The 55,674-nt window shown below is 63.9% G+C and carries 52 protein-coding genes and 2 tRNA genes; 31 read left to right on the forward strand and 23 right to left on the reverse strand.

Annotation, left to right across the window (positions count from 1 at the left end; genetic code table 11):
- Positions 1-14 precede the first annotated feature (14 nt).
- The 3 genes from LJ656_RS16495 to nadC all read left to right on the forward strand — a co-directional run bounded on the left by LJ656_RS16495 (position 15) and on the right by nadC (position 3,412).
- Positions 15-1,211 (forward strand): DesA family fatty acid desaturase, encoded by a 1,197-nt coding sequence (locus tag LJ656_RS16495; protein ID WP_230510464.1) that lies wholly within the window; start codon positions 15-17, stop codon positions 1,209-1,211.
- A 132-nt stretch (positions 1,212-1,343) separates the two neighbouring features.
- Entirely contained in the window at positions 1,344-2,483 is a 1,140-nt protein-coding gene (gene nadA, locus LJ656_RS16500; RefSeq protein WP_230510523.1) for a quinolinate synthase NadA, read from the forward strand.
- A complete protein-coding gene (gene nadC / locus LJ656_RS16505) occupies positions 2,483-3,412 on the forward strand; it encodes a carboxylating nicotinate-nucleotide diphosphorylase (protein ID WP_230510465.1) in 930 nt (309 codons plus the stop codon). The genes nadA and nadC overlap by 1 nt, the downstream gene beginning before the upstream one ends.
- A 124-nt stretch (positions 3,413-3,536) precedes the next feature.
- Here the strand turns inward: nadC and nadB are convergent, their stop codons facing one another.
- The 4 genes from nadB to radC form a co-directional block, all read right to left on the reverse strand.
- Complete coding sequence (gene nadB / locus LJ656_RS16510; RefSeq protein ID WP_230510466.1) at positions 3,537-5,135, reverse strand: L-aspartate oxidase; 1,599 nt, start codon at positions 5,133-5,135, stop codon at positions 3,537-3,539.
- Positions 5,136-5,371: 236 nt separating this feature from the next.
- Positions 5,372-5,539, reverse strand: coding sequence for a 50S ribosomal protein L33 (gene rpmG, locus LJ656_RS16515; RefSeq protein ID WP_008919555.1), 168 nt, complete (start codon positions 5,537-5,539; stop codon positions 5,372-5,374).
- A 10-nt stretch (positions 5,540-5,549) separates the two neighbouring features.
- Complete coding sequence (gene rpmB, locus LJ656_RS16520; RefSeq protein ID WP_006050117.1) at positions 5,550-5,783, reverse strand: 50S ribosomal protein L28; 234 nt, start codon at positions 5,781-5,783, stop codon at positions 5,550-5,552.
- Between the two features lie 190 nt (positions 5,784-5,973).
- Positions 5,974-6,867: a RadC family protein gene (gene radC, locus LJ656_RS16525; RefSeq protein WP_230510467.1), complete on the reverse strand. Its 894-nt coding sequence runs from the start codon at positions 6,865-6,867 to the stop codon at positions 5,974-5,976.
- A gap of 211 nt (positions 6,868-7,078) precedes the next feature.
- Between radC and LJ656_RS16530 the strand changes: the two genes are divergently transcribed.
- From LJ656_RS16530 to LJ656_RS16560, 7 genes are all read left to right on the forward strand, one after another.
- Entirely contained in the window at positions 7,079-7,534 is a 456-nt protein-coding gene (locus tag LJ656_RS16530) for an FKBP-type peptidyl-prolyl cis-trans isomerase (RefSeq protein WP_230510468.1), read from the forward strand.
- A gap of 2 nt (positions 7,535-7,536) precedes the next feature.
- Positions 7,537-8,496 carry a 4-hydroxy-3-methylbut-2-enyl diphosphate reductase gene (ispH, locus tag LJ656_RS16535; RefSeq protein WP_230510469.1) on the forward strand — a complete coding sequence of 320 codons (960 nt, stop codon included), beginning with the start codon at positions 7,537-7,539 and terminating at the stop codon, positions 8,494-8,496.
- Between the two features lie 541 nt (positions 8,497-9,037).
- Positions 9,038-10,237 (forward strand): branched-chain amino acid ABC transporter substrate-binding protein, encoded by a 1,200-nt coding sequence (locus tag LJ656_RS16540; RefSeq protein ID WP_230510470.1) that lies wholly within the window; start codon positions 9,038-9,040, stop codon positions 10,235-10,237.
- A 230-nt stretch (positions 10,238-10,467) separates the two neighbouring features.
- Complete coding sequence (locus LJ656_RS16545) at positions 10,468-11,418, forward strand: branched-chain amino acid ABC transporter permease (RefSeq protein ID WP_230510471.1); 951 nt, start codon at positions 10,468-10,470, stop codon at positions 11,416-11,418.
- 26 nt (positions 11,419-11,444) lie between these two features.
- Positions 11,445-12,614: an ABC transporter permease subunit gene (locus LJ656_RS16550; RefSeq protein ID WP_230510472.1), complete on the forward strand. Its 1,170-nt coding sequence runs from the start codon at positions 11,445-11,447 to the stop codon at positions 12,612-12,614.
- A 20-nt stretch (positions 12,615-12,634) separates the two neighbouring features.
- Positions 12,635-13,447, forward strand: coding sequence for an ABC transporter ATP-binding protein (locus LJ656_RS16555; RefSeq protein WP_230510473.1), 813 nt, complete (start codon positions 12,635-12,637; stop codon positions 13,445-13,447).
- A gap of 17 nt (positions 13,448-13,464) precedes the next feature.
- Positions 13,465-14,169 (forward strand): ABC transporter ATP-binding protein, encoded by a 705-nt coding sequence (locus LJ656_RS16560; protein ID WP_425605947.1) that lies wholly within the window; start codon positions 13,465-13,467, stop codon positions 14,167-14,169.
- A 93-nt stretch (positions 14,170-14,262) separates the two neighbouring features.
- Here the strand turns inward: LJ656_RS16560 and LJ656_RS16565 are convergent, their stop codons facing one another.
- The 3 genes from LJ656_RS16565 to LJ656_RS16575 all read right to left on the reverse strand — a co-directional run bounded on the left by LJ656_RS16565 (position 14,263) and on the right by LJ656_RS16575 (position 17,383).
- Positions 14,263-14,724 (reverse strand): GNAT family acetyltransferase, encoded by a 462-nt coding sequence (locus LJ656_RS16565; RefSeq protein ID WP_230510475.1) that lies wholly within the window; start codon positions 14,722-14,724, stop codon positions 14,263-14,265.
- Positions 14,725-14,743: 19 nt separating this feature from the next.
- Positions 14,744-15,928: an acetylornithine transaminase gene (locus LJ656_RS16570; RefSeq protein WP_230510476.1), complete on the reverse strand. Its 1,185-nt coding sequence runs from the start codon at positions 15,926-15,928 to the stop codon at positions 14,744-14,746.
- Between the two features lie 423 nt (positions 15,929-16,351).
- Positions 16,352-17,383 (reverse strand): CDP-6-deoxy-delta-3,4-glucoseen reductase, encoded by a 1,032-nt coding sequence (locus LJ656_RS16575; RefSeq protein ID WP_230510477.1) that lies wholly within the window; start codon positions 17,381-17,383, stop codon positions 16,352-16,354.
- Positions 17,384-17,477: 94 nt separating this feature from the next.
- Between LJ656_RS16575 and LJ656_RS16580 the strand changes: the two genes are divergently transcribed.
- On the forward strand, positions 17,478-18,518 hold the full coding sequence (locus LJ656_RS16580) for a Rossmann-fold NAD(P)-binding domain-containing protein (protein WP_230510478.1): 1,041 nt from the start codon (positions 17,478-17,480) through the stop codon (positions 18,516-18,518).
- A 185-nt stretch (positions 18,519-18,703) separates the two neighbouring features.
- Here LJ656_RS16580 and LJ656_RS16585 read toward each other — a convergent pair whose 3' ends face one another.
- Positions 18,704-18,892, reverse strand: a complete 189-nt coding sequence (locus tag LJ656_RS16585; protein WP_230510479.1) for a hypothetical protein — start codon at positions 18,890-18,892, stop codon at positions 18,704-18,706.
- 157 nt (positions 18,893-19,049) lie between these two features.
- Positions 19,050-19,760: a 16S rRNA pseudouridine(516) synthase gene (locus LJ656_RS16590; protein WP_230510480.1), complete on the reverse strand. Its 711-nt coding sequence runs from the start codon at positions 19,758-19,760 to the stop codon at positions 19,050-19,052.
- 94 nt (positions 19,761-19,854) lie between these two features.
- Between LJ656_RS16590 and LJ656_RS16595 the strand changes: the two genes are divergently transcribed.
- The 9 genes from LJ656_RS16595 to LJ656_RS16635 all read left to right on the forward strand — a co-directional run bounded on the left by LJ656_RS16595 (position 19,855) and on the right by LJ656_RS16635 (position 31,134).
- Positions 19,855-21,147 carry an MFS transporter gene (locus tag LJ656_RS16595; protein WP_230510481.1) on the forward strand — a complete coding sequence of 431 codons (1,293 nt, stop codon included), beginning with the start codon at positions 19,855-19,857 and terminating at the stop codon, positions 21,145-21,147.
- A gap of 201 nt (positions 21,148-21,348) precedes the next feature.
- Positions 21,349-22,431 (forward strand): MurR/RpiR family transcriptional regulator, encoded by a 1,083-nt coding sequence (locus LJ656_RS16600; RefSeq protein WP_230510482.1) that lies wholly within the window; start codon positions 21,349-21,351, stop codon positions 22,429-22,431.
- Positions 22,431-23,420, forward strand: coding sequence for an isoaspartyl peptidase/L-asparaginase family protein (locus tag LJ656_RS16605; protein WP_230510483.1), 990 nt, complete (start codon positions 22,431-22,433; stop codon positions 23,418-23,420). The genes LJ656_RS16600 and LJ656_RS16605 overlap by 1 nt, the downstream gene beginning before the upstream one ends.
- Before the next feature lie 178 nt (positions 23,421-23,598).
- Positions 23,599-25,521, forward strand: a complete 1,923-nt coding sequence (locus LJ656_RS16610; RefSeq protein WP_230510484.1) for a dipeptide ABC transporter ATP-binding protein — start codon at positions 23,599-23,601, stop codon at positions 25,519-25,521.
- 145 nt (positions 25,522-25,666) lie between these two features.
- A complete protein-coding gene (gene gsiB / locus LJ656_RS16615) occupies positions 25,667-27,229 on the forward strand; it encodes a glutathione ABC transporter substrate-binding protein GsiB (RefSeq protein WP_230510485.1) in 1,563 nt (520 codons plus the stop codon).
- A gap of 69 nt (positions 27,230-27,298) precedes the next feature.
- Positions 27,299-28,219 (forward strand): glutathione ABC transporter permease GsiC, encoded by a 921-nt coding sequence (gene gsiC / locus LJ656_RS16620; protein ID WP_230510486.1) that lies wholly within the window; start codon positions 27,299-27,301, stop codon positions 28,217-28,219.
- Between the two features lie 7 nt (positions 28,220-28,226).
- Positions 28,227-29,132, forward strand: coding sequence for a glutathione ABC transporter permease GsiD (gene gsiD, locus LJ656_RS16625; protein WP_230510487.1), 906 nt, complete (start codon positions 28,227-28,229; stop codon positions 29,130-29,132).
- On the forward strand, positions 29,129-30,298 hold the full coding sequence (locus tag LJ656_RS16630; protein ID WP_230510488.1) for a DmpA family aminopeptidase: 1,170 nt from the start codon (positions 29,129-29,131) through the stop codon (positions 30,296-30,298). Before gsiD ends, LJ656_RS16630 begins: the two co-directional genes overlap by 4 nt.
- Entirely contained in the window at positions 30,295-31,134 is an 840-nt protein-coding gene (locus LJ656_RS16635; protein ID WP_230510489.1) for a M55 family metallopeptidase, read from the forward strand. Before LJ656_RS16630 ends, LJ656_RS16635 begins: the two co-directional genes overlap by 4 nt.
- 45 nt (positions 31,135-31,179) lie before the next feature.
- Here the strand turns inward: LJ656_RS16635 and LJ656_RS16640 are convergent, their stop codons facing one another.
- On the reverse strand, positions 31,180-32,112 hold the full coding sequence (locus LJ656_RS16640; RefSeq protein ID WP_230510490.1) for an alpha/beta fold hydrolase: 933 nt from the start codon (positions 32,110-32,112) through the stop codon (positions 31,180-31,182).
- Between the two features lie 284 nt (positions 32,113-32,396).
- Between LJ656_RS16640 and LJ656_RS16645 the strand changes: the two genes are divergently transcribed.
- A complete protein-coding gene (locus LJ656_RS16645; RefSeq protein WP_230510491.1) occupies positions 32,397-33,782 on the forward strand; it encodes an amino acid permease in 1,386 nt (461 codons plus the stop codon).
- A 244-nt stretch (positions 33,783-34,026) separates the two neighbouring features.
- Here LJ656_RS16645 and LJ656_RS16650 read toward each other — a convergent pair.
- Together LJ656_RS16650 and hemN are read right to left on the reverse strand one after the other, a co-directional pair.
- Positions 34,027-34,111 (reverse strand) — tRNA-Leu (locus LJ656_RS16650).
- 99 nt (positions 34,112-34,210) lie between these two features.
- Positions 34,211-35,596, reverse strand: a complete 1,386-nt coding sequence (hemN, locus tag LJ656_RS16655) for an oxygen-independent coproporphyrinogen III oxidase (protein WP_230510492.1) — start codon at positions 35,594-35,596, stop codon at positions 34,211-34,213.
- A gap of 265 nt (positions 35,597-35,861) precedes the next feature.
- Between hemN and LJ656_RS16660 the strand changes: the two genes are divergently transcribed.
- The 3 genes from LJ656_RS16660 to LJ656_RS16670 all read left to right on the forward strand — a co-directional run bounded on the left by LJ656_RS16660 (position 35,862) and on the right by LJ656_RS16670 (position 37,722).
- Positions 35,862-36,176, forward strand: coding sequence for a YkgJ family cysteine cluster protein (locus LJ656_RS16660; RefSeq protein WP_230510524.1), 315 nt, complete (start codon positions 35,862-35,864; stop codon positions 36,174-36,176).
- Positions 36,177-36,199: 23 nt separating this feature from the next.
- Positions 36,200-36,793: a DUF1439 domain-containing protein gene (locus LJ656_RS16665; protein WP_230510493.1), complete on the forward strand. Its 594-nt coding sequence runs from the start codon at positions 36,200-36,202 to the stop codon at positions 36,791-36,793.
- A gap of 92 nt (positions 36,794-36,885) precedes the next feature.
- Positions 36,886-37,722 (forward strand): undecaprenyl-diphosphate phosphatase, encoded by an 837-nt coding sequence (locus tag LJ656_RS16670; protein WP_230510494.1) that lies wholly within the window; start codon positions 36,886-36,888, stop codon positions 37,720-37,722.
- A 145-nt stretch (positions 37,723-37,867) separates the two neighbouring features.
- Here LJ656_RS16670 and trmB read toward each other — a convergent pair whose 3' ends face one another.
- On the reverse strand, positions 37,868-38,680 hold the full coding sequence (trmB, locus tag LJ656_RS16675) for a tRNA (guanosine(46)-N7)-methyltransferase TrmB (protein WP_230510495.1): 813 nt from the start codon (positions 38,678-38,680) through the stop codon (positions 37,868-37,870).
- A 492-nt stretch (positions 38,681-39,172) separates the two neighbouring features.
- Between trmB and LJ656_RS16680 the strand changes: the two genes are divergently transcribed.
- Positions 39,173-40,627: a hypothetical protein gene (locus tag LJ656_RS16680; RefSeq protein ID WP_230510496.1), complete on the forward strand. Its 1,455-nt coding sequence runs from the start codon at positions 39,173-39,175 to the stop codon at positions 40,625-40,627.
- Positions 40,628-40,710: 83 nt separating this feature from the next.
- Here LJ656_RS16680 and LJ656_RS16685 read toward each other — a convergent pair whose 3' ends face one another.
- Positions 40,711-41,382 carry a recombinase family protein gene (locus LJ656_RS16685; RefSeq protein ID WP_076897034.1) on the reverse strand — a complete coding sequence of 224 codons (672 nt, stop codon included), beginning with the start codon at positions 41,380-41,382 and terminating at the stop codon, positions 40,711-40,713.
- Between the two features lie 114 nt (positions 41,383-41,496).
- Between LJ656_RS16685 and LJ656_RS16690 the strand changes: the two genes are divergently transcribed.
- Genes LJ656_RS16690 through LJ656_RS16700 form a run of 3 tightly spaced genes read left to right on the forward strand, consistent with a single transcriptional unit; the run spans position 41,497 to position 43,270 of the window.
- Entirely contained in the window at positions 41,497-42,003 is a 507-nt protein-coding gene (locus tag LJ656_RS16690; protein ID WP_230510497.1) for a hypothetical protein, read from the forward strand.
- Positions 42,004-42,012: 9 nt separating this feature from the next.
- On the forward strand, positions 42,013-42,360 hold the full coding sequence (locus LJ656_RS16695; RefSeq protein WP_230510498.1) for a hypothetical protein: 348 nt from the start codon (positions 42,013-42,015) through the stop codon (positions 42,358-42,360).
- A gap of 40 nt (positions 42,361-42,400) precedes the next feature.
- On the forward strand, positions 42,401-43,270 hold the full coding sequence (locus LJ656_RS16700; RefSeq protein WP_230510499.1) for a hypothetical protein: 870 nt from the start codon (positions 42,401-42,403) through the stop codon (positions 43,268-43,270).
- 402 nt (positions 43,271-43,672) lie between these two features.
- Here LJ656_RS16700 and LJ656_RS16705 read toward each other — a convergent pair whose 3' ends face one another.
- From LJ656_RS16705 to LJ656_RS16720, 4 genes are all read right to left on the reverse strand, one after another.
- Positions 43,673-43,975, reverse strand: coding sequence for a hypothetical protein (locus LJ656_RS16705; protein WP_230510500.1), 303 nt, complete (start codon positions 43,973-43,975; stop codon positions 43,673-43,675).
- Between the two features lie 46 nt (positions 43,976-44,021).
- The gene (locus LJ656_RS16710) at positions 44,022-45,980 is read right to left on the reverse strand and encodes a site-specific integrase (protein WP_230510501.1); all 1,959 of its coding nucleotides are present in this window, start codon (positions 45,978-45,980) and stop codon (positions 44,022-44,024) included.
- Positions 45,981-46,065: 85 nt separating this feature from the next.
- Positions 46,066-46,139 (reverse strand) — tRNA-Gly (locus tag LJ656_RS16715).
- Positions 46,140-46,256: 117 nt separating this feature from the next.
- Positions 46,257-47,291: a hypothetical protein gene (locus LJ656_RS16720; protein WP_230510502.1), complete on the reverse strand. Its 1,035-nt coding sequence runs from the start codon at positions 47,289-47,291 to the stop codon at positions 46,257-46,259.
- 206 nt (positions 47,292-47,497) lie between these two features.
- Here LJ656_RS16720 and LJ656_RS16725 point away from each other — a divergent pair, with 206 nt between their 5' ends.
- The gene (locus LJ656_RS16725; RefSeq protein WP_230510503.1) at positions 47,498-49,213 is read left to right on the forward strand and encodes a methyl-accepting chemotaxis protein; all 1,716 of its coding nucleotides are present in this window, start codon (positions 47,498-47,500) and stop codon (positions 49,211-49,213) included.
- A gap of 93 nt (positions 49,214-49,306) precedes the next feature.
- Here LJ656_RS16725 and LJ656_RS16730 read toward each other — a convergent pair whose 3' ends face one another.
- The 3 genes from LJ656_RS16730 to LJ656_RS16740 all read right to left on the reverse strand — a co-directional run bounded on the left by LJ656_RS16730 (position 49,307) and on the right by LJ656_RS16740 (position 51,496).
- Positions 49,307-49,870, reverse strand: coding sequence for a YggT family protein (locus LJ656_RS16730; RefSeq protein ID WP_230510504.1), 564 nt, complete (start codon positions 49,868-49,870; stop codon positions 49,307-49,309).
- A gap of 258 nt (positions 49,871-50,128) precedes the next feature.
- Positions 50,129-50,449, reverse strand: a complete 321-nt coding sequence (locus LJ656_RS16735) for an EthD family reductase (protein ID WP_230510505.1) — start codon at positions 50,447-50,449, stop codon at positions 50,129-50,131.
- Positions 50,450-50,566: 117 nt separating this feature from the next.
- Positions 50,567-51,496: a Rossmann-like and DUF2520 domain-containing protein gene (locus LJ656_RS16740; RefSeq protein WP_230510506.1), complete on the reverse strand. Its 930-nt coding sequence runs from the start codon at positions 51,494-51,496 to the stop codon at positions 50,567-50,569.
- 308 nt (positions 51,497-51,804) lie between these two features.
- Here LJ656_RS16740 and LJ656_RS16745 point away from each other — a divergent pair, with 308 nt between their 5' ends.
- Both LJ656_RS16745 and LJ656_RS16750 read left to right on the forward strand, forming a co-directional pair.
- Positions 51,805-51,966, forward strand: coding sequence for a hypothetical protein (locus tag LJ656_RS16745; protein ID WP_199731134.1), 162 nt, complete (start codon positions 51,805-51,807; stop codon positions 51,964-51,966).
- Positions 51,967-52,351: 385 nt separating this feature from the next.
- A complete protein-coding gene (locus LJ656_RS16750; RefSeq protein WP_230510507.1) occupies positions 52,352-52,645 on the forward strand; it encodes a hypothetical protein in 294 nt (97 codons plus the stop codon).
- A gap of 75 nt (positions 52,646-52,720) precedes the next feature.
- On the opposite strand, the gene LJ656_RS16755 is transcribed toward LJ656_RS16750, so the two are convergent.
- Entirely contained in the window at positions 52,721-53,407 is a 687-nt protein-coding gene (locus LJ656_RS16755; protein WP_230510508.1) for a LysE family translocator, read from the reverse strand.
- 50 nt (positions 53,408-53,457) lie between these two features.
- Entirely contained in the window at positions 53,458-55,035 is a 1,578-nt protein-coding gene (locus LJ656_RS16760) for a UbiD family decarboxylase (protein WP_230510509.1), read from the reverse strand.
- Between the last annotated feature and the right edge of the window lie 639 nt (positions 55,036-55,674).

The raw sequence follows: 55,674 nt of genomic DNA on the forward strand, positions 1-55,674 counted from the left end.
GCAGGTAACTTACCTTGTTGAATTCTTTGCTCGATTTCCTTGCCCACGGCCTGTTGCGTTTCTCATGGTTGCAACTCGTCGTGTACACGCTGATCGTCACGCACATCACGATTATCGGCGTCACCGTCTATCTGCATCGCTGCCAGGCGCACCGCTCGCTGGAGCTGCACCCGATCGCCAGTCATTTTTTCCGCTTCTGGCTGTGGATGACCACGGGCATGTTGACCGGCCAGTGGGCCGCGATTCACCGTAAGCATCACGCGAAGTGCGAGACCGAAGAGGATCCGCACAGTCCGCAAACGCGCGGCATCTGGAAGGTGCTGCTCGAAGGCGCGGAGCTCTATCGCGCGGAAGCGAAAAATGAAGAAACGATGCGTAAGTTCAGTCACGGCACGCCGAACGACTGGATTGAGCGCAACGTGTACACGAAGTACCCGATCCTCGGCGTGAGCATCATGATGGTGATCAACGTCGCGCTGTTCGGCGTCGTCGGTCTGACGATCTGGGCAGTGCAGATGGTCTGGATCCCGTTCTGGGCGGCGGGCGTGGTCAACGGCCTCGCGCATTTCTGGGGCTATCGCAACTTCAACTCGTCGGATGCGAGCACCAACATCTTCCCGTGGGGCATCATCATCGGCGGCGAAGAACTGCATAACAATCACCACACGTACGCGACGTCGGCCAAGCTGTCGAACAAGTGGTATGAGTTTGACATCGGCTGGATGTATATCCGCATCATGCAGGCGTTCCGTCTGGCCAAGGTGAAGAAGGTGGCGCCTACGCCGCGTCTGACCACTGGCAAGCTCGTGCTCGATCAGGACACGCTGCAGGCCGTGCTCGCGAACCGCTACGAAGTGATGGCGCGTTACGCGAAGGCGATCAAGCGCGCTTACCGTCAGGAGCTCGCGCATCTGAAGGAAGTCGGCGCACGCGAGAAATACCAGGTGATGCGCGGCGCGCGCAGCTGGCTCCACAAGGAAGAGGCTGGCCTGAACGAGCCGCAGAAGCGCCAGTTGCCGCAGATCTTTGCGAGCAGCCAGAAGCTGAAGACGTACATCGACATGCGCAACGAGCTCGCGTCGATATGGGAGCGTTCCAATGCGTCGCGCGAACAGTTGCTCGCTCAGTTGCAGGACTGGTGCCATCGCGCGGAGCAGAGCGGCATCAAGGCGTTGCAAGACTTCGCGATGCGACTGCGTCGCTATGCCTGAAATCCATTAAAATTTCAGCACGTCACAAAACCCCGCGTTGGCGGGGTTTTGCTTTTTTGGGCCGTGGAAAATCGTCGGACGAAAGTAGCACGACCGTCGAACCGCGGCGGCCAGGTGAGGGCAGAGGAGATGATGGAGCAGCAGGCGATCAGGACCGTCGAATACGACCGGCCTCAGGCACTGGGCACAACGTGCGCAATTGGGCAGGCGTGGGCGAAGGTGCCCGCGATGCCGTCGGTGGAAGAGAAGCAGGCGCTGAAGGCGCGCATTCGCGCGTTACTGAAGCGGGAGAAAGCGGTGCTCGTCGCGCATTATTACGTCGACGCCGAATTGCAGGAGCTCGCCGACGAGACCGGCGGTTGCGTCGCCGATTCGCTGGAAATGGCGCGCTTCGGGCGCGATCACGATGCGCAGACGCTGGTGGTCGCGGGCGTTCGCTTCATGGGCGAGACCGCGAAAATCCTTAGTCCCGACAAACGCATTCTGATGCCTGATCTCGATGCGACCTGTTCGCTCGATCTCGGCTGTCCGGTCGATGAATTTTCGGCTTTTTGCGATGCGCATCCAGACCGCACGGTGGTCGTGTATGCGAACACCAGCGCTGCCGTGAAGGCGCGCGCGGACTGGATGGTCACGTCGTCGATCGGACTCGAGATCGTCGCCGATCTGCATGCGCGCGGTGAAAAGATCATCTGGGCGCCGGACCGTCATCTGGGTGGCTACATTCAGGGCAAGACCGGCGCGGACATGCTGATGTGGCAGGGATCGTGCCTCGTGCACGACGAGTTCAAGGGTATCGAACTCGATCTGCTGCGCGCCGAGTACCCGCGTGCCAAGGTCCTCGTGCATCCGGAGTCGCCGGCCAATGTGGTCGCCCAGGCTGATGTGGTCGGCTCGACCACGCAACTGATCGATGCCGCGCGCAAGCTCGACGCGACGCATTTCATCGTCGCGACCGACCTCGGCATCCTGCACAAGATGCAGCTGGCCGCTCCCGGCAAGACCCTGATCGCCGCGCCGACGGCCGGCAACAGCGCAACCTGCAAGAGCTGCGCGCATTGTCCGTGGATGGCGATGAACGGCTTGGGGAACCTGGCCGACGTGCTCGAACGCGGCCACAACGAAATTTCCGTCGACCGTGCAATCGGCGAGCGCGCGCGTTTACCGATCGATCGGATGCTCGACTTCGCGGCGCGTCACAAGAAGCGCGTGCAGGCGAGCGGCGATCTCGCGCGCGACGCGCAACTGTATTCGAACGTGGGAGCAGCGTAATGACGGTGGTGGAGAAGGCGCCGGAGTCGGCGGTGGGCGGACGTGCAACGGTCCATCACGCGGTGTCGCCGCTATTCGCGGAGATCCACGCGCAATACGGCGCGGCGTTCGACGCGGCGCTCGCGCGCAACGTCGCGGATGCGCTGGCCGAAGACGTCGGCAGCGGCGATCAGACCGGCCGCCTCGTGCCCGCGGACGACGTGCGCGCCGCTCGCATCATCGTGCGCGAGGACGCGGTATTGTGCGGCGTGCTGTGGTTCGACGCGGTGATGCGCTCGGTCGATCCGCGTATCGAGGTCCAATGGCGTTATCGCGAAGGTGAGCGGATGAGCGCGGACACGCCGGTCTGCGAACTGCGCGGGCCGGTGCGCGCGCTGCTGACCGCGGAGCGCAACGCGATGAACTTCCTGCAGTTGCTGTCGGGTGTGGCGAGCGCGACGCGCCGCTATGTCGACGCGATCGCTCATACGCGTACGCGCGTGCTCGATACGCGCAAAACCCTGCCCGGTTTGCGGCTCGCACAGAAGTACGCGGTGCGCGTGGGCGGTGGCGCGAACCAGCGGCTCGCGCTGTACGACGGCATCCTGATCAAGGAGAACCATATCGCCGCGGCCGGCGGGGTGGGGGCGGCGATGGACGCGGCGCTTGCGTTGAATGCCGGCGTGCCGATCCAGATCGAGGTCGAGACGATCGAGCAACTGGAAATCGCGCTCGCGCATCGCGCGCAGTCGATCCTCCTCGACAACTTTTCGTTCCACATGATGCGCGACGCGGTGAGGAACACGGCCGGGCGGGCGGTGCTCGAAGTGTCCGGCGGCGTGAATTTCGACACCGTGCGCACGATCGCGGAGACCGGCGTCGATCGCGTGTCGATCGGTGCGCTGACCAAAGACGTGCGCGCGACCGATTACTCGATGCGGATCGTTTGACGCGACTGCGTTGGCGCGCGAGACGGCGTCCGCGGTTGCGGGCGCCGTGAAGCAAAAAAAGGCCGTCGCCGGAGTCGATCCGCCGATGGCCTTGTCGTTTTTGCACGGCCTTCTCAAGCGCAGGTCACACCCCAGCTTTGCGCACATACTCTGGCGACAACACCGTCGGCAGTGCCTTCGGCAACGTGGCCGGCCAGTCGCGGCTGAAATGCAGCCCGCGGCTCTCACGCCGCGAGCTCGCGCCGTCGACGATCAGCGAAGCGACGTCGACCAGGTTGCGCAGTTCCAGCAGATCGCGGCTCACCTTGAAGTTCGCGTAGTACTCGTGGATCTCGTCGCGCAGCAGCGCCAGGCGGTGCTTCGCCCGTTCGAGCCGCTTGTCGGTGCGCACGATGCCGACGTAATTCCACATCAAGCGGCGCAACTCGTCCCAGTTGTGCGCGACCACCACTTCCTCGTCCGGATCGGACACGCGACTTTCGTCCCATGCGGGCAGCGGCGCGCCGATCGCGGCGCCGAAGCCTTCCGCTTCGATCGCCTGCGCGGCCGAGCGGCCGATCACAAGACATTCGAGCAACGAGTTGCTGGCGAGCCGGTTCGCGCCATGCAGACCGGTGCAGGAAGTCTCGCCGACCGCATACAGGCCGGCGAGATCGGTGCGACCCGCGAGATCGGTGACGACGCCGCCGCACGTGTAGTGCGCGGCCGGCACGACCGGAATCGGCTCTTTCGTGATGTCGATGCCGAATTCGCGGCAGCGCGCCAGAATCGTCGGGAAATGCTCGTGCAGGAACTCGGCCGGCTGATGGCTGATGTCGAGGTACACGCAATCGATGCCGCGTTTCTTGATCTCGAAGTCGATCGCGCGCGCGACGATGTCGCGTGGCGCGAGCTCCGCGCGCTCGTCGTGATTCGGCATGAAGCGGGTGCCGTCGGGCAGCTTGAGAATGCCGCCTTCGCCGCGCACCGCTTCCGAAATCAGGAACGACTTCGCGTACGGATGGAACAGGCAGGTCGGGTGGAACTGGATGAACTCCATATTCGATACCCGGCAGCCGGCGCGCCAGGCCATCGCGATGCCGTCGCCGGTCGCGGTATCGGGGTTGGTCGTGTACAGATAGACCTTGCCTGCACCGCCGGTGGCGAGCACCGTGTGCGGCGCTTCGATCGTTACCGTACGGCCGCTTTGCAGCTCGAGCGCGTACAGGCCGTGGCAGCGGCGGCCGGGCAGGCCCAGACGCTCGGAGGTGATCAGGTCGATCGCGTGATGGTCTTCGAACAGCGTGATGTTCGGGTGCTGGCGCACCTTTTCGCTCAACGTGGCGACTACCGCATGGCCGGTCGCATCGGCCGCGTGAATGATCCGGCGATGGCTGTGGCCGCCTTCGCGCGTCAGATGAAAGCCGAGTTCCGCGGCGTCGTCCTTCGTGAACGGCACGCCTTGCCCGATCAGCCATTCGATCGCGGCGCGCCCATGTTCGACGATAAAGCGCGTCGCCGCCTCGTCGCACAGTCCGCCGCCCGCGATGAGCGTGTCGCGCACGTGATTTTCGACGCTGTCCGCCGAGTCGAGTACCGCGGCGATGCCGCCTTGCGCCCAGTCGCTGGCACCCTCGGTCAGCGATCGTTTGGCGATCACCGCGACCCGCCGGGTCTGCGCGAGATTGAGCGCGACACTCAGGCCCGCCAGACCGCTACCGACAATCGCCACATCGAATTCCATTGCCTACATCTCCGTCTTTCGTTTTGCGATGACGGCGCGCGATCCAGCGCGCGCCGCGAAAACGACAAAGGATACGCGCCGCAGCCGGCGAGGGAAAGCTGGCCGAATGGAATAAGGTGTTACTTGCGAGCGTGGCAGCGCTTGGCGTACCGCGCGCGCCAAAACAAAAAAGCCTCGCACGGATGCGAGGCTTTTCGGCATGTCTTCGCCTTCGTCAGGCTAGAGGAGATCCAAGATTACTTGATCTTGGTTTCCTTGTAGTCAACGTGCTTGCGGATGACCGGATCAAATTTCTTGATCAGCATCTTTTCCGGCATGTTGCGTTTGTTCTTCGTGGTCGTGTAGAAGTGACCCGTGCCTGCGGTCGATTCCAGCTTGATCTTGTCGCGTGCGCCTTTCGCCATGATTTACTCCTTAGGCTTCGCCGCGTGCGCGCAGATCTGCGAGCACAGCGTCAATACCGTTCTTGTCGATCAGGCGCAGGCCGGCGTTCGAAATACGCAGACGCACCCAACGGTTTTCGCTTTCCACCCAGATACGGCGGCTTTGCAGGTTCGGCAGGAACCGGCGCTTGGTCTTGTTGTTCGCGTGGGAAACGTTGTTGCCGCTCATCGGCGCTTTCCCAGTTACTTGGCATACGCGTGCCATGAGAGCACTCCTAATACGCTAATTCTGAGTTCGAACGCCGTGAAAGTTTCCCGAAAAGAGCCGCACTGAAGTGGAGTCCGCAAGTACTCGCTACTACAGCCGCCTGACCTTTTTGGAACGCCTCAGTGGCTTCGGAACAGGGGGTTGGAAATAGGCAAACCGGGATTCTAGCAGAAAAAAACTCGATAAATCAAACCTTATTTGCGACGCCGGACACGGCGTTGCGCAGCGGCTCCTCGGCTTGCCGCGGCGCGGCCGGCCGATGCGGATGCTTGGGCCAACCGGCGCGGGCGAATGAGTATACGCCGTCCGCGCTGACCACCAGATGATCGATCAACTGGATGTCGACCAGCGCGAGCGCGTCGCGAAGCGTCTGTGTCAGCCGACAATCGCTCGCGCTCGGCTGCAACGCACCGGACGGATGGTTATGCGCGACGATCAAACTGGCCGCGTTGGCCGCGAGCGCGCGCCGCACGATTTCGCGCGGATACACGGCCATCCGCGTGAGCGAGCCCTGCGCGCTTTCCTCGCAGTCGATCAGCCGATGCCGCGCGTCGAGAAACAGCGACACGAACACCTCCAGCGGCCGCCCGCCGATCAACAGGCGCAAATAATTCTCCACCGTTTCCGGGGAATTCAGCAGTTCCCGTCTACGCATCCGGTCGACCAGCGAGCGGCGCGACATTTCCATGATCGCGAGCAGCTGGGTTTTTTTCGCCGGACCGAGGCCGCGGATCCCGTCGAAGTCCGTGTAGGTCGCGTCGAGCATCGCGCGCAGTGTGCCGAAGCGCTCCAGCAACGCGCCCGCGACCCTGAACACGTCGTGGCCGGGCAGGCCGGAGCCCAATACGAGCGCGATCATTTCAGTGTCGGACAGCGCGCTGGGGCCCTTGCTGATCAGCCGCTCGCGCGGCATGTCGCTGCGATGCCACTTGCCGCGCAATAGTCGGGAACGGATGCGGGCGGCGGCTCCGTCAGTCGGTTCCGCAGCCTGCCCGCCGGGCGCGCCTTTCCCGCGCCGACGCGCTGGCCGCCGCGTGCCGGCCTCGGCGGTTGCGTCGATTGGGCTGGCGAAATCTGCCATATATACAAGGTCCTCCGCTTCCGGGTGGCGGTCCGGCCGGCACGCGGTGCCGCCCGGACCGTGCCCCCTTTTGCGGGCGACGGACTCAAGCCGGCGCCCGCTAGGTGGCTTACAATAGACGCTTTGCGCACGGCACCCCGACGGTTTGCCACACGCGTCGACTGCGCCCGCGGCGCACGCGTGCAGCGCGCTTCGACTGAGCGAGCATTGCATGAGCATCATCGACATCTCCGAGGTGAAACCCGGTTCACACGTCACGCTGCATTACCGGCTTTCGCTTGCCGATGGCGCCGAAGTGATCAACACGTTTAACGACAAACCGGCCACGCTGCTCCTGGGCGCCGGCCAACTGGCGCCGCCGCTGGAAGACATTTTGCTGGGTCTGAAGGTGGGCCACCATTCGACCTTTCAGCTAGCGCCGGGCCAGGCATTCGGGTCGCGCAATCCGGAGCTGATCCAGCGTGTTTCCCTTGCCACGTTGCGGGAGAACAGCATGATCGGCGAGGATTTTTCGCCGGGCGATCTGGTCGAATTCAACGCCCCGGGCGGCGGACGCTATGCCGGCGTGCTGAAAGAAGTCGGCGAAACGTCGGCGCTGTTCGATTTCAATCACCCGCTTGCCGGCCAGGCGCTGGCGTTTGAAGTGAAAATCATCGGGATTTTGTAAACATGAGCATTGCGGATACGACTCTCGCCGAAGCGGAGATCCTGCTGGCCCAGCCACGCGGGTTCTGCGCCGGCGTCGACCGGGCCATCGAGATCGTCGAGCGCGCCATCAAGCTGCACGGCTCGCCGATCTACGTGCGTCACGAAATCGTTCACAACGTGTATGTGGTCGAAGACCTGCGAAAGAAGGGAGCGATCTTCATCGAGCGGCTCGAAGAAGTGCCGCCCGGCAACACGGTGATCTTCAGCGCGCATGGCGTGTCGAAAGCCGTGCGCTCGGAGGCGGAGTCGCGTGGGTTGCGGGTCTATGACGCCACCTGTCCGCTCGTCACCAAGGTGCATATCGAAGTCGCGAAAATGCGTCAGGACGGCTTCGACATCGTGATGATCGGCCACAAGGGTCATCCGGAAGTCGAAGGCACGATGGGGCAGGCGGCCCAGGGCATGCATCTCGTCGAAGATATCGAGGACGTGCAGGCGTTGCAGCTCGCCGACCCCGAGCGCATCGCGTTCGTCACGCAAACCACGCTGTCGGTCGACGACGCCGCCGAAATCATCGGTGCGCTGAAGGCCAAGTATCCGTCTATCCGCGAGCCCAAAAAGCAGGACATCTGCTACGCGACGCAGAACCGTCAGGACGCGGTGAAGTTCATGGCGCCGCAGTGCGATGTCGTGATTGTCGTCGGCAGTCCGAATAGCTCGAATTCCAATCGCTTGCGCGAACTGGCCGAAAAGCTCGGCGTGCCGGCCTACATGGTCGATTCGCCCGACCAGATCGATCCGGTCTGGGTCGAGGGCAAGCGCCGCATCGGCGTGACGGCCGGCGCGTCGGCGCCCGAAGTGCTCGCACAGGCCGTGATCGGGCGGCTGCGCGAACTCGGCGTGCGCAACGTGCGCGCGCTCGACGGCATCGAGGAAAACATCGCGTTTCCGCTCCCGCGCGGACTCGGTCTGCCCGCCTGACCTGCCGCCGCTTTGTTGTAAGAAAACGCACCCGAGGGTGCGTTTTTTTTATGGCTCGGCCTTCGCCACGCGACCCATTATTAAGTGACAGACCGCGCTAAAGTGGCGCGGCGAGTGTCCTCGCCCACAAATTATTTTTGAAAAGCGATCGGGTCTTTTTATCATTTTCCGTAATGTGACCCCGTTTATCGGGCGCTTACTCCACGCGATCGGGTTTAATGATGCACTGAATTAGTGCCTTCTATCTCATGACGCTCAAACGAGGGTTCCGCGCAAAGCCAGGCCTATCCGGCATTTCGCGTGACCATCCGCAACAGTTGATGCGGCTAGGCTTTGAGCCGGTGCAACTGGTGCACGAAAAAGGATCGCAACCGGGTTGCGCTTTTTCATCTATTTGGCTCTCAAAATGAGGTTGCAATGCAGGAAAACCCTGCCGTTTCAACAATATTGCCACTCGCATAATTGGAGTTACAATGCGCGCGTTCTCAAGGCCTTAAGGTCCTGAACAGTGGATTTTGCAAGGCGCGGGAGACCTTATTTAATGCGAGTCAAATTTGCTTACGCCGTGTCGATCGCGGCCGCGGTTGCGATGCTGACCGCGTGCGGCAAGAAACCGGATGGCGAAGCGGGTGCGGGCGCGTCGGCGGCCTCGGCGCCGGTCGCTGCCGCGAGCGAAGCGACTATCGTGAAGATCGGTCATGCAGCCCCGTTGACGGGCGGCATCGCGCATCTGGGCAAGGACAATGAAAATGGCGCGCGCCTCGCGGTCGAGGAAATCAACGCCCAGGGTTTGACGATCGACGGCCATAAGATTGAGTTGCAGCTCGACGCGCAGGACGATGCGGCGGATCCGAAAACGGGCACCGGCGTCGCGCAGAAGCTGGTCGACGATCATGTGGTCGCGGTGGTTGGCCATCTGAACTCCGGCGTGTCGATTCCGGCCTCGAAGATCTATCGCGACGCGAGCATCGTGCAGATCTCGCCGTCGTCGACCAATCCGGCCTACACGCAGCAAGGTTTCAAGACGACCTACCGGGTGGTCGCCACCGACGCGCAGCAGGGTCCGGCGCTCGCCAATTACGCGACCAAGGCGCTCGGCGCCAAACGCATCGCGGTGGTGGACGATGCGACCGCCTACGGCAAGGGCCTCGCGGACGAATTCGCGAAGACCGTCGAAGCGGCCGGCGCGAAGATCGTCGCGCGCGAGGCGACCAACGACAAGGCCACGGATTTCCGGGCCATCCTCACGAAGATCAAGAGTGTTCAGCCGGACGTCATCATGTTCGGCGGCATGGACGCGACGGGCGGGCCGTTTACGAAGCAGGCGGCGGCGCTCGGTATCAGGGCAAAAATCCTTGGCGGCGACGGTGTGTGTACCGACAAGGTAGGTGAGCTGGCGGGTACCGCCGTGCAAAACCTGGTCTGTTCGGAGGCGGGACTCGCGCTCTCCAGAATGGACAGGGGAGCGGACTTCGAAAAGAAGTACGAGGACCGTTTCCACACACCGGTGCAGATTTACGCGCCGTTTACGTATGACGCTGTGTACGTGATCGTCGATGCAATGAAGCGCGCCAATTCGATCGAGGCGCCCAAGGTGCTGGCTGCGATGCCGTCGACCGACTACAACGGAGTAATCGGCCACATCGCGTTCGACGACAAGGGTGATTTGAAAGAGGGCGCCATTACGCTTTACGACTTCAAGGACGGCAAGAAAGCGGTTCTCGACGTCGTCAAGATGTGATGACGGGACGTTTGGCCTGACGGCACCGACACCATCCAACGGTGCCGTTTTTGCATCCGCCGATGGCGAGCCCGCGACCGCATCACGGTCGGCAGGGCGAACCGGCAGCGGATAACCCTTACCGGTCTTTTATATCAGTACCCGCAGTGCCGTTGAGATTTTCGTCGCGCATCACCGCCCACCGGCCGATGACGAGCGTGAATCCAGTCGCACGGGCTAAGGAGCATTAAATGGATATTTTCATCCAGCAGATCCTGAATGGACTGGTGCTTGGCAGTGTCTACGCCATCATCGCACTAGGCTATACGATGGTTTACGGCATTCTGGGCATCATCAACTTCGCGCACGGCGATGTGTTGATGGTCGGCGCGATGGTTGCGCTGTCCGCGATAGGCGTGCTGCAGAACCACTTCCCCGGCCTCGGCAACGTGCCGACGCTGATCATTGCGCTGATCATCGCGGCGGTGGTCTGCTCGGTGGTCGGCTACACGATCGAGCGGGTCGCGTACCGGCCGCTGCGGCGCGCGCCGCGTCTGGCGCCGCTGATCACCGCGATCGGTGTGTCGATCCTGCTGCAGACGCTCGCGATGATGATCTGGTCGCGCAACCCGCTGCCGTTCCCGCAACTGCTGCCGACCGATCCGATCAACGTGATCAAGGCCACCGACACCACGCCCGGCGCGGTGATCTCGATGACTGAAATCGTCATCATCGTGGTCGCGTTCCTCGTGATGGGCGGGCTGCTGCTGCTCGTGCACAAGACCAGGCTCGGCCGCGCGATGCGGGCGATCGCGGAGAACCCGAACGTCGCGAGCCTGATGGGCGTGAATCCGAACTTCGTGATTTCAGCGACCTTCATGATCGGCTCGGCGCTGGCCGCGCTGGCCGGCGTGATGATCGCGTCGGAATACGGCAACGCGCACTTCTATATGGGCTTCATCCCCGGCCTGAAGGCCTTCACCGCGGCGGTGCTGGGCGGGATCGGCAACCTCGGCGGCGCGATGGTCGGCGGCGTGCTGCTGGGCCTGATCGAGCAGCTGGGCGCCGGCTATATCGGCAATCTCACGGGCGGCGTCTTCGGCAGCAACTACCAGGACGTGTTCGCGTTCATCGTGCTGATCGTCGTGCTGGTGTTCCGTCCGTCGGGTCTGCTCGGCGAACGTGTCGCGGATCGCGCCTGATCCCGGGCCCTAAGGAGTAAATGAACATGACCTCAATTCAACCGATCGAGCCGTCGACGACGCTGATCCCCGAAAAGAATCCGGCGAAGACGCTGACCGTCGGCATCATCACCGCGATCCTCGTGATCGCGGCGCCGATCATCATCGGCACCGCGGGCGGCAATTACTGGGTGCGCGTGCTGGACTTCGCGATGCTGTACGTGATGCTCGCGCTGGGCCTGAACGTGGTGGTCGGCTTCGCCGGCCTGCTCGACCTGGGCTACATCGCGTTCTACGCGATCGGCGCGTACACGGCGGCGCTGCTGAGCTCGCCGCACCTGACCTCGCAGTTCGAGTGGATCGGGGCGCTTGCGCCGCACGGCCTGCACACGCCGATCTGGATCATCGTGCCGATCGCGATGGCGCTCGCGGCGCTGTTCGGGATTCTGCTCGGTGCGCCGACTTTGCGTCTGCGCGGCGACTATCTGGCGATCGTGACCCTCGGCTTCGGGGAAATCGTGCGGATCTTCATGAACAACCTCGACCGTCCGGTGAACATCACCAACGGCCCGAAGGGGATCACGGGTATCGATCCGGTGCAGATCGGCGGCTTCAGCCTGTCGCAATCGCACTCGCTGTTCGGCCTGCAGTTTCCGTCGGTGTACGGGTATTACTACCTGTTCGTGCTGTGCGCGCTGTTCGTGATCTGGGTCTGTACGCGTCTGCAGCATTCGCGTATCGGCCGCGCATGGGCGGCGATCCGCGAAGACGAAATCGCCGCCAAGGCGATGGGCATCAACACCCGTAACGTGAAGCTCCTCGCGTTCGCAATGGGCGCGTCGTTCGGCGGTCTGTCGGGCGCGATGTTCGGCGCGTTCCAGGGCTTCGTGTCGCCGGAATCGTTCACCTTCTGGGAATCGGTCGTGGTGCTCGCCTGCGTGGTGCTCGGCGGCATGGGCCATATCCCCGGCGTGATTCTCGGCGCGGTGCTGCTCGCGGTGTTCCCGGAATTCCTGCGCTCGACGATGGGTCCGCTGCAGAACATGATCTTCGGCCATGAAATTGTGGATACCGAAGTGATCCGTCAGCTGCTGTACGGTCTGGCGATGGTCGTGATCATGCTGTATCGCTCGGAAGGCCTGTGGCCGGCGCCGAAGCACGAAGACAAGATTGCGAAGCTGGCGAAGCGCAACGGCAAGAAGCCGGTGCGCGCGTAACGCGCGGTGGAGAAAAAGACATGAGCGATAACGTAAGCAACAACGCGGTGAAGGGCTTCGCGAACACGCCGATCCGCCTTTCGGTGAAGGGCGTGAACAAGCGTTTCGGTGGCCTGCAGGCACTCTCCGAGGTCGGTCTGGAGATCAAGGCCGGGCAGATTTACGGCCTGATCGGCCCGAACGGTGCCGGCAAGACGACCTTCTTCAACGTGATTACCGGGCTGTACACGCCGGACTCGGGCGAATTCAAGCTCGACGGCGAGAACTACACGCCGACCGCGGTCTATCAGGTCGCGAAGGCGGGGATCGCGCGCACGTTCCAGAACATCCGTCTGTTCGGCGGGATGACCGCGCTCGAAAACGTGATGGTCGGCCGCCACGTGCGCACGAAGCACGGGCTGCTCGGCGCGGTGTTCCAGACGCCGGCCGAGCGCAAGGAAGAGCGCGAAATCAAGGAGCGCGCGCTGGAGCTGCTCGAGTACGTCGGCATTGCGCAGTATGCGGACTTCACGTCGCGCAACCTGTCGTACGGTCACCAGCGGCGTCTGGAGATCGCGCGTGCATTGGCGACCGATCCGAAGCTGCTCGCGCTGGATGAGCCGGCCGCCGGCATGAACGCGACGGAAAAGGTCGAGCTGACCAAGCTGCTCGACAAGATCCGCGCGGACGGCAAGACGATCCTCTTGATCGAGCACGACGTGAAGCTGGTGATGGGTCTGTGCAACCAGATGACGGTGCTCGACTACGGCAAGGTGATTGCGCAAGGTCTGCCGCAAGACGTGCAGAAGGATCCTAAGGTGATCGAAGCTTATCTGGGTGCGGGAGTCCACTGATGTCCACGACGCAAGCAATGTTGAAAATCAAGGGCCTGCAGGTCAACTACGGTGGCATCCAGGCGGTCAAGGGCGTCGATCTCGAAGTCGGTCAGGGCGAACTCGTCACGTTGATCGGCGCGAACGGCGCGGGCAAGACCACCACGATGAAGGCGATCACCGGTCTGAAGGCCTATGCCGCCGGCGACATCGAGTACATGGGTCAGTCGATCAAGGGGCTGCCCGCGCACGAACTGCTCAAGCGCGGTCTGGCGATGGTGCCGGAAGGGCGCGGGATCTTCGCGCGGATGTCGATCGTCGAGAACATGCAGATGGGCGCGTATCTGCGCAACGACAGGGACGGGGTCGAGAAGGACGTCGACCGCATGTTCGGTTTTTTCCCGCGTCTGAAGGAGCGCGCATCGCAATACGCGGGCACGCTCTCGGGCGGCGAACAGCAGATGCTGGCGATGGCGCGCGCGATCATCTCGCGGCCGAAGCTGTTGCTGCTGGACGAGCCGTCGATGGGCCTGTCGCCGATCATGGTCGAGAAGATCTTCGAAGTGGTGCGGGCGATTTCGTCGGAAGGGATGACCGTGCTGCTGGTCGAGCAGAACGCGCGTCTGGCGCTGCAGGCGGCCAATCGCGGCTACGTGATGGACTCCGGTCTCATCACGATGTCGGGCGACGCGAAGCAGATGCTCGATGATCCGAAGGTTCGGGCTGCTTATTTGGGCGAGTAAGCGCGATCGGTAGGCGTCGCTTACCGATGAAAAAAGGCCGCATGCGTTAAGCAACGCATGCGGCCTTTTTGTTTTCGAAGCGCTTCGATTCTGTTACGCCGCGTCCGCGAATTTGCCGAGCCGTTTGCCCAGACTGATCACCGCATCGGCGCGATACCCGAGCGCCTCGTAAAACGCCTGGATGTCGGCCTTCGCCGACAGAACCTGCAGGTTCAGCTTCGGACAACCGAGCCCGGTCAGCACGCTCTCGACGTGCGCGACCAGACGCGTGCCGATCCCATGACGTCGCAGCGCTTCATCGACCGCGAGCGAATACAGCCAGCCGCGGTGGCCGTCGTAGCCGCCCATCACGGTGCCGACGATGCGCCCGTCGAGCACCGCGACGAAGAACAGCTCCGGCTGTGTGGCCAGCTTGTTCTCGATCGACAGCCGAGGATTGCGCTGCGGCCGCGTCGCGTCGCGGTACTCGGGAAACGCCTGCTGCCACAACGCGATCACCGCTTCGGTATCGCCCGCGTCGAAGCGGCGGATCGACAGCAACGTGTTGGTCGTCATCGGCACGGTCTCCGGTCGATTACAGCGAGTCGAGCACCGAGCGCAGCATCGCCATCATCTGGTCGATTTCTTCGGTCGTCACGTTCAGCGCCGGCATGAAGCGCAGCAGGTTCGGGCGCGCGGCGTTCAGCAGCACGCCGTCCGGCTGCATTTCGCGCGCCTTCTCGACGATCTGGTTGCCGATGTCCTTGCCGAGCAGCAGCGCGCGCAGCAGACCTTCGCCGCGCTCGCCGTTGAAGCCGCGTTCTTCCGACAGTTCGAGCAGCCTCGCGCGCAGATATTCGCCGCGCTCGCGCACGCCTTCGAGGAAGCCCGGCGCGGTCAGTTGCGAGATCACCGAATAGCCGACCGCGGTCATCAGCGGATTGCCGTTGTAGGTGCCGCCCTGATCGCCTGCTTCGAACACCGCGATTTCCTTCTTCGACAGCAGCGCCGCGAGCGGCACGCCGCCGCCGATGCCCTTGCCGAGCGTCATGATGTCCGGCTCGATGCCCGACAGCTCATACGCGAACAGCGTGCCCGCGCGGCCGCAACCGCTTTGCACTTCATCGACGATCAGCAGCAGGTTGTGCTTCTTCGTCAGTTCGCGAAGTTGCTGCATGAATTCGCGCGTCGCCGGAATCACGCCGCCTTCGCCCTGGATCGGCTCGAGCATCACCGCGACGGTCTTCGCGTTGATCAGCTTTTCCACCGATGCGATGTCGTTCAGGTCGGCCTTCGGGAAGCCCGGCACCTGCGGCGCGTAGATCGTGTCCCAGCCCGGCTTGCCGCTTGCCGACATCGTCGCGAGCGTGCGGCCGTGGAAGCTGTGATCGAACGTGATGATCTCGAACGCGCCGTCCTTGAACTTCTTGCCCCACTTGCGCGCGAGCTTGATCGCACCTTCGTTCGCTTCGGCGCCGCTGTTCGCGAAGAACACCTTGTCGAAGCAGCTGTGCTGCGTGAGCAGGCCCGCGAGTCTGGCCATCGGTTCGTTATAGAACGCCGGCGACGGGTTCAACAGCAGCTTCGCCTGGGTGTTCAGCGCTTCGAGCATGCCGTCGTTGCAGTGGCCCAGACTGTTGACCGCCCAGCCCTGAATGAAATCCAGATAGCGCTTGCCGTTGTTGTCGTAGAGCCACGAGCCCTTGCCGTGCGTGAAAACGATGTCGGGCCGGTTCGTGATGTACATCAGCGACTCGATCGGATACTCATTGAAATTCATGACGGCAGGCTCCAGGCAAAAAGGTGAAAGCAGGGTGAAGGATCAAGTCGGTTCGGCGCGTCGAAAAAGGCGGCCGGAAAAACAGAAAAGCCACGGCAGGCCGTGGCTTTCATGATTCGAACAGCTTGCGCCGAAGTGGTGTGCGGCGCGAATCCGTGACGAAGCCAGCGGCGTCCCTAGGGGAGCGGCGAGCGGCGACGTCGGAGTTCGGACTGGATGCGGTTCATGCGCGAAAGAATACGACAACCGAAGCGCCGGTGTAAACCATGAATTTGCAGCGGTACTGTAGCGAGAAGAACTTGCCCGCTTGTCGCGCGGCCGACATGTTCGGCGTAGTTGGCGCGCGCGGCCCGCGAATGGAGGCACGCGCGCCGCGGCGGCCGCCCGCCCGCGTGACGACGCGGGCAGGCGGCCGGCGGGCTATCAGACCGCGTTCGCGAGATCGGCTGCGCTCGTGAACGAGTCCGCGTAGAACTCGTCTTCCGGGAGCTGGTGATGCTGGGTGAAATCGCGTTGCGCCGATTCGACCATCACCGGCGCGCCGCATGCATACACCTGGTACGCCGACAGGTCTGGCAGATCCTCGATCACCGCGCGATGCACGAAGCCGGTGCGGCCGGTCCATGCGTCGCTCGCGTCCGGTTCGGAGAGCACCGGCACGAACTTGAAGTTCGGAATCTCGCGCGCCCATTGTTCGGCGAGTTCGAGCAGGTACAGGTCTTTCTTGCGACGCGCGCCCCAGTAAAGCGTCATCGGGCGCGTGATGTTCTTGAACACCGCGTGCTCGACAATCGCCTTCAGCGGCGCGAAGCCGGTGCCCGATGCGAGCAGCACGATCGGCTTGTCCGAGTCTTCGCGCAGGAAGAAAGTGCCGAGCGGTGCTTCGAAGCGCAGGATGTCGCGCTCTTTCATCGTGTTGAATACGTGGTCGGTGAACGCGCCGCCGGGCATGTGGCGGATGTGCAGTTCGACCGGGCCTTCGGTGTGCGGCGCATTGGCCATCGAATAGCTGCGGCGCTTGCCGTCCTTCAGGATGAATTCGAGGTACTGGCCGGCCAGATATTGCAGCCGCTCGTTGGCGGGCAGTTGTAGCTTGACGACGACCACGTCGTCGGCGCGGCGCTCGATCGCGTTCACGCGGCACGGCAGCTTCTTGACCTGCACGTCGCCGACGCCGGCCACTTCGCGGATGTCCACCTCGAGATCGGAGCATGCGGTCGCGCAGCACAAGAGGGCCATGCCGCGAGTCTTTTCGTCGTTCGACAATGCCGACGACGAATGCGCGCGCTGTTCGACTTCGCCGCTGACCACGGTGCCCTTGCACGAACCGCACGCGCCGTTCTTGCAGCCGTACGGCAGGCCGATGCCTTGACGCAGGGCGGCGGTGAGCACCGGTTCGTCCTGTTCTACCTGAAACTGCCGGCCGCTTTGCCGGAGCGTGACGTTAAATGCCATAGAGTGTTCGGAATCGAAAAAACGGAATCGTTATCGGACCCGCCGGATTAACCGCGCGGTACCTGTTGCGTGTGACCGCTACAATGCGTCCACCATGAATGCGACTCGAAACTTTCGCCGGCCGCGCGTGCTGATTATCGGCTGCGGCGACGTCGGTATGCGGTGCGTGCCGCTGTTGCGGCCGCGGGCGCATGTCTTCGCCCTGACCAGCCACCCCGCGCGTTGCGCCGAGTTGCGCGCCGCCGGCGTGACGCCGCTGATCGGCGATCTCGATGTGCGCCGCAGCCTCAAACGGCTCGCGGGACTCGCGCCGACGGTGCTGCATCTGGCGCCGCCGCAGAAATCCGGCGACACCGACCGGCGTACCCGCGCGTTGCTGGCGACGCTCGGCAGCGCTGCTGGCGGGCGCCGCGGGAGTGTGTCCGCGGCGCGTTCGCCGGTCGTGCCGACCGCGCGTTTGCGGCGCGCGCGCGCTTCATCGGTGGACGCTAAAACAGCCGGTATTGTACCCGACGGGGTACGCCGGACCGCCGCGTCGGCGGCACCGCCGCGCATCGTGTATGCGAGCACGACGGGTGTCTACGGCGACTGCGGCGGCGTGTGGATCGACGAAACACGCGCGCCGCGGCCCGCTAATGCGCGCGCGAAACGGCGCGTGTCGGCCGAGCGGCAATTGCGCGAGGCGAGCGCGCGCGGCAGCGTCCTCGCCAGCATCGCGCGAATTCCGGGCATCTACGCGGGCAACCGGCTGCCGCTCGCGCGGCTGGAAAAAGGCACGCCGGCGCTGATCGATGCCGACGACGTCTACACCAACCACATCCACGCCGACGACCTCGCCGCGATCCTCGTGCGGCTCACGACCCACGGCCGGCCCGCGCGCGTGATTCACGCGTCCGACGATTCGTCGCTGAAGATGGGCGAGTACTTCGACGCGGTCGCCGACGCGTTCGGTTTGCCGCGCGCGCCGCGCATCACGCGCGCGCAGGCGCAAACGCAGATCGAGCCGATGCTGCTGTCGTTCATGAGCGAATCGCGGCGACTGGTGAACCGGCGCTTGAAGGAGGAATTGCAGGTGACGCTGCGCTATCCGAGCGTCGGAGATTTCTTGCGGGAAGCGGTGAAGGCCAGGAGCTAGCGTCTTTGCGCAAGGGGCGGGTCGACGGCGGCCGGCAACTCACGGCGACATGAGTCGCTAACGCGGCTGAATTGCCGCAAAAACAACAAGCCATCCTCGCGGAGCATCGCTGCTCCGCAAAAAGCCGTGCCCCCGCACCGCATCATCAAACCGCGTGGTCGCGGCGGCCGCGCGCTTGGCGCGGGTCAGGTCAGCGTCGGCAGCATTTCCAGCAACAGGAAACACAGCATGCCGCCGATCATCGCGCCGATCAGGTTCGGGTGGTACTTGTGCCGCAGCCGCATGATGACCAGCGAGCCGCCGATCAGCAGCAGCGCGAAACCGATAAACGCAATCATCGCCTGCGAGATCGCAATCGTGCCGTCGATATGCATGGCGCCCCTCCTTGAAACCTTTGTAGTCGTTTGTTTCAACGAGTATAGGGCGGCCTGTAAGGAACGCCATGCTGCGGCGCAGCGCCTTACGTGCGGTGCACCGCAATGCGTGCGCGCTTTATTCGGCGCATCAAGGGCTTATGCGCGGACTACCGGTTTACCCGCCCCGTAGCGCGTCGAGTTCGTTTTCACCGAGCCATTGCCACGCGCCCGGCGCGAGCGTCGCGGGCAGCGCGAGGCCGCCGACGCGCTCGCGATGCAGCGCCTCGCAGCGGTTGCCGGCCGCGGCGATCATCCGCTTGACCTGGTGATATTTGCCTTCCAGTACGGTGAGCGCGAGCGTGTGGGTGTCGCGCGCCTGCGCATCGAGCGCGGCGCTCGGCTTGCTTTCGCCGTGCAGCAGCACGCCGTCGCGCAACGCGCTCAATTGCGCGTCGTCGAGCGGATGGCGGGTGGTCGCGACGTACAGCTTCGGCACCTTGCGCTTAGGCGAGGTGAACTGATGCACGAACTTGCCGTCGTCGGATAGCAGCAGCAGGCCGGTGGTGTCCTGGTCGAGCCGGCCGACGCACTGCACGCCGCGCTCGGCGAACTGCGGCGGCAACAGGCTGAACACGCTCGGATGATGCTGTGGATCGCGCGAGCATTCGTAGCCGGCCGGCTTGTTCAGCAGCAGATACGCGTGCTCGCGATACGGCCATTCGATGCCGTCGACGCTAAAGCGCAAGGTTCCGTCGGCGACCGCGAAATCGGCGTCGGCATCGGTACAGACGCTGCCGTCGATGCTCACGCGCGCGTCGGCGATCAGCGCGCGGCATTGGCGGCGCGAACCGAAACCCTGGGTAAAGAGAATGCTTTCTAGATTCATGGCGAGCGAAGAATAACACCGCAAGAAGCGGGGCGCTGCGCATCGCGCGAGCGCGGACGATGAGGTCTTCGAGTCGAATCTCTGGAGTCCATCGATGCGTGCCGCCGCTTCATCCGCTTCTTCATCCGCTGGTTCTGCTTCAGCCGTTGCGCCGCGTTTATCCGGCGCGTTTCGCCGTCTCGCGTGGTCGAACCTGTGCGCGCAATCGGCCGAGCAGATCAGTCTGGCCGCCGCGCCGCTCGTCGCGGTGTTCGCGCTCGGCGCGAATGCGCGCGACACCGGCCTGCTGCAAACCGCGCAAACGCTGCCGTTTCTGTTGCTGTCGATGCCGCTCGGCGTGTGGGCCGATCGCCGCTCGCGCCGCGTGCTGATGACGCTCGCCGAAAGCGTGCGCGTTTGCGCGATGCTCGGCGTGCTGTTGCTGGTGCTCACGCATGGCTTGAATCTGCCGCTGCTCGCGGCGCTCGGCTTCGTCGCGGCGACCGGCACGGTGGCGTACAACGTCGCCGCGCCTGCGTTGGTGCCGTCGCTGGTGCCGCGTGAAGCGTATGCGCGCGCGAACGGCCGGCTCGAACTTGCGCGCAGCGTCGCGTATTCGGCGGGGCCGGCGCTCGGCGGCCTGCTGGTCGGCTGGAGCGGCGCGGGCTGGGCATATGGGGGCGCGGCTGCGTTGTCGGCGCTGGCGGTCGCGCTGCTCGCCGGACTGCGCGAACCGCCGCGCACGGCCGCGCCGCGCCGTCACTTCCTGCTGGAATTGCGCGACGGCACCCGCTTCGTGCTGCGCGATCCGTTGTTGCTGCCGATGCTCGCGACCGCAGTGTTCTTCAACCTCGGCTTCTTCGTTCTGCAGGCGGTGTACGTGCCGTACGCTGTGCATCGGTTGGGGCTTTCCGCGTCGGCGGTCGGTGTGACGCTCGGCGCGTACGGCGTCGGCATGGTGTGCGGCGCGCTGGCCGCGCCGGCGATCGCGCGGGCGCTGACGTTCGGCCGCTTGCTGGTGATCGGGCCGTCGTGCGGGTTGCTGGCGTCGCTCGTGATGGTCGCGACGCTGGTCGCGCCGTCGTTCTGGCTTGCGCTGTCGAGCTTCTTTCTGCTCGGCGCGGGGCCGATTCTGTGGGTCGTCGGTTCGACCACGCTGCGTCAGGCGATTACGCCGGAGCGGATGATCGGGCGGGTGTCCGCGCTGATCAGCACTGCCACTTACGGCGCGCGGCCGGTGGGCGCGTTGCTCGGCGCGGCGCTCAGTGCGCGCTGGAACGTCGACGTGTGTCTGGTCGCGGCGGCGCTCGCGTTTGTGGTGCAGGCGCTGATCATTTTCATGTCGCCGGCGGCGCGGTTGGTTGGGATTCCGGAGCAATGCGAGCAGGAGGGGGTGGGGGTGTGTTGACGGGGCGTGAAAAGGCGTGAACTGGCTCGATGAAAATGAATTTTCGTCCCTGCGGAGCGTCGCTCAACGTCAGAGCCCCTTGTTTAAAGGGGTGGGTCAGTAAAAACCCTGGCGTATGAAAATACATTTTTGTCATGGCGAGATTTGTGTAAATATACTTTCATTCATTTCAGATAACCCAGTCAGCCCGACGCCGCCCGTATGGTCCACCATTCGTCCGCTGTTCCGAACTCCGCCGAGCAGGCGATTGCCGCCCGCATCGGCGCCGCGATGCCGACGCTGACGCCGATTCACCGGCGCATGGGCGAATACGTGCTGGCCAACCTGTTCCGCGCGGCGACGATGCGGATCGACGAACTGGCGAGCGTGGTCGGCGCGTCCGTTGCGAGCGCGAACCGTTTTGCGCGCGCGCTCGGCTTCGACGGCTATCCGCAGTTTCGCGACGCGCTGGTGCGCGGTTTCGAGGCGACCCTCGCGCCGGTCGAGCGGCTGCGCAGCGCACAGGAATCGCTCGCGGCCGGCGACGATCTGATCGACGCGTCGCTGGAGCAGGCTGCCAACAATCTGCACGCAACCCGCACGTCGATCGATCGCGCGGCGGCCGATGCCGCGGTCGAAGCGATCATCTCCGCGCGGCGCGTGTTCGTGCTCGGCTTCGGCGCGAGCGCGTTTCTCGCGAGCCTGATGGAGCACGGACTGCTGCCGTATCACGACAACGTCCGCTCGCTCGCGCTGATCGGCGGCCCGTCGCATGCGGCGCGGCAACTGGTGCGCTCGAACGAAGGCGATCTGGTGATCGGCATCGCGTTTCCGCGCTACGTCGAGGACACGATCGAACTCGCGCGGCGCGCGTCCGAGCGCGGCGCGCGTGTGCTCGCGTTGACCGACTCGCCCGCTTCGCCGCTCGCGCAGTTCGCCGACCTCGCGCTGTATATCCGCACCGATCGGCGCCTCGCGTCGAATGCCGATTCCGCGGTGCTCGCGGTGATCGAGGCGCTGTGCGACGCGGTCGCGTATCGGGCGCAACGCTCGGTGAAAGCGGCCGCCGAGGTCAGCGAGTTCGTGCTGCCGTGGCTGTTCGATCCGCAGACCGGCGCGGCCGGCACGAAAGCCGACGCAACACACATCGCAAAGCGCGGCACGAAAGCCAACGCGAAAGCCAACGCAAAAGCCAGCACAAAAGCCAGCACGAAAGCCAACGCAAAAACCGGCGCCCCCACGCGCGCCGGCGCTCCCCGCGGCACCCGCACAACTCGCACAACTCGCACTCCACACTCGAAATAATGAATTCCAACGCAGTCATTGCCATTCATGGCGGAGCAGGGACGATCCTGCGCTCGGCGCTGTCGGCCAGCGCCGAAGCCGACTATCACGCGGCGCTCACCGCGGTGCTGAGCGCCGGCCAGCGCGTGCTCGCCGACGGCGGCAGCGCGCTCGACGCGGTCAGCGAAGCGGTGCGCCTGCTCGAAGACTGTCCGCTGTTCAACGCGGGTCACGGCGCGGTCTACACGTCGGCCGGCACCCACGAACTCGACGCCGCGATCATGGATGGCCGCACGCTCGAAGCCGGCGCGATCTGCTGCGTGAAGCGCGTGCGCAATCCGGTGCTCGCCGCACGGCGCGTGCTCGAACGCAGCGAACACGTGCTGTTCACCGGCGACGGCGCGGAAGCGTTCGCGGCCGCGCAAGGTCTCGAGTTCGTCGACAACAGCTACTTCGATACCGACGCGCGCTATCGCCAATGGCAACTCGCGTGCGAGCAGCAGCGGCCGATGCTCGATCACGACGGCGCGACGCTCGCGGCAAATGCGTCGAACCGGCAGGAACCCACGCCGCACGAGCCGATCGATCCGAATCGCAAGTTCGGCACCGTCGGCGCGGTCGCGCTCGACGTGCACGGCCACCTCGCGGCGGCGACCTCGACCGGCGGCGTCACTAACAAGCAGGTCGGCCGGGTCGGCGATACGCCGCTGATCGGCGCGGGCTGCTACGCGGACGATGCGACCTGCGCGGTGTCGACCACCGGCTCCGGCGAAATGTTCATGCGGATGGTCGCCGCGTACGACGTGGCCGCGCAGATGGCGTACCGCGCGGTATCGCTCGACGAAGCCGCGCACGACGTGGTGATGAACCGCTTGCCGAAGATCGACGGACGCGGCGGCCTGATCGCCGTCGACGCGCGCGGCAACGTCACGCTGCCGTTCAACACCGAAGGCATGTACCGCGGTTTTGCGCGACCGGGCGCCGCGCCGGTGACGGCGATCTACCGCTAGCCGCTGGCGCGCGGCGCCGCGTTGGCGTACCGCATCGGCATCCCGCTGCGGCGCACTGCTGCGGCAGCATGCCGAAGCGTCGCCCGCCCCGACCGGACCAACCGCGCCACCCGCTCGACTCCCGCGCCTGAACCGCGCTTCAAACCCGTTAGCCGCGTTCGACTTCAAAGGAATCACCGTGCCGACTTCATCGCACACCGCCCGCCCGCTTATCGAAACCTTGCCGCCGCAGCGCGTGCTCGCGGTCGACGATCTGACGGTCGCGTTCCGCCGCGGCGGCTCGATCTTCAACGCGGTGCGCAATCTGTCGTTTACGGTCGAGCGCGGCGAAACGCTCGCGATCGTCGGCGAATCGGGCTCCGGCAAATCGGTCACGTCGCTTGCGCTGATGCGCCTGATCGAGCATGGCGGCGGCCGGCTCGCCGGCGGCAGCATCGCGTTCCGGCGTCGCGACGGCAGCGTGCTCGATCTCGCGCAAGCATCGTCCGGCGCGATGCGCTCGGTTCGCGGCGCCGACATCGCGATGATCTTCCAGGAGCCGATGACCTCGCTCAATCCGGTGTTTACGGTCGGCGACCAGATCAGCGAGGCGATCGCGCTGCACCAGGGCAAGAGCCGCGAGGCCGCGTGGGCCGAAACCTTGCGTCTGCTCGAACTGGTTCGGATTCCTGAGGCTCGCCGGGTGGCCGGGCGTTTTCCGCATCAATTGTCGGGCGGGATGCGCCAGCGCGTGATGATCGCGATGGCGCTCTCGTGCAAGCCCGCGTTGCTGATCGCCGACGAGCCGACCACCGCGCTCGACGTGACGATCCAGGCGCAGATCCTGCAACTGATCCGCGGCTTGCAGGACGAGATGAACATGGGCGTGATCTTCATCACGCACGACATGGGCGTGGTCGCCGAAGTGGCTGACCGCGTACTGGTGATGTATCGCGGCGACAAGGTCGAGGAAGGGCCGTCCGACACGCTGTTCGCCGCGCCGTCGCATCCGTACACGAAGGCGTTGCTCGCGGCGGTGCCGCGGCTCGGCTCGATGCAGGGCACCGACCGGCCCGCGCGCTTCCCGATCCTGAGCGTCGAGCAAGCCGGTGCCAACGGCGCCGATGCGGCAGTGCAGCCGGCCGCGAGCGTCGCCGAACAAGCGCAGCCGCCGGTGCGCGACGATACCCCGCCGATTCTGCGGGTGCGCGATCTGGTCACGCGCTTTCCGGTCCGCACCGGCCTGTTCGGCCGCGTGACCGGGCGCGTGCATGCGGTCGAAAAAGTCAGCTTCGATCTGCGGCCCGGCGAAACGCTCGCGCTGGTCGGCGAATCCGGCTGCGGTAAATCGACCACCGGCCGCTCGCTGCTGCGTCTGGTCGAAAGCCAGAGCGGTTCGATCGAGTTCGCCGGCAAGGAAATCGGCTCGCTGACCGGCCCCGCGTTGCAGGCGTTGCGGCGCGATATCCAGTTCATTTTCCAGGACCCGTTCGCGTCGCTCAATCCGCGTCTGACGGTGGGCTTCTCGATCATGGAGCCGCTGCTCGTGCACGGCGTCGCGCAGGGCGCCGAAGCGCAGGCGCGCGTTGCGTGGCTGCTCGAAAAAGTCGGTTTGCCGGCCGAAGCCGCGCGCCGCTATCCGCACGAATTCTCCGGCGGCCAGCGCCAGCGGATCGCCATCGCGCGCGCGCTCGCTTTGAATCCAAAGGTCGTGATCGCCGACGAATCGGTGTCCGCGCTCGACGTGTCCGTGCAGGCGCAGATCGTCAACCTGATGCTCGATCTGCAGCGCGAACTGGGCGTCGCGTATCTGTTCATTTCGCACGACATGGCGGTGGTCGAGCGCATCAGCCATCGGGTCGCGGTGATGTACCTCGGCCAGATCGTCGAGATCGGACCGCGCCGCGCGGTGTTCGAGGCACCGCAGCATCCGTACACGAAGAAGCTGATGAGCGCGGTGCCGGTCGCCGACCCCGCGCGCCGTCACGCGAAGCGGATGCTCGCCGCCGACGACATCCCGAGCCCGATCCGCGCACTGCACGACGAGCCGCTGGTCGCGCCGCTGATCGCAGTGGGCCCCGATCATTTCGTCGCGCAGCATCGCGTCGGCGGCGCGTACTGAGCCACCGGATAACCAAACCTTCGTTGCGGCCGCATATGCGCCGCGCGAGCCGCAGCACCCTGTAGTACTCCGTAGTACCGCGCAACACCAACCATAACGACCCAGTCACACCTTCAACGTCAATCTCGCAGCCTGGAGCAATCTGATGAACCTGCTGTTTCCGTCTTCTCCATTTCGTTTGCGCGCGCTCGTCAGCGGCGGCGCGGTGGTGTTCGCGATGCTCGCGGGCAATCCGGCGCAGGCCGAAACCACGGCCGTGATGGCCGTCGCGTCGACCTTCACGACGCTCGATCCGTACGACGCGAACGACACGCTGTCGCAGGCAGTCGCGAAGTCGTTCTACCAGGGGCTATTCGGTTTCGACAAGGACATGAAGCTCGTCAATGTGCTCGCCGACAGCTACGACGTGAGCCCCGATGCGAAGGTCTACACGTTCAAGCTGCGCCATGGCGTGAAGTTCCAGGACGGCACCGACTTCAACGCGGCCGCGGTGAAAGCGAACTTCGATCGCGTGACCGACCCGGCGAACAAGCTCAAGCGCTACAGCATGTTCAACCGCATCGAGAAGACCGAGGTGGTCGATCCGTACACGGTGCGCGTCACGCTGAAGGCGCCGTTCTCGGCGTTCGTGAACGTGCTCGCGCATCCGTCGGCGGTGATGATCTCGCCGGCCGCGCTCAAGCAGTACGGCAAGGACATCGCGTTCCATCCGGTCGGCACCGGCCCGTTCGAATTCGTGAAATGGGACCCGGCGGGCGATCTGACCGTGAAGAAATTCGCCGGCTACTGGAAGAAGGGCTACCCCAAGATCGATGCGATCGACTGGAAACCGGTGGTCGATAACAACACGCGCGCCGCGCTGATGCGCACCGGCGAAGCGGACTTCGCGTTCCAGGTGCCGTACGAGCAGGTCGCGCAGTTGCAGGCGAGCCCGAAGGTCGACGTGATTGCGACGCCGTCGATCATCGCGCGCTACCTCAGCATGAACATGAACCAGAAGCCCTTCGACAACCTCAAGGTGCGTCAGGCGCTGAACTACGCGATCAACAAGGAGGCGCTCGCGAAGGTCGCTTTCTCGGGCAACGCGGAGTCGATGGAGGGCGTGGTGCCGAAGGGCGTCGATTACGCGACGAAGACCGGCCCCTGGCCGTACGATCCGGCGAAGGCGCGCGAACTGCTGAAGGAAGCCGGCTATCCGAACGGTTTCGACACCACGCTGTGGGCCGCGTATAACAACTCGACGTCGCAGAAAGTGATCCAGTTCCTGCAGCAGCAGCTCGCTCAGGTCGGCGTGAAGGCGAAGGTCGAAGCGCTCGAAGCGGGGCAGCGGGTCGCCAAGGTGGAAAGCGCGCAGGACCCGGCCACCGCGCCGGTGCGGCTGTTCTACACCGGCTGGTCGGCGTCGACGGGCGAAGCGGACTGGGCGCTGACCCCGCTGCTCGCGGGTCACGCGTTTCCGCCGAAGATGCTCAACACCGCGTACTACAGGAACGACGCGGTCGACAGCGATCTGAAGCAGGCGCTCGAAACCACCGATCGCACGCAGAAGGCGTCGCTGTATGCGGATGCGCAAAAGCGCGTGTGGGCCGACGCGCCGTGGGTGTTCCTGATCAAGGAGAAGGTCGTGTACGCGCGCAGCAAGCGCCTGTCGGGCGCATACGTCGCGCCGGACGGCTCGTTCAACTTCGACGAGATCGCGGTCAAGTAATCAGTCGAACGCGCGGCCCGCGGGCCGCGCCCGATTCTCCGTTGCCTGCATTTCTGCCGGATTGGTTTCATGCTGAACTTCCTCGTCAAACGTCTTTTTGGCCTGCTGCCGACGCTTTTCATCGTCGCCGTGCTGGTATTCCTGTTCGTGCATCTGCTGCCGGGCGACCCGGCGCGGCTCGCCGCCGGTCCCGAAGCGGACGACGCGACGGTCGCGCTGGTGCGTGCCGACCTCGGGCTCGACAGGCCGCTGCCGCAGCAGTTCGTCAATTTCTTCTGGCGCATCGCGCACGGCGACTTCGGCGTGTCGACGCGCAGCAAGCGGCCGGTCAGCCAGGAAATCGCCGAACGCTTCATGCCGACGCTGTGGCTCACGCTCGCGAGCATGGTGTGGGCGGTCGCGATCGGCATGGCGCTCGGCATCGTCTCGGCGGTGTGGCGTAACCGCTGGCCCGACCGGCTCGGGATGACGCTCGCGGTGTCCGGCATTTCGTTTCCGGCGTTCGCGCTCGGCATGCTGTTGATGGAAGTATTCTCGGTGCAACTGGGCTGGCTGCCGATCGTCGGCGACGGCACGTGGCGCGGCTACGTGCTGCCGTCGCTGACGCTCGGCGCGGCGGTCGCGGCGGTGATGGCGCGCTTCACGCGGGCGTCGTTCGTCGAGGTGATGCACGAGGACTTCGTGCGCACCGCGCGTGCGAAGGGCGTGCCGGAGTGGCGCGTGATCGCCAGACACTGCCTGCGCAACGCGCTGATTCCGGTCGTCACGATGATGGGTCTGCAGTTCGGCTTCCTGCTGGGCGGCTCGATCGTCGTCGAGGTCGTGTTCAACTGGCCGGGGCTTGGGCGTCTGCTCATCGACGCGGTATCGATGCGCGACTATCCGGTCATTCAGGCGGAAGTGCTGTTGTTTTCGCTCGAATTCATCATCATCAACCTGATCGTCGACGTGCTGTACGCGGTGATCAATCCGACTATCCGTTTCAAGTGAGGCGCGCATGAGCACCACCGCCACCGGGCCGAATGCGGCCAACGCCGCCCCCGCCGAACGCGCGATCCGCACGCCGTGGAGCGAGTTCTGGCGCAAATTCCGCAAGCAGCACGTCGCGATGGCCGCCGGCCTGTTCGTGCTGCTGCTGGTCGTCGTCGCGATCGTCGCGCCGCACATCGTGCCGTACGACCCGGAGAACTTCTTCGACTACGACGCGCTGAACGCGGGGCCGTCGGCCGCGCACTGGTTCGGCGTCGATTCGCTGGGCCGCGATATTTTCAGTCGCATCCTGGCCGGCTCGCGCATCTCGCTCGAGGCAGGCTTTCTGTCGGTCGCGATCGGCGCGGTGATCGGTACTTTCTTCGGACTGCTGGCCGGTTACTACGAAGGCTGGTGGGACCGCATCACGATGCGTGTGGCCGACGTGCTGTTCGCGTTTCCCGGCATCCTGCTCGCGATCGGGGTGGTCGCGATTCTCGGCAACGGCATGATCAACGTGATCTTCGCGGTCGCGATCTTCAGCATTCCCGCGTTCGCGCGGCTGGTGCGCGGCAATACGCTGATGCTCAAGCAGCTCACGTATATCGAGGCGGCGCGCAGCATCGGCGCGTCGGACTGGACGATCATCGTGCGACACATTCTGCCGGGGACCATTTCATCGGTCGTCGTGTATCTGACGATGCGCATCGGCACCTCGATCATCACCGCGGCGAGTCTGTCGTTTCTCGGCCTCGGCGCGCAGCCGCCGACCCCGGAGTGGGGCGCGATGCTGAACGAGGCGCGCGCCGATATGGTGACCGCGCCGCATATCGCGCTGTTTCCGAGCCTGGCGATTTTCCTGACCGTGCTCGCGTTCAATCTGCTCGGCGACGGTCTGCGCGACGCGCTCGATCCGAAGCTGGACCGGCCATGAGTCACACTAACGATTTTGCCGCCGGCGCGCACCGGGGCGCGGCTTCGCGTGCGGCGCCGCGCGCGCCGCATATCGGCGTGTTGCCGGCCGGCCCGCTCGGCACGATCGCCGACGTCGCCGGCGTCACCGTCGGACATTGCACGCTCGCCGACGGCGCGCTGCAAACCGGCGTGACCGTGCTCCGGCCGCATCGCGGCGATCCGTTCGTCGCCAAGGTGCCGGCCGCGGCGTCGGTGATCAACGGCTTCGGCAAAAGCATCGGCCTCGTGCAGCTCGACGAACTCGGCACGCTCGAAACGCCGATCGCGCTGACCAACACGTTCGGTGTCGGCGCGCTCGCGCAGGCGCAGATCCGCGCGGCGATTCGCGCGAATTCGCGCATCGGCCGCGAGTGGTCGACGGTCAATCCGCTCGTGTTCGAATGCAACGACGGCTATCTCAACGACATTCAGGCGCTCGCGATCGGCGAGCAGCATTTCGATCAAGCGTTCGCCGCCGCCGGCACCGAGGTCGCAAGCGGCGCGGTCGGCGCCGGGCGAGGAATGTCGAGTTTCGATCTGAAGGGCGGGATCGGCACTGCGTCGCGCGTGGTGCGGGTCGCGGGACGCGACTATATGGTCGGCGCGCTCGTGCTCGCGAACTTCGGCCGTCTGCCGATGCTGACCATCGACGGCACGCCGCTTGGCCGCCTGCTGGCTGACCGCGCGGCGGCTGCGGGCGCCGGCACGCCTAGCGCGGCGGCTGACCCGATCGCTGACCCAATGGCTCACCCAACCACCGGCAAGCCCGAACAAGGCTCGATCATCATGATCGTCGCGACCGATGCGCCGCTCGACGCGCGCCAGCTAAAACGCGTGTCGTTGCGCGCGGCGGCGGGCCTTGCGCGCACCGGCTCGGTGTACGGGCACGGTAGCGGCGACATCGCGCTGGCGTTCTCCACCGCGTACACGGTGCCGTACGACGCGGACCTCGTCACGCTGCCGCCGCTCGTCGCCGATCACTGCCTGGACCCGCTGTTTCGCGCGTGCGCCGACAGCGTCGAGCAGGCGATCGTCGATGCGTTGTGGAGCGCCGAATCGGTAACCGGCCGCGACGGACACCGGCGACGGTCGCTGCGCGACAGCGTGCCGGACCTCGCCGAACTGCTGGGGCTGTCCACGCGATGAAAGTCCTGATTTCCACCGATATCGAAGGCGTGGCCGGCGTCTTCCATCCCGAGCAGACGCGCGCGGGCAACGGCGAATACGAAGCCGCGCGCCGCTGGATGACGCTCGAAGCGAACGCGGCGATCGAAGGCGCGTTCGCGGGCGGCGCGACCGACGTGTGGGTCAACGATTCGCACGGCGGCTTTCGCAACCTGCTGCCGGATCTGCTCGATCCGCGCGCGCAAATCGTGCTCGGCAAACCGCGTACGCTGGGGATGATGGCCGGCGTCGAATACGGCGTGGCGCTGGTGTTCATGATCGGCTATCACGCGAAGGCGCAGACGCGCGGGATCCTCGCGCATACGATCAACAGCTTCGCGTTCGCGCGTGTCGCGTTCAACGGCGTCGAGCTTGGCGAAGCAGGTGTGTATGGCGCGCTGGCGGAAGAATACGGCGCGCGGGTCGCGCTGTTATCGGGCGACGATGTGTTCGCCGAGGAAACCGCGCCGCGTTTTCCGGACGCGCGTTTCGTCGTCACCAAAAACGCGACAGGGCACGCGAGCGGCATCACACAGGCGCCGGCGATGGTGCGCGAAGCGTTGCAAGCGGCCGCGCGCGATGTGGTTCGCCAGCATCTCGAAGCGGGCCGCGCGCCCGAGGTATCTGACGCGCGGCCGCGACCGCAGCCGGTCGAATGCGAGCTGCGCGTGCAAACCAGTGGCCTCGCCGATCTGTTCTGTCAGTGGCCGACGCTCACGCGCGTCGATGGCGTGACGCTGCGCTTTAGCGCGGCATCGGCCGAGCATGCGGTGCGGATGCTGAACTGTCTGTCGGCGATGTCGTTCATGCTGCGTTGAGCGTTTTCGCCCCGGCTAACTACGTGTGCTCGCGGCCGCAAACTACTAACGCTGCGACCGGCTCAACTCGCGCGCCGCGTGATCGATCGCATCGGCGACCGCGCCCGCATGCGACACCGGCGCGAGATGGCTCGACGCGACCGGCACCACCTTCGCGCCGATCCGCTCGGCGATCGACTTCTGCAGCGCGGGCGACACCGCGCGGTCCTGCGTCGTCAGCACATACCACGACGGCCGGTCCTTCCAGCCGATCTGATCGACCGGTTCGTCGAACGCCTGCGCGGCGATCGGCACCTGCGCGGCGGCGAGCACGCGCGTGACCATCTCGGGCACGTCGGCGGCGAGGTCCGCGCGATAGCGCGCGCGGTCGAGCCACAGAAAACCGTTCGCGTCCTTGCTGATGCTCTGGCCGGCCGGCATCGGGCCGCCCGCCTTCATCACGTCCATCGCCGACTCGTGCAGCTGGGGCGCGAGCGCGGCCACATACACGAGCCCCGCGACGTTCGGCGCATTCGCCGCCACTTCGGTGATCACCACGCCGCCCCACGAATGGCCGACCAGCAGCACCGGACCGTTTTCGCGCGCGAGCACGCGACGGGTCGCGGCGACATCGTCGGCAAGCGACGTCAGCGGGTTCTGCACCGAACTCACGTGATAGCCCTTGCGCTGCAGCTTGGCGACCACGCCATTCCAGCTCGAACCGTCGACGAACGCGCCATGCACCAGCACGATATTGCGCACCGGACCGGCGAGCGGCACGGCAGCGGGTTTGGCGGGAGTGGGGGCGCCCTGAGGCGCCTGTGTCGCAGCGGGGGCCGGCCCCGTGCTGCCCTGTGCGCCGGAATCACCGGCCGGAGGCGTTGCAGCAGGCCCCTGTTCAGCACCGGGCGCGGCCGTAGGCGCGGTTTGAGCGAACGTTGTCGCGCCAGCGAAGCACAGGCACAAAACGGCGGCGTGAAGCGGACGTCTGAGCAGCATGATGAAACTCCGCGGGCTGAGAGTCGAACTCGGGAACATACCGAAGCGCCCCTGCCGTGACAATCACAATCCGCGCACTTAGGTGCGGCGCAGAACTAACCGGGGTTGCTACGAATATCGGGTCAAAATTGGCCGGGTTAAAATTGCCGGTTCGCCGCGGCGGCGCCGTGCCCGTCCGGGAAATAGGTGCCGAACCGGCGGCGAGCGGGACGCAAGCAGATCGTTCCCATACGTTGTTCCAATCAAGCGCTCGCCAACGAGCGGTCTCCACATAGCAGAGCGCAATGAATAGTGCACAGCAGCAACAGGGCCTGCAGCGCGGGCTCAAGAATCGCCATATCCAGTTGATCGCGCTGGGCGGCGCGATCGGCACGGGTCTGTTTCTCGGCTCCGCCAGCGTATTGCAGGCAGCCGGTCCATCGATGATTCTCGGCTATGCGATCGGCGGCATCATCGCGTTCATGATCATGCGCCAGCTCGGCGAGATGGTCGCGCAGGAGCCGGTCGCCGGCTCGTTCAGCCACTTCGCGTACAAGTACTGGGGCGACTTCCCCGGCTTCCTGTCGGGCTGGAATTACTGGGTGCTGTACGTGCTCGTCAGCATGGCCGAGCTGACCGCGGTCGGCACCTATGTGCATTACTGGTGGCCCGGCGTGCCGACCTGGGTGTCGGCGCTGGTCTGCTTCGCGCTGATCAACGCGATCAATCTCGCGAACGTGAAGGCCTACGGCGAAACCGAATTCTGGTTCGCGATCATCAAGGTGGTTGCGGTGATCGGCATGATCCTGTTCGGCGGCTACCTGCTGGTCAGCGGTCACGGCGGCCCGCAGGCGACGGTCGCGAATCTGTGGAGCCACGGCGGCTTTTTCCCGCACGGCTTCCATGGCCTGTTCATGATGCTCGCGGTGATCATGTTCTCGTTCGGCGGCCTGGAGCTGATCGGCATCACGGCGGCCGAAGCGGCCGAGCCGCAGAAGAGCATCCCGAAGGCGGTCAATCAGGTGATCCTGCGGATCCTGATTTTCTACATCTGCTCGCTCGCGGTGCTGTTGTCGCTGTATCCGTGGAATGAAGTGGCGGCCGGCGGCAGCCCGTTCGTGATGATCTTCTCGCAGATCGGCTCGACGCTGACCGCCAACGTGCTGAACGTGGTAGTGCTGACCGCGGCGCTGTCGGTCTACAACAGCGGCGTGTATGCGAACAGCCGGATGCTGTACGGCCTCGCCGAGCAGGGCAACGCGCCGCGCGCGCTGCTCAAGGTCGACCGGCGCGGTGTGCCGTACATGGCGATCGGTCTGTCGGCGCTCGCGACGTTCGCGTGCGTGATCATCAACTACGTGATTCCGGCCGAGGCGCTCGGTCTGCTGATGTCGCTGGTGGTCGCCGCGCTGGTGCTGAACTGGGCACTGATCAGCCTGACCCATCTGAAGTCGCGTCGCGCGATGGTCGCGGCCGGCGAGACGCTGGTGTTCCGCTCGTTCTGGTTCCCGGTCAGCAACTGGATCTGCCTCGCGTTCATGGCGCTGATCCTCGTGATTCTGGCGCTGACGCCGGGGCTGTCGGTATCGGTGTGGCTGGTGCCGGTGTGGCTCGTGCTGATGTGGGTGGGATATGTGGTCAAGCGGCGTCGCGAAGGCGTGCGTCGTCAGACGGAGATGGCGGGGCGCTGAGCGGCGCCCGGAGCGCAGCGCGGGCACAGTGGGAGACTGGCTCGCGCTGCTGATCGACTTGCGTTCTTGCCCACTGTTGCCATTGGCGCGCGAGTCGCGCCAGAAACGACAAACCCCGCGAGCAGATTCTGCAGGCGGGGTTCGTTATGTGCGTTGACGACGCGATGCTTGGCTGGAGCGCTAACGCTGTATGACAGCGCTGGCGTAGACCTTCACTTCACCAACAACGGTCCATCGAATTCTTTGGTGCCCAGGGCCGGAATCGAACCGGCACGCCTTGCGGCGGGGGATTTTGAGTCCCCTGCGTCTACCAATTTCACCACCTGGGCAGATCTGCGTGAAAAGCAGAAGCCGCAGATTATGGCCGAAAAACGGGCGACGGGCAAGCCGCTTGCTTTATGCCGCGCGACCCGGCGACCCCTGCGGCTTCAGACCGTCCGCGAGAAGCGTTCGAGCGTCTGCTCGCCGAGATAGCGGTCGAACACCATCGCGATATTGCGCACCAGCATGCGCCCGGCCATCCGCACTTCGAGCTTGCGGCTGCCGAGCGAGATCAGGCCGTCGTCTTCGAATGGGCGCAGACGTTCCAGTTCCGGCGCGAACGCTTCGGCGAAACGAATCCCGTAAGCCGCCTCGAATTCATCGAAGCGCAGTTCGAGATTGCACATGATCTGCGTGATCACGTCGCGCCGCAGACGGTCGTCGGCGGACAGGCGGATGCCGCGCGCGATCGCGAGTCGGCCGGCGTCGATCGCCGCGCCGTATGCGTTCAGCTCCTTCGCGTTCTGCGCGTAGACGTCGCCGACCTTGCCGATCGACGACGCCCCGAAGCCGATCAGATCGCACTCGGCGCGCGTGCTGTAGCCCTGGAAATTACGGTGCAGCGTGCGCCGCGCCTGGGCGCGCGCGAGTTCGTCGGTGGGCAGCGCGAAGTGATCCATGCCGATGTACACATAGCCCGCGTCCGTCAGACGCTCGACCACCCGTTGCAGCAGCGCGAGCCGCTCGGTGGGCGAGGGCAGCGTGGCCGGGTCCATCTGCCGCTGCATCTTGAAGAGCTGCGGCATGTGCGCGTACCCGAACACCGACAGCCGGTCCGGCGCGAGTTCGAGCATCGTGTCCAGCGTGCGGCTGAAGCTGTCTACGCTCTGATGCGGCAGCCCGTAGATCAGATCGACGCCGATCGAATGAAAATCCACCGCGCGCGCGGCCTGCATCACCGCCGCGGTCAGTTCGAACGGCTGGATCCGGTTGATCGCCCGCTGCACGCGCGGATCGAAATCCTGCACGCCCAGGCTCAGGCGGTTGAAGCCGAGCTCGCGCAGATGCGCGATCGTTTCCGGCGACGCTTCGCGCGGATCGACTTCGATCGAATATTCGGCGTCGCAGTCGGGCAGCAGTGTGAAGTGTTCGCGGGTCGCGGCCATCAGCTCGGCCATTTCGTCGTGCGACAGGAAGGTGGGCGTGCCGCCGCCCCAATGCAGTTGCGACACCGGGCGCTGTGTGTCGAAACACGCGGCCTGCAAAGCGATTTCGCGCTTCAGGCGTTCGAGGTACGGCCGCGCATGCGCGCGATTTTTCGTCGCGACCTTGTTGCAGCCGCAGTAGAAGCACACGGTGTCGCAGAACGGAATGTGGAAGTACAGCGACAGGTCGGTCGATGCCGCGCCGGGGTCGGCGGCGGCGCGCCGGTAGTCGGCGGGATCGAACGAATCGCGGAACTGCGGGGCGGTCGGATAGGACGTATACCGCGGACCGTTCGCGCTGTAGCGGGCGAGCAGGTCGGGGCGGAACAGGCTGTCGGCGATGGACATTAGTGGGGCGTTACGGTGGGTGACTGCGGGGGGCTTCGAGCGCGAGGGCCGCGTTGTTTCGGTACTGCGGGCCGCGGGGCGCGAGGCGCGGAAGCGTTCGAGTTTAAGCGAGTGCTTCTCTCACAAATTGAGTAAAAAGGTCGCACGGAAAGGCGGTGGCACAATGCGGGTCTGGCATGCTTTGCTAGGGTTTCAGTACAGGAAGGATGACGTGGATCAAGGGTTGAACAGCGCAGTGCGCCGTGACGGGTCTGACCGCGCGGCGTTGCAACAGGGCGGCGCGCCGCGCGCGTCGCCGTTTCAGGTTGACGGCCATGCGTGCCGTCCCGATTGCGGCGCGTGCTGTATCGCGCCGTCGATCTCGAGCCCGCTGCCGGGCATGCCGAACGGCAAGCCGGCGGGCGTGCGCTGCGTGCAGCTCGGCGACGATCTGCGCTGCGCGATCTTCGGCCAGCCGGAGCGGCCGGCGTGCTGCTCGGGCCTGCAGCCGCAACTCGAAATGTGCGGCGCGAATCGCGGCGAGGCGCTCGCGTGGCTCACGCTGCTCGAGGCGCAGACGCAACCGGGCTCGCCTGTATGAACCCATTCCCCAGGAGATTTCGTATGACCCGACCCGCAGCGCCCGCCCGGCGCCGCTTTTTGCGCGCAGCGCTGAGCGGCTGCAGCGCGCTTGGCATCACGATGTCGCTCGCCGCTTGCGCGAGCCCGATCTTTCCGTTCATCCCGTCGCACTACACGTTCTCGCAGCAGCAGGTGCAGGATGCGGTGCAGCGCAAGTTCCCGTATCAGCGCACGGTGTCGCAGGTGTTCGATGTCGCGCTGAGCAACCCGGTGGTGGGGCTGTTGCCCGATGCGAACCGCGTATCGGTGAAGCTCGACGCGCGCTTCGCGAGCCCGTTCCTGCAACAGCCGGTCGATGGCGTGTTCACGCTGTCGAGCGAACTCGCGTACGACCCGGGCAGCCATTCGGTGATCCTCAAATCGCCGAACGTCGATAACGTCAGCGTGAGCGGTCAGGCGCAGGCGTACACGCAGCAGATCAACGCGGCCGCGGCGCTGCTCGCCTCGCAGCTGCTGACCAATTACCCGATCTACACGTTCAAGCCCGAGCAACTGCAATTTGCCGGCGCGCACTACGAACCCGGTACAATCACCGTCCTTACAAACGGCATACGCGTGCAGATCGTCGAAAAATGACGCGCGCGGCGGCCGCCGGGGCCGCGCATTTCTGAATCAACGTGCCGGCCCTGTTCGTTGCGACAACCTACCTACCGCGATAAGGGGCACGGATGGACTGGCTACTGGCTTGCAAAGCGCTGATTCTGGGCGTCGTTGAGGGATTGACCGAGTTCTTGCCGGTGTCGAGCACCGGCCATCTGATCGTCGTCGGCAGTCTGCTCAACTTCACCGACGAGCACGCGAAGACCTTCGACGTCGTCATCCAGCTCGGCGCGATTCTCGCCGTGTGCTGGGAATTCCGGCGCCGCATCGGCGATGTGATCGTCGGTTTGCCGAGCCGGCCCGACGCGCGTCGCTTCACGCTGAACGTGATCATCGCGACGATTCCGGCGATCGTGCTCGGCCTGCTGTTCGAAAAGAACATCAAGGCGGCGCTGTTCTCGCCGGTGCCGGTGGCGCTGGCGCTGGTGGTCGGCGGCGTCGTGATCCTGTGGGCCGAGGCGCGCCAGCGTGCACGCGGCGACGCGGCGGTGCGGGTGCGCAGCGTCGACGATCTGACGCCGCTCGATGCGTTGAAAGTCGGTCTCGCGCAGTGCTTCGCGCTGATTCCGGGGACTTCGCGTTCGGGGTCGACGATCATCGGCGGGATGCTGTTCGGCATCGAGCGCCGCGCGGCGACCGAATTCTCGTTCTTCCTCGCGATTCCGATCATCTTCGGCGCAACCGCCTACGAGCTCTACAAGGACTGGCACCTGCTTTCCACCGATGCGCTCGGCAGCTTCGCGCTCGGCTTCGCGGCGGCGTTCGTCAGCGCGTTCATCTGTATCCGCTGGCTGCTGCGCTACGTGGCGTCGCACGACTTCACGGTGTTCGCGTGGTATCGGATCGGCTTCGGCCTGCTGATTTTGCTGATCGGTTATAGCGGCGGGTTGAGCTGGGCGGATTGAGTTTTTTAGAGCGTTCAGAGCGGCCGTGACTGGCCGCCAGTTTCTTACCTCACGGTTGTATGAACGAAATGCAAAAAAGTCCGCAATTGCGGACCTTTTTTATTGGGCAGGCCCCGGCAGCTGCGGGGCGATGCGCGGGTGGCTTTTACGCGGTCGCCGCGCGCTTGCGGAACACCAGATCCCACACGCCATGACCGAGCCGCAGCCCGCGGCGCTCGAACTTCGTCACCGGACGATAGTCGGGGCGCGGCGCGTAGCCGTCGGCGGTGTTTTCCAGCAACGGATCGGCGCCGAGTACTTCGAGCATCTGCTCGGCGTAGTTCTGCCAGTCGGTCGCGCAATGCAGATATGCGCCGGGTTTCAGACGCGACACCAGCAGCGCGACGAACTTCGGCTGGATCAGCCGGCGCTTGTGATGACGCGCCTTGTGCCACGGGTCCGGGAAGAAGATGTGCACGCCGTCGAGGCTGTCGGGCGCGATCATCTGTTCGAGCACTTCGACCGCGTCGTGCTGAATGATGCGGATGTTCGTCAGCGACTGCTCGCCCATCAGCTTGAGCAGCGCGCCGACACCCGGCTCGTGAACTTCGACGCCGAGGAAGTCGTCGCCCGCACGCTGTGCGGCGATCTCCGCGGTGGTCGCGCCCATCCCGAAGCCGATCTCCAGCACGCGCGGCGCGGCGCGGCCGAACACGTTGTCCCAGTCCGGCTGCTGCGGCGCGTAGGGCACCACGAAGCGCGGGCCGAGGTCGTCGAGCGCGCGCCGCTGGCCGGTCGATACGCGACCGGCGCGCGTCACGAAGCTGCGGATGCGGCGATGATGCAGCGGGTCGACCGGGGTCGCGCCGGAGTTCGCGTTGCCATGGTCCGCAGCGTCGCTGACGGGCTGGTCCGCGCTATCGTTCGCGGGCGTCGGGAGGTCGTCCGGCAGGCCGGAGTCGTTGGGATCGTGGATCATTGGTCGATGCTGCTGCAAGGATGAGGGCTGCGGGGCTGGCGTGGCGGGCCGCGCGCGCAATGCCGGGTTGGCCGGGCGCATCGCCCGCTGCTGGTCGCGCGATGCCGGGCCTTACCGCTACAAAGAAGCCCGCTACAAAAAAGCCGCCTTCGGGGAGGCGGCTCTTGCTGGGTTCCGCTGACCGCTCAAGTGCGGAAAGTGGAGCGGGCGATGGGAATCGAACGCTCACAACGAATCACCCGCAAGTGCTTGATTAAACTACAACAATGAGCGGGCGAACCCCGCTCTCGTAACAGACTTCTGTGGAGGCGGATTGTATCGCGCCAACCCCTCTCTGACAACTTTGCGCGTGGCGCGGCAGGCGCGGTAAAGTAGTCCCAGAGCAGGGGCTCTACGCGCAATATCCCAGACCGCCCGCGGTCAAGTCCGTGTTACATCATGACGGCGGGCGCAACGATCCAGTGTCGTTCTTTCTTGAATCCGATAAAAAACATGAAGATAAGCGAGCGGTTTCAGTTGGGGAAAAGCCAGATAGAACTAGACTTTGTAGACATCGATCCTGACCGGGACACTCCGCTCTATTTGTCCCCACACGCATTCGGCTATAGATCGGATGCGTTTTCCGTCGAGGCACATAGGACCGTTGAGTCTTTTTTTCGGTTCTTCCTCGACTTGGTGCGCGCTGGGGAAATGGATCAAGCTAGAGCGCTATTCGAGTATTTGCACGAACCCAACGAAACTTGTCTCGGGATTTCGAGCGGCAATCCAAATGGTCGTGGAGTGGGGAGCCATCAGGCACAGCAAATCTTTGACAGTATCGTCCAGAGTCGTGCTGTCCAGACGGGTGTAGTCGAACATTTAGAAGATTGCCGGATATTCATTCATGGCATCGATAAAGACAAGGTTTCGGATATGACGACGAACATCATTCGGAGAAATCTTGTTAGATATACACAACAGCAATGCTTCCTGCATGGAATTGAGCTTAGACCCAACACGGCAACTGGTCCCTGTTGGGTGCGCGAAAATTCTCGATGGGAGGAATGGCACGACGACATGCTTGTAATTGATGACGCTCCAATATTGTTAGTTCCTAAGGGGGTGGTTAGTTACGCAAAAACGTTTGGATTGGGCAAATATCATCAGCACTTTGTGCTTAATTTTCTCAAGCAGGAGCAATTTCAAACAAATGGACCATTCGTCCATAGGCGGCAACTCCGTAATGGAGCGGAAAAGGTTTGGGTTTCAAAAAAGGAGCTAAAGGAAGCCGTTGCGCCTGCGGAGAAGGATTTTGTGACGGGGTTTACCGTGCGTCACAGAGGTGTCTTTACGGGATTCCGCGAATGGGCGGCAAGAACTGATAAATCTCTTAGCGACGACGAGATCCAACCTGGATTGGACTTGCCGACAGCTCTCGCGTTTCTGCGACAGCAGTTGCCCGCCATTCCCGTCGGCAGCGATGGGGCAACCGCCTATCACCGTCTCGTTACCGGGATACTTGAAGCAATTTTCTACCCCAAACTTATCAGCCCATCCATCGAAATGGAAATTCACGATGGACGGAAGAGAATAGATATTCTTTTTGACAATGCGGCCGATAACGGCATTTTTCACAGGTTGCAACAAGTTCATCGCCTCCCTTGCCAGTATATCGCTGTGGAATGCAAAAACTATGGTCGGGAAGTCGGGAATCCAGAGGTTGACCAATTGAGCGGGAGATTCTCGCCGAACAGAGGGCAAGTCGGAATGCTGTTATGTCGATCAGTCGAAGATATGGATCGACTGATCCACCGTTGCAGAGACACCTACACTGATAATCGGGGGCTAATCATTCCTCTCACTGATGAAGACCTGCTTCAATTGCTTGACGAAAAGATCGCAGACGAGACAGCACGTCCGGAGGATCAATTGTTAGGGAATCGTATCAGGGCCGTGATTGTCGGGTAAGCGAGCAAAGGCGAACTCGATATGTCGGTTCGCCGCATCATTCATCATCTCTCGATAGGCGTGCAAGGCACCCACCATTCCGTTCACGCTGAGTCGATTCGTTCTAGCAACCGGCATAGTTGTCCACGATGCCACGTGCCGCCATTCGGAGTTTTGATCCCGAGAGCGTTCAGCTCGGCCACCATGTCACGCTGAGAGAGGTTTCGCGCTCGGAACCCTGCCACCATGCCTGCCAGCTTCACTGCAAAGGCGTCGGCGGCGCGCTGTCGGGCCTCGACGTTCGGCTTGAGGTTCGCGGCTCCTGCCGTCCCGAGCTTCACGCCACGCGCCTTTGCTGCCGCCAGAGCGTCCTTTGTTCGCTTGCTGATCTGATCGCGTTCCCACTCAGCCATTACAGCGTGCATCTGGATCATGACCTTGTTCGCCTGCGGCATGTCGGCGGCTACGAAGTCGCATCCGGTTTCCAGCAACCCAGACACGAAATGCACGTTGCGGGCGAGCCGGTCGAGCTTTGCGATGATGAGCGTCGCGCCACGACGCTTGCATAGTTCAAGCGCGGCACGAAGCTGCGGGCGCTTCTCCAGAGCGTTCGCGCCCTTGCCGGTCTCCGTCTCGGTGAACTCGCCCACCAGCTCCCATTCGCCACCGTTCAGGTAACGAGCAACCGCTTCGCGCTGTGCGTCGAGACCCAAACCGGATGCGCCCTGACGCGCCGTGCTGACCCGGTAGTAAGCGACAAATTTCCCTTGTGCCATTCAATACTCCTGCAAGTGGCCTCACGACGAGACGAACGTTTAATGTGAGGCCAGTATAACCCAAAACGAACTTACACAACTCATAAGTTGAATGGGTTTTGAATGGCATGTAGAATGACTCCATCGAAAATTGAGAAGGAGCAGGACGTGGAACTTTTGAGCAGCAAGGCGGCAGCCGAATGGTTGAATGAGGCCCTGCCGGGGGAGTCGGTTGGATATTGGCAACGCTGGCTGACCAATAATCGCAGTCAAACGAGGCGTGTCCCGTATCGCATCCCATTCCAAACGGTAGTGGGCTTCAAGGCCGCTCACTATGACGTGGACGAACTTGCCCGGTTTGTCGAGTTCGAGAAGCAACGGCAACTCGGCAGCGTCACGCTCACGGGGCGCGCGGCTGAAGTCATGCGCGCGTATGGCATCGGCGAGAAGGGTGGCAGCACGACCGGCAGGAAGCTGAAGGTGTCCGGTATCCACCCGCAGGTGGACGAGGCCGGGAAGCCATATGTCCAGCTAATCACCGATGACCCTCTGATGGTCTACCGGATCGAAGTGGCGGAAGCAGTGGCCGTCTTGGAAGAATTGTCGGCAGCCGTTGACGCCTGCAAACGAGCTACGGCATAAGGGGCAAGCATGAAGGTCAAGGAAACCATCTATCCGGCGGGCGAAACCGCCTTGATCCTGCGCGACTTCCTCGGTGCGATGCGGTCGTGGGATGACGCACTCGCCGATATGCGCAAGGGCAAAACCGATGTGTGCGGTCATGTGCTGACGCCTGCCGTCCGATACCACGACGGGCGTGCATGGCGTCCAATGTATGCCCTCAGTGCGATCAAGGCGTTTATCAGGAACGTCCACGCCTCCACAACGCTCGCGGTCGCGAAGCAAGCGCCGCAAGGCATCGTCATGGAATTTGATACCGCCGTCCACTGGCGACACCAGAAAATCTCGAAAGGTCCGGCTCTGGTCGCGCGCACGTAGCATCATGGGCGATCTTCGACACTTCCGGCGAAAGGCTTGCGTGGACTGGCTGGACGTGAGGCTCCGCACCGCACGTCCAACCCAGTTCCAGCACGTCCAATCCGCGCTCGACACAGCGGGTGCCGGAAAGCTCCACGTCACGCCTATCGAGCCCGGACCCGGTGGCGTGGCGGATACGTTCGTGGTGCGCGTTACCGACCATCTGGCGAACGACTATGCGGCATTGAGCAAGGCGCTCGCGGAGTTCGTCGCACGGTATCCGCTCGCCCACGCACCGGAAATCGCAGCGATTGAGGTCGCGTGCGACTTCCTGCATACAGGAGAGGTGGAGCGAGAGGCAGCGACCCGCGCTATGACCTATCGCCTGCAATCGAGCTTGCTGACGGACGGAGATAGCCCCCGCCAGTTCGATCCTGCGCGACGAAAGAACCGTTTCATGGATGCGCATGGCGAGCGACTAGACCCGCTCCTGAATTATCGCGAAGGCAACAAGTGGGATTACGTGTCATGGCACGTCTACTGGAAGCGCACTGATTGCGGCCAACCGCTTCCGCCGACTGATTGGCGCGCACGCGTCGAGGTGACATTGAACGGTCACGCACTCCAAGATGTGGGCTTAGTCAAGCTGGCGGACCTTGATGGATACAAGTTCACGACCCTTGCGCGCTTCTTCCGATTCCGCACTCCGATTGCCCCTGAGACGCAAGCAAAGGGCGACCGGTTCAAGCTCGCTGCGATCACGATCAACAGGCGCTTGAACGACGCAACACCAGCACGCGGCTTGCACAGCTTCCGGTCCATCGGACAGCGCGATAGGTGGCGGAAACTGCGGCGCGAGAGCAGCCATCTGCAAGCGGACAACGAACTTCAGGATGCAATCAAGGATGCTTTGCGACGCCTGAACATCTGACCGGCCTTGCGCAAAAAATCGGGACAACCGATGCCGGTCTAAGTCCGTCAAACCCTTGTCGGGCCTAAAGGTCGTCTTGCGGGCCTAATAACTGTCTATACACATGTCACCCATATACGCACGCTCTCTCGTCCTCTCCCTTCATTCACGGGAACATGAGAAGGGGTGAAGCAAAGCGACACCCGGCCCCGAGAGGATGAAACGCAGCACTGCCGCCACGCAACAAAAACGGGCGTGCGCATCCGGTAACAAACCCTTAGGAATTGAAGCCGGTCTCGAAGGGATACCGTGTTTCAACTGGCGGCGTTTTTTGACGAAACCTTATAGAGAGCCCCGGAGAGCACCGACAGGAAGCACCCGGACCCGGACGCTCCCGAAAAGCCTGCGCGGCTCTATGCGCGCTTACATCTGGCTCCGATGCGTAACGCGCACCATCTTGCCATCCTTATCGAACAGCACTGCGACGTGCGCCGAAGAAGCGCCGACCACAGAACCCTGCGTATAAATCCATTGCAGCAACGTGCCGCCATTCACGACCGCTGACGACGATGCGGGTTTGCCGAGCGCGGTTTCTGCATCTTGTATCGTGGTCACACCCGGACGCATGGAGTCCACCGCGCTCGGATCGAACTTATTACCGACCGTCATGCAGGCGGTCAGAGCCAATGAAGCAAGGGACAGCACGGCGATTCTTTTGAGATTCATTTTTGTTTCCCCGATTTGTGCCGCGATTGCGGCGAATGCTATGTGTTTAACGCTGCTCGCGTCGGCTGGCCGCCACCTTCTGGCGCTCTGCGCATTTGATTGCGACCAGAGCATCACCAATCCTGAATGGCGCTACGCCAGCGAGTGCCGGGAAGTGCAACCGGGCGAAAATCTCTGCCAGCTCGTCGGCGCTGCGGTCCTTCGTGTAGCGGATACCGGCCTGCGTGGTGCCGCGCTCATGCCCTGCCAGCTGAGCGAGAATGCGCTCCGGCAGTTCGAGCCGATCAAGCGCTGTAACGAACGTATGCCGGAACGAGTGGAACGTCTTCCTCCCGTTGCGCTCGATGCCAAGCCTGTTGCCTAGAAAGCGCTCGTTGAACCACGATCCAGCGGGCTTGCCGTAGCCCTTCACCGGGTCACGCTTCAGCTCTGGGAACAGGCGGGTATGCCCCGCCCGCCTTAGCCGCTCGACATACTCGGGCAAGCCGAGGCGCACCAGCTCTGCATGTATCGGCACGACTCGTACGGCGTTGACCGTCTTCAGCGACTTGTCGGGCACGTCCTCTACCTTGTCTCCGTCGAGGTTGAAATCCAGATACCACACCCCGGCCTCAGACTGCCGTATGTCGTCTAGGTAGAGCTGCGACAGCTCATTGATACGGCCACCGGTCAACAGGCCCAGCAGCGGCAACCAGTAGTAGTGCGGTCGCCAGTGCGTGAAGCCGTTCCTTCTAATGGCCCCCGCACCACGCGCGAACCAGTCCTGCGAAAAGATGCGCTCCAGCTCGTCAGGCTCGAACGTCTGGCGGTCGTCCTGCGGACGTGAACCCGCACCAGCGCTGCGCCCACGCTTGTAGCCCGATGCCGGATTGAAGTGCATTAAGCCCGCCTTGACGCCGTAGCCGAGAATCTGGCTAACGTTCCCGACGTGCCGTTTCACCGTATCCTCATTCTTGCGTTTCCGCCCGTCGCGCTTGGCGAGTTCTATCAGCTCGTGGAGGGTTTTGGTCTCGCCGGTCGTGCGGAAATAGTTGCGCCGTGCGTCGTGGATGTCTGTCGGCAGTAGGGCGAGCAGCCGCGCGAACTCCAGCACGGTCTCTTTCTCGATGTCGCCTAGCGCCGGATCGCCCATCAAATCCTTGAATAGACCGGCTTCGGTTGTCATGCGGCGGGTCTGTCCTTCGCTCCAGCTCCGGTCTTGCTTGTAAAGCTCGAACAGGTCTGAAAAGCGCTTGGAGCCCTGCCGCGCCGTGATTGCATCGTGGATGATGGGCGTCGCCATGCTCGGCGTCACAGTGGGGCTTGCTGGCGGCGCGGGCGGTATCGTCGTGGCAGTCGGCACGACAGGGCTTGCTGGCGGCACGGACAAGGCAAGGCGGGCACGAACCTGCGCGACGGCGGTTTTGGTCGTGACGCACTCGGACAGCGACACCTCCAGCTCGTCATCCAGAATGACGGCGGCGCGCGCACCGTGCCGCAAAACGGACTCGGCGGACTTAGCACCGACGACGAACCGGCCAAGCGTGGCGCGCGTATCGAGGAACCGCACCATACCGGAATGGGTCGTCTCGACGCCTTTGCTCTCAACGTCATTCAGGACGAGGCCGCCGTCATAGTCGCGCTCGATGTCGTTCAAGTCAGGAACCGCCCAACCGCGTAGACCTTGAACGTGCGTATAGACCTGCGCCCGGTCATTGAGCAGTTCGCCAGCGAGTGCGCCGGGTGAGATGCCGATAGCGTCCGCCGCCGCCGTGATCGAAATCATGCCGTCGCCAGCAATCAGCGGGCTTTCGTTCCTCAGTTTTTCCGCGTCCATCGCCTGAAAGTGTTTGCGCCAGTGAAGCTGGATTCTAAGCGCCTCAGTCTTCGCAACCGGCAGACTTCGGACGCCGGTAGACGTGTGTATCTCCGTCCTACCGACGAACGCGCGCAACCGCTTAGGGACGACGAGACGCACTGCGTAGATGCCGCTAGGACGGCGATACAGGCAGGAGATACCCTGCATGACGGACCACCACTGTAGTAGTCTCGCGGAGTATTCGTGCTGTCAGGACCGTAACCGGAACAAAATCAACCGGTTAGGTTCGAGGTGGAGCGGGCGATGGGAATCGAACCCACGGCTCTAGCTTGGGAAGCTAGGGTATTACCATTATACGACGCCCGCAGAAGGCGAGATTTTACAGGGTTTTGGGCGTCGGGGGCAATGGGCGGTCGCGGCGACCAGCAGCGCGATCCGTCCCTGCGCTTTGCGGTGAAATGCGTGTCGCTCCGATCGGGAGCCTTAGTGAGTGCCGCTCTGCGCGTCATGGCGGACTCGCTTTAGCTTGTGAGATTGTTGCTCCGGGTGGTCGTCCTGCTGTAGTGCAATGGAATTCTGCGACTCGGGCGATGACGCAGTATTCGCCGGAGTGTTTGAGATTTCCGCTTTCCAGCCGGTTACAAAAGCACTGATCTGGGCAGGAGTGGTTTGCGTCAATTGCAATAAGCCTAGTATTCCAATCAGCGAGCCAAATATTGTGAGGCGTCGTTGCAACTTTGTCTCGAAAGCGGATTCCGCAGCCGTTCTCTCTATCCGAATGATTTCGGCGATTCTTCCCAGTTGATCGACAAGCTCGTGGCGAAGCGATTTGAGCAGCAACCGCTCGTAGATCGTTTCATAAAGTGGCCCAACTTCCGTAGTGGTGACACGTGCGGGCGCATCGAAGTAATAGCTGGCAATGAAGCGAGAGATTTCCGAATGCATTGCTTCAATGCGCTTCACCTTCAAATCGTCGCGGCAGCATTCGGCAAGTTCGTGGATAGCATCTTCCAGCATACGGTGATAAGCGCGCCCTAGCATGTATGCCACTAAGGCTCGTTCTACCCGGTCGCTGTTGGACCCTGTCGCGAGTATCGCCATGCCTCTTGCATCGACGGCCGCTTGTACCCCAGCTACATCCGAATAGCCTTCTCGGGTCAAGGTGGCTGACTCCCGAAAGAACATCGAGATGTCGTTGATCATGGATGCCGAGTTGCTGGTGGACCAGACAAACCGACCTATTTCCTCGATCGGTGTATCTTGCTGCGCGAATTTGCGTGCGCATACCCATGCATATTTTTTGGCTCCGTCGCTCAAGGTGTCAACTGGACAAAAACAGAACACGGTCGAGCGATTAGAGCCGGAGAAAAAGCGAATTGCGAATGGTTCGTTCAAACCGTCATGGGCGCTCGTCATGGTTGAACTATGAACCGCCCCAAGAAAATAAGCTCCTTGCAGAGGGATAGTTATCTGGAGTGAGTTTATCGGCTGTTCGATGCGATAGATGATTCCTTGCACTTCATTCTCCTGAGCGGGGGCGTTTATTTATCGACTGTTTACGGCATCCTTTTAAAAACCTGTATGTGTGCCAGTGGGTTATACGTTCTGGCCTTCAGAATCCACTGCCGCCGGCCGTAATCCCGGACTGGCGTCCCGCTCCACAAGCTGTCAAGAAAAACAAGCCAACGCCGCGGCGCCCCCATCCCGTTGAGAGACTTCCAAAAATGCAGTGGTTTTCCAATCTGAAGCTCAGTCACAAGCTGGTCGGCGCATTGATGCTGTGCGCGTTCGTGACGGCTATCGTCGGCATCGTCGGCGTGCTCAAGGTGCGCGAAGTCGCGACGATGCAGACCGAAATGTACGAGCGCGAATTCGTGCCGGTGCGTAACGACGGCACCGCCGCGTGGCAGGCCGCCTCGCACTTCCGGCGCCTCTATTCGTACATCCTGAATCCGGACGTGGCTGGCCGCGCCGATACTGTGCGCCTCAATCACGGTGGCGAGACGGCGATCCTGTCGGCGTTCGACTACGAGCGCAAGCACGCGAGCACCGACGCGCAGAAGCAGTTGCTCGGCGACTTCGACGCCGCGTGGCCCGCCTATATGAGTTCGGTCGCGAAAGTGATGGCGCTCGCGGACCAAGGCGATCAGCCCGGCGCGCTCGCCGAACTGAAATCGACGACCGATCCGCTGCACGTGAAACTGCGCACGCTGCTGATCAAGCTGTCGGACGTGCGCGACGAGCTCGCGCAGCGGCGGGTCGAACACGGTGTCGACGCGGTGCGCTCAGTCACGTGGTGGATAGCGAGTTGCGCGCTTGCCGGCGTCGCCATCGCGCTCGGTCTGGGCCTGCTGGTGACGCGTGCGGTCGTGCGGCAGATCGGCGGAGAGCCGGTCGACGTCGCGCAGGTGGTCGAGCGGATCGCCGGCGGCGATCTGAGTCAGCGTCTGGACAGCGGCCGCACCGGTCAGCGCAGCATCCTTGGCGCGATCGCCGACATGCAGCAACGTCTCGCAACCACGATCGGCTCGATCCGCGAAAGCGCCGAGTCGGTCAGCGTCGCGTCGCAGCAGATCGCGAGCGGCAACATCGATCTGTCCGCGCGCACCGAAGAACAGGCCGCGTCGCTCGAACAGACCGCAGCGAGCATGTCGGAGCTGACGCAGACCGTCAGCCGCAATAGCGACAACGCGCACAACGCCAGCGCGCTTGCCATCCAGGCCGCGCAGGTTGCGAACACCGGCAATAAGGCGGTCGAGGGGATGGTGCGCACGATCGGCGAGATCAGCGGCAGCTCGACGAAGATTTCCGAGATCACCGGCGTAATCGAGGGCATCGCGTTCCAGACCAACATCCTCGCGTTGAACGCCGCGGTCGAAGCGGCGCGTGCTGGCGAGCAAGGGCGTGGCTTCGCGGTGGTCGCGAGCGAAGTGCGCAATCTCGCACAACGCTCGGCCAGTGCGGCCAAGGAAATCAAGGAAATGATCACGACTTCGGCGGCGATCATCGAGGGCGGCACGCAGCAGGCCGCCGAAGTTAGTGCGACGATGGCCGACATCAAGGACGCGATTCATCGGGTGTCGGACATCGTCGGCGAAATCGCGACGGCCTCCGAGGAGCAGAACCGCAGCATCCATCAGGTCGGCCAGGCGGTCACGCAGATGGACGAGACCACCCAGCAGAACGCGGCGCTCGTCGAACAGGCCGCGGCGGCTGCGCAATCGCTCGATGCGCAGGCGCGCAAGATGAAGCAGACGGTGGCGGTGTTCCGGACCGGGGAGAGCCGGGGTTTCGCGGCGGAGCTGGCGCCGAAGGCGGCGCCGCTGGTGCCGGCGCGGGCCGCGAAGCCCGCGGTAACGCAGCCTGTGGCGCAGAAGCCCTCGGTGGCGGCGCCGAGGCCTGCGATGGCGACGGCGGACGACGACTGGGATACGTTCTGAGCTGCGCTAAATCCGCGTTGAGGCGAGGCTGTGGCGCCGCCGAGGCGAGTGGCACGCAGCTTTCGCCACGCGCCGCCCCGCTTCAACACACACTCAGATCACGAAGTAAGTCAGCTGCACCGCCGCGCGCGTGACCACCATCTGCAGCACCTGCACGATCACGAACAGCAGGATCGGCGAAAGGTCGATTCCGCCGAGCTGCGGCAGCACGCGGCGCAGCGGATTCAGAAACGGCGCGGTCAGCTGATAGAGGATCGGCATCGCCGGCGAGCGCGGGTTGAGCCACGACAGCAGCGCCATCAGGATCGTCATCCAGATGATCAGGTTCAGCGCCCACTTGATCGCGGTCAGCACCGCGACGATCAGCAGCGTCGGCGCCAGCGCCAGCGGATCGGCGCCCGTCAGCACGACCATCAGCACCACGTAGACGATCGCGGCGATCAGCGTCGCGACCACGCTCGCCCAGTCGATCCTGCGCGTGCTCGGCAGGATGTGGCGCAGCGGCAGCACGATCCAGTTGGTCGCCTGCATCACGGCATTCGACACCGGGTTGTACGGCGGCAGACGCACGACTTGCAGCCACGCGCGCAGCAGCAGCGCCGCGCCGAACAGCGTGAAAACGGTATTGAGTAGAAAACGGGCGATATCGCCAAACATCTCGTGTCCTTATGCTTCTGAGCGCGGCCCCGGTTGACTGCGGCCGGCCGGAGTCGCCCGCGTGGGCGCGCCGGTGCTCGGTTGATTGGCAGACGTGTTGCTCGCGCAACGGCGTCTTGACTGTTGTCGGTCTCAGGCGGCCGCGCGGGGTACAGGCGGTGAGTCGCGCGGAACTTGCGTTGGAAAGATTCGACCGGCTCGGCCCGCCGGCGGCTCGACGTCATTGCGCTCCGCCGCCCTCCGGCTGTCTGTCCGGCATCACACGGAAACCCGGACCTCGCTGATCAGGATCTGGCCGTTGCCGCCGTCGGTGTAATTCGGAATGTCCGCCAGCAACTCGTCCGACGCGGGCTTGAACACTTTATAGAAGTCGTCCGCGCTGTCGAACAGGAAGTGACCGGCGGCCACGTACGGTGGCGGCGTGCCGGGCGGCCCCGCGTTGAGCCCCGCGTCGACCGACCAGCCTTTCAGCGCCGGCCCGAACAACTTCGCCGCGAGCGGCAGGTGGGTCGCGCAGTAGTAGTCCATGTCGAAGCGGCCGTTTTCCCGGTACGGATAGAGGATGCTGACCTTGATCATTGTGCGTTCTCGTCTGTTGGTCCCGAAGCGCGGCGCGGGCCGACGCGGCGTGGCAGGCTGTTGGCCGGTTGGCGTGCAACTGTCGGCGGATCGCGCCGGTCGTCACATTATCACGGCTTACTTGACGCTTGCACCTGCTGCCGCCTGATTGAGCGAGCGGCCCAGCGATTCTTCCACTGACGCCGAGATGGCATCGAGCGTCGCGGGCGGGATCGCGCGCCGCTGCGCGAGCTCGACCGCGCGGCGCGTCAGCAGTCCGTAGAGCGCGGCATGGTCGCCGCCGAGCCCTTCGAGCAGCGCCAGCTGCTTTCGCACGACGCCGGTGTCGCCGCGCGACACCGGGCCGGCGAGCGCGTTCGGCAGCCCTTTGTCGCGGGCGGTTTCGATCGTGCCGGCGAGCATCGGCAGCAGCGCGCGCAGCGCGTCGTCTTCGGCGAAGCCGAGCGTGCGCCACAGCGCGACGCATTCGGCGAGGCTGCACAGCGCGAAACTCGCCGCATAGTGCGCAGCGCCGTGATAGAGCATCCGGCTGCCGGGTGGGATCGATAGCGGATGGCAGCGCAGCGCGACTGCCAGCGCGGTCAGCGTGTCCTTCAGCGCGCCGTCGGCTTCGATCGTCACCGAGCAGCCGGCGATCCGCTCGAGGTCGGCTGGCTCGCCGCCAAACAGATAGAGCGGATGAAAGCCGCCGATCGCCGCACCCTGCGCGCGGGCCGGCGCCAGCAGCTCGACCGGCGACGCGCCGCTGCAATGCACGAGCGCCTTGCCGCTCGCGAGTCCGGGGCCGAATCGGAGTGTGTGCGCTGTCGTACCGATGTGGTCGTCGGGAACGGCTAAAAAAACGATATCGGCGGCAGTGATGACCTGTTGGGGATCGTCGCACGCGACGCACTGCTCGAGCTGGGCGGCGAGCCGGCGCGCGGACTCGGTCGAGCGGCTGGCAATCGCGGTCACCGGATAGCCGGCGCGCGCGAAGCCCAGCGCGAGACAGCGCGCGAGCCGTCCCGCGCCGATGAAGCCGACGCGCGGCAGGGAAGACTGGGACATGGTCGGCGGCTCCGGGACGGATCGGTTGAACGGGACAAACGAAGTATCGCGCATCCGGCGCCGTCCATGCGCGCGGCCGGCGCTGGCGATTTTCCACGCCGTATCGGCGCTCGTGTGAACACCTGTCGTCCGATCAGTTCGCCGGCGATATGGCGGCCACAGCCGGTCATCGGGCCGTGCGATGCCCGTGGGCCTGAAAACTGCTCAGAATCGTGAGTGGAATGAAGCAATGATCTGGAAGAAGTTGCGGTTGCGTACTTTTGCGGTTCCTGTCTATGTACAGCAGTCAGAGATTCGGGAGGGTAGCGATGAGTATTTTTTCTTACCGAAAACATTTGCGGTTCCTGACGCCGGCCCAGCGCCGTCGCTGGTGGGATCAGAAAAAGCGGCTGACGCCGCGCGTGAGGATCAGCGGCGCCTATGTCCCGCCGAGCGTGTCGCGCGAATTTGCGTATGTGAAGGTCGGCTAGGCCCGCGCTCGTCACAGGTGAGAAAATGCCCGGCATGCGGTTTTGGCCGGGCATTTTTCGTAGGGAACTGGATGCCCCTGTCAGTTTTGAAGCGAATTTGTAATCAAACATTACCGAGTCGCGAAGTCCTGCCCATCAGCGCGTGCCGGTGCTTCCGGCGCGCCGCGTCAGCCCCGTCCAAATCCTTGATTCCCGGTCCGTTTCGGGCTTGCCGCGAGCGCGTCGGCGAGACCCCGTGCGGTTCGCGGCCGCACGTCGACTGTCGCTGATTGCAATTTGCAACAAATGCGAACAGTTCGGCGGCGGCTTTTTCGTTAAATTGATTCAACAGCATGCGAGGCATGCGCAGTCGGCGACCTTGGCAGGCCGCGCTAGGAGAATAGAAGTGAAAAAGATCGTTCCGTTTGTCGTAGCAGTCGGGCTCGGCCTCGGACTTGCCGGGGCCGCTCAGGCGCATGTTTCCGTCGGTATCGGGCTCGGGGTGCCTGTTGCGCCGGCCTATCCGGTGTACGCGGCGCCGCCGCCGGTGTACGCGCCGCCCCCGCCGCCGGTCTATGTGCCCCCTCCGGTCGTCGTGGCGCCGGCTTATTACGGCTATGGCCGTCCGTACTATCCACATGGCTACTATCGCGGCTATTACGGGCATGGCTACTACGGCCACGGCTATTACCGCCGCTAAGCGCGGGCGCGCTTGACGCGCAACGAAAAACGGCTCGCATCTGCGAGCCGTTTGCATGTGGGCGATCAGTGCGTGTCAGCTACTAACATGCGCGGTGCTCTGCACGATCAGATCGTGATACCCATTGACGATCACGCTGTACGAGAAATACGCGAACAGCAGAGCGGACAGCACGTGACACGCGCGCAACAGCCCGGTACCGGCGCGCTTGCGGCCGTGGCTGCCAAGTCCGCAGATGAACAGCGTCCAGCACAGTCCACCGAGGAAAAAGCCGCCGAGAAAGATCAGCGCGGTCTTTGGACTCGTCGCGCCGGCTTTCGCGATCAGCGCGCCGCCGACCGCCGCGAACCACAGAATCGCCGTCGGCGACGAGACCGCGAGCAGCACGCCGCGCAGAAAGCCGCGCCATGCGGAAGGTTGCGCCACAACGGTGGTGCCGTCGCCGTCGCCGGCGACCGCGGGCGCCATGGCCGGGAACATCGCCTCGCGCGCCATCTTCCAGGTGAGAAACAGCAGGATCGCCGCGCCGCCGATCCACACGACCCAGCGCACCGAGTCGAACTGCAGCAGCGCGGCCATCCCGGCGAGCGCAAGCGCTGCGTAGAGCAGGTCGCCGAAGCATGAGCCGAGGCCGAGCCAGAAGCCCGGTCGGAAGCCGTGCGACAGCGTCATCGAAATGATCGCGACGTTGACGAGACCGATGTCGAGACACAGCGACAGGGACAGAAAAAATCCGTCCGACATCATTGAGAAGGCGTGCATCTGGCGTACTGCTCCAAACTTGTTGTTATCGGTTGTTGGGTGACAGGGGCTCAGGGCTTGCCGAGGCCCAACTGATCCCACAGGCTATCGATGCGCTGCTTCACGGCGTCGTCCATCACGATCGGGCGGCCCCATTCGCGGTCGGTTTCGCCGGGCCACTTATTGGTCGCGTCGAGCCCCATCTTCGAGCCGAGCCCGGCCACCGGCGACGCGAAGTCGAGATAATCGATCGGCGTGCGGTCGACCAGCACCGTGTCGCGCGTCGGGTCGACCCGCGTGGTGATCGCCCAGATCACTTCCTTCCAGTCGCGGATGTTGACGTCCTCGTCGACGACCACGATGAACTTCGTGTACATGAACTGCCGCAGGAAGCTCCATACGCCGAACATCACGCGTTTCGCGTGGCCGGCGTAGCTCTTCTTCATCTGCACGATCGCCATCCGGTAGCTGCAGCCTTCGGGCGGCAGATAGAAGTCGGTGATTTCGGTGAACTGCTTCTGCAGCAGCGGCACGAACACTTCGTTGAGCGCGACGCCGAGCACCGCGGGTTCGTCGGGCGGTTTGCCGGTGTAGGTCGAGTGGTAGATGGCGTCGCGCCGCATCGTGATGCGCTCGACCGTGAAGACCGGGAACCACTCCTGTTCGTTGTAGTAGCCGGTGTGGTCGCCGTAGGGGCCTTCGAGCGCGTGCTCGTAGCCCGCCGACGCCCCCTTCGACGGGCGCGGCGGCGCACCCGCCGGCGCGGGGGCGGGGGCGCCGTCCTGCGGATAGATGAAGCCCTCCAGCACGATTTCGGCGCGCGCCGGCACCTGCAGACCGTCGACGCCCGGCGTCAGGCACTTCGCGAGCTCCGTGCGGCCGCCGCGCAGCAGCCCGGCAAACTGGTACTCGGACAGCGTGTCGGGCACCGGCGTGACCGCGCCGAGCGTGGTGGCCGGATCAGCGCCGAGCACCACGGCGACCGGATACGGCTGGCCCGGATTGCGCAGCGCGAACTCGCGAAAGTCGAGCGCGCCGCCGCGATGTGCGAGCCAGCGCATGATCAGCTTGTGGCGGCCGATCAGTTGCTGTCGATAAATGCCGAGATTTTGTCGGCTCTTGTTCGGGCCTTTCGTAACGGTGAGCCCCCAGGTGATCAGCGGGCCGGCGTCGCCGGGCCAGCAGGTCTGGATCGGCAGCTTGCCGAGGTCGACGTCGTCGCCTTCCCAGACGATTTCCTGGCAGGGCGGCGCGCTGACCGTTTTCGGCGCCATGTCCCACACCGCCTTCGCGAGCGAGAACAGCTTGCCCGCATCCTTGAGCCCCTTCGGCGGCTCCGGCTCCTTCAACGCGGACAACAGCCGGCCGACGTCGCGCAGCGATTCCAGCGCGTCGTGGTCGCCCGCGCCGGCCTCGGCATCAATACCCATGCCGAGCGCGACCCGGCGCGGCGTGCCGAACAGGTTGCCGAGCACCGGGAACGCATGCCGCTCGGTGTTCTCGAACAGCAGAGCCGGACCGCCGGCTCGCAGCACGCGGTCGCACAGCTCGGTCATTTCGAGTTGCGGCGATACCGGTTGCGAGATACGGCGCAATTCACCGATCGATTCAAGGCGGCCGATGAAGTCGCGCAGGTCTTTGTATTTCATCTGTAACGGTCGGGGCCGCATGCGCGGCGCATAGGGACGAATGGCGAACGGGAAGCGACGAAAAACCCGCGATAAACGCGACGGCCGGAACGGCGCAAGAGCCCGGCTGGCGCAAAAACGGTTGTCGATTTTACCTGCGTTGGCCAGCGCACGTAGTTCGACTAAATGACCGCTCCGAAACGGCTAGGGTCAGATCGCCGAAAACGCGCATGGCGCGCGGTTTTCGGCCGACTGAACGCTGTTCATAATTACAATTAGTTATAGATATTGCATTCTATAGTGTTGACGATCTATAAAACCGTGCATAGAATCCGTCCACATTAGTCACAGGGCGTTAACCTTTTTACCGTTGCCCCGGTCCTTCGACGCAACGCGTCACCGTTTCCGTGTGCCCCTCAGGGCACGAACGGCCACACTGGAAGTCCTCACCAGCGTCCACTGACGCTGGTTTTTCGCGTGGGAGCCAAGCCCGGCACGCTTCGAGTGTGTCTGGGCTGTTTTTGAGATGGCTCCCCGGACGGTATTTGCCGTTTTCCCGACATCGCTGCTGCCCAACCAGCGAGCAGACGATGTCTTGACTCCGCGAACATGTCGTTCCGCCTGTGTTTATCTGGCGGCGTGCGCGGATCATGCAAGATG

The sequence above is a fragment of the Paraburkholderia sejongensis genome (assembly GCF_020880815.1).
Taxonomy (GTDB): domain Bacteria; phylum Pseudomonadota; class Gammaproteobacteria; order Burkholderiales; family Burkholderiaceae; genus Paraburkholderia; species Paraburkholderia sejongensis.

What these genes read in the sequence shown, in the direction of transcription:
- nadA (WP_230510523.1), top strand. Translation starts at nt 1,344, where the DNA reads ATGGAGCAGCAGGCGATCAGGACCGTCGAATACGACCGGCCTCAGGCA.
- nadC (WP_230510465.1), top strand. Translation starts at nt 2,483, where the DNA reads ATGACGGTGGTGGAGAAGGCGCCGGAGTCGGCGGTGGGCGGACGTGCA.
- nadB (WP_230510466.1), bottom strand. Translation starts at nt 5,135, where the DNA reads ATGGAATTCGATGTGGCGATTGTCGGTAGCGGTCTGGCGGGCCTGAGT.
- rpmG (WP_008919555.1), bottom strand. Translation starts at nt 5,539, where the DNA reads ATGGCGAAAGGCGCACGCGACAAGATCAAGCTGGAATCGACCGCAGGC.
- rpmB (WP_006050117.1), bottom strand. Translation starts at nt 5,783, where the DNA reads ATGGCACGCGTATGCCAAGTAACTGGGAAAGCGCCGATGAGCGGCAAC.
- radC (WP_230510467.1), bottom strand. Translation starts at nt 6,867, where the DNA reads ATGGCAGATTTCGCCAGCCCAATCGACGCAACCGCCGAGGCCGGCACG.
- LJ656_RS16530 (WP_230510468.1), top strand. Translation starts at nt 7,079, where the DNA reads ATGAGCATCATCGACATCTCCGAGGTGAAACCCGGTTCACACGTCACG.
- ispH (WP_230510469.1), top strand. Translation starts at nt 7,537, where the DNA reads ATGAGCATTGCGGATACGACTCTCGCCGAAGCGGAGATCCTGCTGGCC.
- LJ656_RS16540 (WP_230510470.1), top strand. Translation starts at nt 9,038, where the DNA reads ATGCGAGTCAAATTTGCTTACGCCGTGTCGATCGCGGCCGCGGTTGCG.
- LJ656_RS16545 (WP_230510471.1), top strand. Translation starts at nt 10,468, where the DNA reads ATGGATATTTTCATCCAGCAGATCCTGAATGGACTGGTGCTTGGCAGT.
- LJ656_RS16550 (WP_230510472.1), top strand. Translation starts at nt 11,445, where the DNA reads ATGACCTCAATTCAACCGATCGAGCCGTCGACGACGCTGATCCCCGAA.
- LJ656_RS16555 (WP_230510473.1), top strand. Translation starts at nt 12,635, where the DNA reads ATGAGCGATAACGTAAGCAACAACGCGGTGAAGGGCTTCGCGAACACG.
- LJ656_RS16560 (WP_425605947.1), top strand. Translation starts at nt 13,465, where the DNA reads ATGTTGAAAATCAAGGGCCTGCAGGTCAACTACGGTGGCATCCAGGCG.
- LJ656_RS16565 (WP_230510475.1), bottom strand. Translation starts at nt 14,724, where the DNA reads ATGACGACCAACACGTTGCTGTCGATCCGCCGCTTCGACGCGGGCGAT.
- LJ656_RS16570 (WP_230510476.1), bottom strand. Translation starts at nt 15,928, where the DNA reads ATGAATTTCAATGAGTATCCGATCGAGTCGCTGATGTACATCACGAAC.
- LJ656_RS16575 (WP_230510477.1), bottom strand. Translation starts at nt 17,383, where the DNA reads ATGGCATTTAACGTCACGCTCCGGCAAAGCGGCCGGCAGTTTCAGGTA.
- LJ656_RS16580 (WP_230510478.1), top strand. Translation starts at nt 17,478, where the DNA reads ATGAATGCGACTCGAAACTTTCGCCGGCCGCGCGTGCTGATTATCGGC.
- LJ656_RS16585 (WP_230510479.1), bottom strand. Translation starts at nt 18,892, where the DNA reads ATGCATATCGACGGCACGATTGCGATCTCGCAGGCGATGATTGCGTTT.
- LJ656_RS16590 (WP_230510480.1), bottom strand. Translation starts at nt 19,760, where the DNA reads ATGAATCTAGAAAGCATTCTCTTTACCCAGGGTTTCGGTTCGCGCCGC.
- LJ656_RS16595 (WP_230510481.1), top strand. Translation starts at nt 19,855, where the DNA reads ATGCGTGCCGCCGCTTCATCCGCTTCTTCATCCGCTGGTTCTGCTTCA.
- LJ656_RS16600 (WP_230510482.1), top strand. Translation starts at nt 21,349, where the DNA reads ATGGTCCACCATTCGTCCGCTGTTCCGAACTCCGCCGAGCAGGCGATT.
- LJ656_RS16605 (WP_230510483.1), top strand. Translation starts at nt 22,431, where the DNA reads ATGAATTCCAACGCAGTCATTGCCATTCATGGCGGAGCAGGGACGATC.
- gsiB (WP_230510485.1), top strand. Translation starts at nt 25,667, where the DNA reads ATGAACCTGCTGTTTCCGTCTTCTCCATTTCGTTTGCGCGCGCTCGTC.
- gsiC (WP_230510486.1), top strand. Translation starts at nt 27,299, where the DNA reads ATGCTGAACTTCCTCGTCAAACGTCTTTTTGGCCTGCTGCCGACGCTT.
- gsiD (WP_230510487.1), top strand. Translation starts at nt 28,227, where the DNA reads ATGAGCACCACCGCCACCGGGCCGAATGCGGCCAACGCCGCCCCCGCC.
- LJ656_RS16630 (WP_230510488.1), top strand. Translation starts at nt 29,129, where the DNA reads ATGAGTCACACTAACGATTTTGCCGCCGGCGCGCACCGGGGCGCGGCT.
- LJ656_RS16635 (WP_230510489.1), top strand. Translation starts at nt 30,295, where the DNA reads ATGAAAGTCCTGATTTCCACCGATATCGAAGGCGTGGCCGGCGTCTTC.
- LJ656_RS16640 (WP_230510490.1), bottom strand. Translation starts at nt 32,112, where the DNA reads ATGCTGCTCAGACGTCCGCTTCACGCCGCCGTTTTGTGCCTGTGCTTC.
- LJ656_RS16645 (WP_230510491.1), top strand. Translation starts at nt 32,397, where the DNA reads ATGAATAGTGCACAGCAGCAACAGGGCCTGCAGCGCGGGCTCAAGAAT.
- hemN (WP_230510492.1), bottom strand. Translation starts at nt 35,596, where the DNA reads ATGTCCATCGCCGACAGCCTGTTCCGCCCCGACCTGCTCGCCCGCTAC.
- LJ656_RS16665 (WP_230510493.1), top strand. Translation starts at nt 36,200, where the DNA reads ATGACCCGACCCGCAGCGCCCGCCCGGCGCCGCTTTTTGCGCGCAGCG.
- LJ656_RS16670 (WP_230510494.1), top strand. Translation starts at nt 36,886, where the DNA reads ATGGACTGGCTACTGGCTTGCAAAGCGCTGATTCTGGGCGTCGTTGAG.
- trmB (WP_230510495.1), bottom strand. Translation starts at nt 38,680, where the DNA reads ATGATCCACGATCCCAACGACTCCGGCCTGCCGGACGACCTCCCGACG.
- LJ656_RS16680 (WP_230510496.1), top strand. Translation starts at nt 39,173, where the DNA reads ATGAAGATAAGCGAGCGGTTTCAGTTGGGGAAAAGCCAGATAGAACTA.
- LJ656_RS16685 (WP_076897034.1), bottom strand. Translation starts at nt 41,382, where the DNA reads ATGGCACAAGGGAAATTTGTCGCTTACTACCGGGTCAGCACGGCGCGT.
- LJ656_RS16690 (WP_230510497.1), top strand. Translation starts at nt 41,497, where the DNA reads ATGACTCCATCGAAAATTGAGAAGGAGCAGGACGTGGAACTTTTGAGC.
- LJ656_RS16695 (WP_230510498.1), top strand. Translation starts at nt 42,013, where the DNA reads ATGAAGGTCAAGGAAACCATCTATCCGGCGGGCGAAACCGCCTTGATC.
- LJ656_RS16705 (WP_230510500.1), bottom strand. Translation starts at nt 43,975, where the DNA reads ATGAATCTCAAAAGAATCGCCGTGCTGTCCCTTGCTTCATTGGCTCTG.
- LJ656_RS16710 (WP_230510501.1), bottom strand. Translation starts at nt 45,980, where the DNA reads ATGCAGGGTATCTCCTGCCTGTATCGCCGTCCTAGCGGCATCTACGCA.
- LJ656_RS16725 (WP_230510503.1), top strand. Translation starts at nt 47,498, where the DNA reads ATGCAGTGGTTTTCCAATCTGAAGCTCAGTCACAAGCTGGTCGGCGCA.
- LJ656_RS16730 (WP_230510504.1), bottom strand. Translation starts at nt 49,870, where the DNA reads ATGTTTGGCGATATCGCCCGTTTTCTACTCAATACCGTTTTCACGCTG.
- LJ656_RS16735 (WP_230510505.1), bottom strand. Translation starts at nt 50,449, where the DNA reads ATGATCAAGGTCAGCATCCTCTATCCGTACCGGGAAAACGGCCGCTTC.
- LJ656_RS16740 (WP_230510506.1), bottom strand. Translation starts at nt 51,496, where the DNA reads ATGTCCCAGTCTTCCCTGCCGCGCGTCGGCTTCATCGGCGCGGGACGG.
- LJ656_RS16745 (WP_199731134.1), top strand. Translation starts at nt 51,805, where the DNA reads ATGAGTATTTTTTCTTACCGAAAACATTTGCGGTTCCTGACGCCGGCC.
- LJ656_RS16755 (WP_230510508.1), bottom strand. Translation starts at nt 53,407, where the DNA reads ATGCACGCCTTCTCAATGATGTCGGACGGATTTTTTCTGTCCCTGTCG.
- LJ656_RS16760 (WP_230510509.1), bottom strand. Translation starts at nt 55,035, where the DNA reads ATGAAATACAAAGACCTGCGCGACTTCATCGGCCGCCTTGAATCGATC.